Source organism: Kitasatospora sp. NPDC101108 (genome assembly GCF_055584725.1).
This window is the reverse complement of sequence record NZ_JBVJLM010000009.1, coordinates 57059-111883: the sequence shown is the minus strand read 5'-3', so window position 1 is coordinate 111883 and position 54825 is coordinate 57059. Positions and strand designations below refer to the sequence as shown.

Annotated in this window: 54 protein-coding genes and 4 pseudogenes (2 of these 58 only partly in view); 37 read left to right on the top strand and 21 right to left on the bottom strand. The window is 74.0% G+C overall.

Features of this window, described 5'->3' with window-relative positions:
• Positions 1–145: the beginning of an ABC transporter permease gene (locus tag ACZ6Z8_RS20915; RefSeq protein WP_465611530.1), read on the bottom strand. The gene continues 737 nt to the left of window position 1, outside the view; the window shows 145 of its 882 coding nt (coding positions 1–145); it begins with the start codon at positions 143–145; the stop codon falls past the left edge of the window.
• Positions 142–1833, bottom strand: a complete 1692-nt coding sequence (locus tag ACZ6Z8_RS20910; RefSeq protein ID WP_465611529.1) for an ABC transporter substrate-binding protein — start codon at positions 1831–1833, stop codon at positions 142–144. Before ACZ6Z8_RS20910 ends, ACZ6Z8_RS20915 begins: the two co-directional genes overlap by 4 nt.
• 277 nt (positions 1834–2110) lie before the next feature.
• Here ACZ6Z8_RS20910 and ACZ6Z8_RS20905 point away from each other — a divergent pair, with 277 nt between their 5' ends.
• From ACZ6Z8_RS20905 to ACZ6Z8_RS20880, 6 genes are all read left to right on the top strand, one after another.
• Entirely contained in the window at positions 2111–2299 is a 189-nt protein-coding gene (locus tag ACZ6Z8_RS20905) for a YegP family protein (protein ID WP_380413871.1), read from the top strand.
• A 111-nt stretch (positions 2300–2410) separates the two neighbouring features.
• Positions 2411–3724, top strand: coding sequence for a glycosyltransferase family 4 protein (locus ACZ6Z8_RS20900; protein ID WP_465611528.1), 1314 nt, complete (start codon positions 2411–2413; stop codon positions 3722–3724).
• Positions 3721–4944, top strand: a complete 1224-nt coding sequence (locus tag ACZ6Z8_RS20895) for a glycosyltransferase (RefSeq protein WP_465611527.1) — start codon at positions 3721–3723, stop codon at positions 4942–4944. The genes ACZ6Z8_RS20900 and ACZ6Z8_RS20895 overlap by 4 nt, the downstream gene beginning before the upstream one ends.
• Entirely contained in the window at positions 4919–5803 is an 885-nt protein-coding gene (locus tag ACZ6Z8_RS20890; protein WP_465611526.1) for an SGNH/GDSL hydrolase family protein, read from the top strand. The genes ACZ6Z8_RS20895 and ACZ6Z8_RS20890 overlap by 26 nt, the downstream gene beginning before the upstream one ends.
• A gap of 218 nt (positions 5804–6021) precedes the next feature.
• On the top strand, positions 6022–7230 hold the full coding sequence (locus ACZ6Z8_RS20885) for an NUDIX hydrolase (RefSeq protein WP_465611525.1): 1209 nt from the start codon (positions 6022–6024) through the stop codon (positions 7228–7230).
• Entirely contained in the window at positions 7211–7612 is a 402-nt protein-coding gene (locus tag ACZ6Z8_RS20880; RefSeq protein WP_465611524.1) for a DUF6188 family protein, read from the top strand. Before ACZ6Z8_RS20885 ends, ACZ6Z8_RS20880 begins: the two co-directional genes overlap by 20 nt.
• A 70-nt stretch (positions 7613–7682) precedes the next feature.
• Here the strand turns inward: ACZ6Z8_RS20880 and ACZ6Z8_RS20875 are convergent, their stop codons facing one another.
• The 7 genes from ACZ6Z8_RS20875 to ACZ6Z8_RS20845 all read right to left on the bottom strand — a co-directional run bounded on the left by ACZ6Z8_RS20875 (position 7683) and on the right by ACZ6Z8_RS20845 (position 14125).
• Entirely contained in the window at positions 7683–8057 is a 375-nt protein-coding gene (locus tag ACZ6Z8_RS20875) for a hypothetical protein (protein WP_396240644.1), read from the bottom strand.
• A 147-nt stretch (positions 8058–8204) separates the two neighbouring features.
• Entirely contained in the window at positions 8205–8600 is a 396-nt protein-coding gene (locus tag ACZ6Z8_RS20870; RefSeq protein WP_465611523.1) for a roadblock/LC7 domain-containing protein, read from the bottom strand.
• 82 nt (positions 8601–8682) lie between these two features.
• A complete protein-coding gene (locus ACZ6Z8_RS20865) occupies positions 8683–9774 on the bottom strand; it encodes a hypothetical protein (protein ID WP_465611522.1) in 1092 nt (363 codons plus the stop codon).
• Positions 9775–9883: 109 nt separating this feature from the next.
• On the bottom strand, positions 9884–10267 hold the full coding sequence (locus tag ACZ6Z8_RS20860) for a hypothetical protein (protein ID WP_465611521.1): 384 nt from the start codon (positions 10265–10267) through the stop codon (positions 9884–9886).
• Between the two features lie 732 nt (positions 10268–10999).
• Positions 11000–12007 carry an LLM class flavin-dependent oxidoreductase gene (locus ACZ6Z8_RS20855; RefSeq protein ID WP_465611520.1) on the bottom strand — a complete coding sequence of 336 codons (1008 nt, stop codon included), beginning with the start codon at positions 12005–12007 and terminating at the stop codon, positions 11000–11002.
• A gap of 100 nt (positions 12008–12107) precedes the next feature.
• Positions 12108–12665, bottom strand: coding sequence for a DUF2269 domain-containing protein (locus ACZ6Z8_RS20850; protein WP_465611519.1), 558 nt, complete (start codon positions 12663–12665; stop codon positions 12108–12110).
• A 278-nt stretch (positions 12666–12943) separates the two neighbouring features.
• Positions 12944–14125: a peptidoglycan-binding protein gene (locus ACZ6Z8_RS20845; protein ID WP_465611518.1), complete on the bottom strand. Its 1182-nt coding sequence runs from the start codon at positions 14123–14125 to the stop codon at positions 12944–12946.
• 512 nt (positions 14126–14637) lie between these two features.
• Between ACZ6Z8_RS20845 and ACZ6Z8_RS20840 the strand changes: the two genes are divergently transcribed.
• The 11 genes and pseudogenes from ACZ6Z8_RS20840 to ACZ6Z8_RS20790 all read left to right on the top strand — a co-directional run bounded on the left by ACZ6Z8_RS20840 (position 14638) and on the right by ACZ6Z8_RS20790 (position 28389).
• Positions 14638–15966 (top strand): hypothetical protein, encoded by a 1329-nt coding sequence (locus tag ACZ6Z8_RS20840; protein WP_465611517.1) that lies wholly within the window; start codon positions 14638–14640, stop codon positions 15964–15966.
• A 152-nt stretch (positions 15967–16118) separates the two neighbouring features.
• Entirely contained in the window at positions 16119–17252 is a 1134-nt protein-coding gene (locus ACZ6Z8_RS20835; RefSeq protein WP_465611516.1) for a hypothetical protein, read from the top strand.
• A 233-nt stretch (positions 17253–17485) separates the two neighbouring features.
• Positions 17486–19096: pseudogene (locus ACZ6Z8_RS20830) on the top strand (AMP-binding protein); the annotation flags it as partial.
• The gene (locus ACZ6Z8_RS20825) at positions 19097–19639 is read left to right on the top strand and encodes an acyl-CoA thioesterase (RefSeq protein WP_465611688.1); all 543 of its coding nucleotides are present in this window, start codon (positions 19097–19099) and stop codon (positions 19637–19639) included.
• Positions 19636–22014 (top strand): oxidoreductase, encoded by a 2379-nt coding sequence (locus ACZ6Z8_RS20820; RefSeq protein ID WP_465611515.1) that lies wholly within the window; start codon positions 19636–19638, stop codon positions 22012–22014. Before ACZ6Z8_RS20825 ends, ACZ6Z8_RS20820 begins: the two co-directional genes overlap by 4 nt.
• 2 nt (positions 22015–22016) lie before the next feature.
• Positions 22017–22988, top strand: coding sequence for a carbon-nitrogen hydrolase family protein (locus tag ACZ6Z8_RS20815; protein ID WP_465611514.1), 972 nt, complete (start codon positions 22017–22019; stop codon positions 22986–22988).
• Entirely contained in the window at positions 22985–24106 is a 1122-nt protein-coding gene (locus ACZ6Z8_RS20810; protein WP_465611513.1) for a cupin domain-containing protein, read from the top strand. The genes ACZ6Z8_RS20815 and ACZ6Z8_RS20810 overlap by 4 nt, the downstream gene beginning before the upstream one ends.
• 15 nt (positions 24107–24121) lie before the next feature.
• Complete coding sequence (locus tag ACZ6Z8_RS20805) at positions 24122–25015, top strand: fumarylacetoacetate hydrolase family protein (RefSeq protein ID WP_465611512.1); 894 nt, start codon at positions 24122–24124, stop codon at positions 25013–25015.
• Between the two features lie 121 nt (positions 25016–25136).
• The gene (locus ACZ6Z8_RS20800; RefSeq protein ID WP_465611511.1) at positions 25137–25889 is read left to right on the top strand and encodes a maleate cis-trans isomerase family protein; all 753 of its coding nucleotides are present in this window, start codon (positions 25137–25139) and stop codon (positions 25887–25889) included.
• Positions 25890–25939: 50 nt separating this feature from the next.
• Positions 25940–26779 (top strand): PaaX family transcriptional regulator, encoded by an 840-nt coding sequence (locus tag ACZ6Z8_RS20795; RefSeq protein WP_465611510.1) that lies wholly within the window; start codon positions 25940–25942, stop codon positions 26777–26779.
• Positions 26776–28389 carry an amidohydrolase gene (locus ACZ6Z8_RS20790; RefSeq protein ID WP_465611509.1) on the top strand — a complete coding sequence of 538 codons (1614 nt, stop codon included), beginning with the start codon at positions 26776–26778 and terminating at the stop codon, positions 28387–28389. Before ACZ6Z8_RS20795 ends, ACZ6Z8_RS20790 begins: the two co-directional genes overlap by 4 nt.
• A 7-nt stretch (positions 28390–28396) precedes the next feature.
• Here the strand turns inward: ACZ6Z8_RS20790 and ACZ6Z8_RS20785 are convergent, their stop codons facing one another.
• Together ACZ6Z8_RS20785 and ACZ6Z8_RS20780 are read right to left on the bottom strand one after the other, a co-directional pair.
• The gene (locus ACZ6Z8_RS20785) at positions 28397–28918 is read right to left on the bottom strand and encodes a universal stress protein (protein ID WP_465611508.1); all 522 of its coding nucleotides are present in this window, start codon (positions 28916–28918) and stop codon (positions 28397–28399) included.
• 131 nt (positions 28919–29049) lie between these two features.
• Positions 29050–29664, bottom strand: coding sequence for a hypothetical protein (locus tag ACZ6Z8_RS20780; protein ID WP_465611507.1), 615 nt, complete (start codon positions 29662–29664; stop codon positions 29050–29052).
• A gap of 65 nt (positions 29665–29729) precedes the next feature.
• Here ACZ6Z8_RS20780 and ACZ6Z8_RS20775 point away from each other — a divergent pair, with 65 nt between their 5' ends.
• From ACZ6Z8_RS20775 to ACZ6Z8_RS20760, 4 genes are all read left to right on the top strand, one after another.
• Positions 29730–30365 (top strand): alpha-ketoglutarate-dependent dioxygenase AlkB, encoded by a 636-nt coding sequence (locus ACZ6Z8_RS20775; protein WP_465611506.1) that lies wholly within the window; start codon positions 29730–29732, stop codon positions 30363–30365.
• A gap of 70 nt (positions 30366–30435) precedes the next feature.
• The gene (locus tag ACZ6Z8_RS20770) at positions 30436–31218 is read left to right on the top strand and encodes a VOC family protein (RefSeq protein WP_465611505.1); all 783 of its coding nucleotides are present in this window, start codon (positions 30436–30438) and stop codon (positions 31216–31218) included.
• A 34-nt stretch (positions 31219–31252) separates the two neighbouring features.
• Positions 31253–31858 carry a DUF7691 family protein gene (locus ACZ6Z8_RS20765; protein ID WP_465611504.1) on the top strand — a complete coding sequence of 202 codons (606 nt, stop codon included), beginning with the start codon at positions 31253–31255 and terminating at the stop codon, positions 31856–31858.
• Positions 31859–32217: 359 nt separating this feature from the next.
• A complete protein-coding gene (locus tag ACZ6Z8_RS20760) occupies positions 32218–32928 on the top strand; it encodes an alpha/beta hydrolase (RefSeq protein ID WP_465611503.1) in 711 nt (236 codons plus the stop codon).
• A gap of 102 nt (positions 32929–33030) precedes the next feature.
• Here the strand turns inward: ACZ6Z8_RS20760 and ACZ6Z8_RS20755 are convergent, their stop codons facing one another.
• Together ACZ6Z8_RS20755 and ACZ6Z8_RS20750 are read right to left on the bottom strand one after the other, a co-directional pair.
• The gene (locus tag ACZ6Z8_RS20755) at positions 33031–33579 is read right to left on the bottom strand and encodes a universal stress protein (protein ID WP_465611502.1); all 549 of its coding nucleotides are present in this window, start codon (positions 33577–33579) and stop codon (positions 33031–33033) included.
• A 196-nt stretch (positions 33580–33775) separates the two neighbouring features.
• Positions 33776–34447 carry a TetR/AcrR family transcriptional regulator gene (locus ACZ6Z8_RS20750; protein ID WP_465611501.1) on the bottom strand — a complete coding sequence of 224 codons (672 nt, stop codon included), beginning with the start codon at positions 34445–34447 and terminating at the stop codon, positions 33776–33778.
• 132 nt (positions 34448–34579) lie between these two features.
• Between ACZ6Z8_RS20750 and ACZ6Z8_RS20745 the strand changes: the two are divergent.
• Positions 34580–35396: pseudogene (locus ACZ6Z8_RS20745) on the top strand (MOSC domain-containing protein).
• 80 nt (positions 35397–35476) lie between these two features.
• Here the strand turns inward: ACZ6Z8_RS20745 and ACZ6Z8_RS20740 are convergent.
• Complete coding sequence (locus ACZ6Z8_RS20740) at positions 35477–35869, bottom strand: ribonuclease (protein ID WP_402826196.1); 393 nt, start codon at positions 35867–35869, stop codon at positions 35477–35479.
• 289 nt (positions 35870–36158) lie between these two features.
• Here ACZ6Z8_RS20740 and ACZ6Z8_RS20735 point away from each other — a divergent pair, with 289 nt between their 5' ends.
• On the top strand, positions 36159–37895 hold the full coding sequence (locus ACZ6Z8_RS20735) for a carboxyl transferase domain-containing protein (RefSeq protein ID WP_465611687.1): 1737 nt from the start codon (positions 36159–36161) through the stop codon (positions 37893–37895).
• 511 nt (positions 37896–38406) lie between these two features.
• A complete protein-coding gene (locus tag ACZ6Z8_RS20730; RefSeq protein WP_402826193.1) occupies positions 38407–38781 on the top strand; it encodes an aggregation-promoting factor C-terminal-like domain-containing protein in 375 nt (124 codons plus the stop codon).
• A 208-nt stretch (positions 38782–38989) separates the two neighbouring features.
• Here the strand turns inward: ACZ6Z8_RS20730 and ACZ6Z8_RS20725 are convergent, their stop codons facing one another.
• Positions 38990–39448 (bottom strand): HD domain-containing protein, encoded by a 459-nt coding sequence (locus ACZ6Z8_RS20725; protein ID WP_465611500.1) that lies wholly within the window; start codon positions 39446–39448, stop codon positions 38990–38992.
• Positions 39449–39620: 172 nt separating this feature from the next.
• Here ACZ6Z8_RS20725 and ACZ6Z8_RS20720 point away from each other — a divergent pair, with 172 nt between their 5' ends.
• Positions 39621–40547 carry an AEC family transporter gene (locus ACZ6Z8_RS20720; protein WP_465611499.1) on the top strand — a complete coding sequence of 309 codons (927 nt, stop codon included), beginning with the start codon at positions 39621–39623 and terminating at the stop codon, positions 40545–40547.
• A gap of 77 nt (positions 40548–40624) precedes the next feature.
• Here ACZ6Z8_RS20720 and ACZ6Z8_RS20715 read toward each other — a convergent pair whose 3' ends face one another.
• Positions 40625–41059: a MarR family winged helix-turn-helix transcriptional regulator gene (locus tag ACZ6Z8_RS20715; RefSeq protein WP_465611686.1), complete on the bottom strand. Its 435-nt coding sequence runs from the start codon at positions 41057–41059 to the stop codon at positions 40625–40627.
• A gap of 164 nt (positions 41060–41223) precedes the next feature.
• Between ACZ6Z8_RS20715 and ACZ6Z8_RS20710 the strand changes: the two genes are divergently transcribed.
• The 6 genes and pseudogenes from ACZ6Z8_RS20710 (at position 41224) to ACZ6Z8_RS20685 (ending at position 45090) form a co-directional block, all read left to right on the top strand.
• Positions 41224–42114 carry an alpha/beta fold hydrolase gene (locus ACZ6Z8_RS20710; protein WP_465611498.1) on the top strand — a complete coding sequence of 297 codons (891 nt, stop codon included), beginning with the start codon at positions 41224–41226 and terminating at the stop codon, positions 42112–42114.
• A 91-nt stretch (positions 42115–42205) separates the two neighbouring features.
• Positions 42206–42357 (top strand): annotated as a pseudogene (locus tag ACZ6Z8_RS20705) (IS982 family transposase); the annotation flags it as partial.
• A gap of 229 nt (positions 42358–42586) precedes the next feature.
• Positions 42587–42997, top strand: a complete 411-nt coding sequence (locus tag ACZ6Z8_RS20700) for a hypothetical protein (protein WP_465611497.1) — start codon at positions 42587–42589, stop codon at positions 42995–42997.
• Between the two features lie 97 nt (positions 42998–43094).
• Positions 43095–43193, top strand: a pseudogene (locus ACZ6Z8_RS20695) (IS5/IS1182 family transposase); the annotation flags it as partial.
• A 142-nt stretch (positions 43194–43335) separates the two neighbouring features.
• Complete coding sequence (locus tag ACZ6Z8_RS20690; RefSeq protein ID WP_465611496.1) at positions 43336–43848, top strand: NUDIX hydrolase; 513 nt, start codon at positions 43336–43338, stop codon at positions 43846–43848.
• 1098 nt (positions 43849–44946) lie between these two features.
• Entirely contained in the window at positions 44947–45090 is a 144-nt protein-coding gene (locus tag ACZ6Z8_RS20685; RefSeq protein ID WP_465611495.1) for a hypothetical protein, read from the top strand.
• A gap of 124 nt (positions 45091–45214) precedes the next feature.
• On the opposite strand, the gene ACZ6Z8_RS20680 is transcribed toward ACZ6Z8_RS20685, so the two are convergent.
• On the bottom strand, positions 45215–45478 hold the full coding sequence (locus tag ACZ6Z8_RS20680) for a dsRBD fold-containing protein (RefSeq protein WP_402826174.1): 264 nt from the start codon (positions 45476–45478) through the stop codon (positions 45215–45217).
• A 264-nt stretch (positions 45479–45742) separates the two neighbouring features.
• On the opposite strand from ACZ6Z8_RS20680, the gene ACZ6Z8_RS20675 reads away from it, so the two are divergent.
• Positions 45743–46732 carry a DMT family transporter gene (locus ACZ6Z8_RS20675; protein ID WP_465611494.1) on the top strand — a complete coding sequence of 330 codons (990 nt, stop codon included), beginning with the start codon at positions 45743–45745 and terminating at the stop codon, positions 46730–46732.
• A gap of 48 nt (positions 46733–46780) precedes the next feature.
• A complete protein-coding gene (locus ACZ6Z8_RS20670) occupies positions 46781–47449 on the top strand; it encodes a DUF6629 family protein (RefSeq protein ID WP_465611493.1) in 669 nt (222 codons plus the stop codon).
• Between the two features lie 50 nt (positions 47450–47499).
• Here ACZ6Z8_RS20670 and ACZ6Z8_RS20665 read toward each other — a convergent pair whose 3' ends face one another.
• Both ACZ6Z8_RS20665 and ACZ6Z8_RS20660 read right to left on the bottom strand, forming a co-directional pair.
• On the bottom strand, positions 47500–48930 hold the full coding sequence (locus tag ACZ6Z8_RS20665) for an MFS transporter (protein WP_465611492.1): 1431 nt from the start codon (positions 48928–48930) through the stop codon (positions 47500–47502).
• A complete protein-coding gene (locus tag ACZ6Z8_RS20660; protein WP_465611491.1) occupies positions 48927–49550 on the bottom strand; it encodes an ArsR/SmtB family transcription factor in 624 nt (207 codons plus the stop codon). Before ACZ6Z8_RS20660 ends, ACZ6Z8_RS20665 begins: the two co-directional genes overlap by 4 nt.
• A 330-nt stretch (positions 49551–49880) precedes the next feature.
• On the opposite strand from ACZ6Z8_RS20660, the gene ACZ6Z8_RS20655 reads away from it, so the two are divergent.
• A complete protein-coding gene (locus tag ACZ6Z8_RS20655; RefSeq protein ID WP_465611490.1) occupies positions 49881–50570 on the top strand; it encodes a histidine kinase in 690 nt (229 codons plus the stop codon).
• A 109-nt stretch (positions 50571–50679) separates the two neighbouring features.
• Positions 50680–52503: a helix-hairpin-helix domain-containing protein gene (locus ACZ6Z8_RS20650; protein ID WP_465611489.1), complete on the top strand. Its 1824-nt coding sequence runs from the start codon at positions 50680–50682 to the stop codon at positions 52501–52503.
• A gap of 6 nt (positions 52504–52509) precedes the next feature.
• Here the strand turns inward: ACZ6Z8_RS20650 and ACZ6Z8_RS20645 are convergent, their stop codons facing one another.
• Together ACZ6Z8_RS20645 and ACZ6Z8_RS20640 are read right to left on the bottom strand one after the other, a co-directional pair.
• Complete coding sequence (locus tag ACZ6Z8_RS20645; protein WP_465611488.1) at positions 52510–53388, bottom strand: carbohydrate kinase family protein; 879 nt, start codon at positions 53386–53388, stop codon at positions 52510–52512.
• A gap of 3 nt (positions 53389–53391) precedes the next feature.
• A complete protein-coding gene (locus ACZ6Z8_RS20640; RefSeq protein WP_465611487.1) occupies positions 53392–54435 on the bottom strand; it encodes a pseudouridine-5'-phosphate glycosidase in 1044 nt (347 codons plus the stop codon).
• A gap of 138 nt (positions 54436–54573) precedes the next feature.
• Here ACZ6Z8_RS20640 and ACZ6Z8_RS20635 point away from each other — a divergent pair, with 138 nt between their 5' ends.
• Both ACZ6Z8_RS20635 and ACZ6Z8_RS20630 read left to right on the top strand, forming a co-directional pair.
• Positions 54574–54750 carry a LysR family transcriptional regulator gene (locus tag ACZ6Z8_RS20635; RefSeq protein ID WP_465611486.1) on the top strand — a complete coding sequence of 59 codons (177 nt, stop codon included), beginning with the start codon at positions 54574–54576 and terminating at the stop codon, positions 54748–54750.
• A protein-coding gene (locus ACZ6Z8_RS20630; RefSeq protein ID WP_465611485.1) for a LysR family substrate-binding domain-containing protein crosses the window boundary here: on the top strand, positions 54693–54825 show its 5' portion. It continues 650 nt past the right edge of the window; 133 of the gene's 783 nt are visible here — the first part of the coding sequence; its start codon is at positions 54693–54695; the stop codon falls past the right edge of the window. Before ACZ6Z8_RS20635 ends, ACZ6Z8_RS20630 begins: the two co-directional genes overlap by 58 nt.

The following is a 54825-nucleotide window of genomic DNA, read 5'->3' as shown; positions in this document are numbered from 1 at the left end:
CCGCGTCACCGTGGAAGGCGGTCGGCGAGTTTCCGGCGATCCGGGTGATCAGCGGTGCGGCGACCGCGACCAGGATCAGTCCGGCCACCACGGCCAGCGCGAGGGCCGCCGAGCGCTGGGCCAACAGTCGTCGGATCACGGTCACTTGCGCAACCCCAGGGAGACCAGGTCGAGCCGGCCGACGTAGGCGATGTGCCCGTACGCGCCCGCGACGTTCCCGCCGACCAGGACCGGCGCCTTGTCCCACAGGAACGGCACCACCGGGGCGTCCTGCATGATCTGCCGGCCGAGTTGCCCGTACGCCGCCTGGGCCGCCGCCGGGTCGCCCATCGCGGCGATCTCGTCGAGCTGCGCGTCCACGGCCGGGGAGTCGTACTGCGCGTAGTCGTTGTTGCCCTGACCGGTGATCAGGCGGCCGTCGAACACGATCGGCAGGTAGGTCGAGGCGCCCGGCCAGTCAGGGGACCAGCCGGCGATCACCAGGTCGTGCTCCTGGGAGGTGTTGCCGACCGTGCTGTAGAAGGCGGAGGAGCTGATCTCGTTGATCTTCACGGTGATGCCGGCCCGGCCGAGCGAAGCCTGCACCGCCTCGCCCTGCGCCTTGCCGGCCGCCGAGGCGGGCGCGTCAAGGGTCAGGGTGAGGTCGGAGGCGTGGCCCGCCTCGGCGAGCAGCGCCTTGGCCTTGTCCGGATCGCCCTTGCCGTCCTTGCTCGGGTAGGGGTCCTCGGCCTGGTAGCCGAGGGACGGCGGCAACAGGCTGCTCGCCAGGTCGCCGGCGATCGGGCCGCCACGGGTGGTGCGCAGGGCCTCCTTGTCCAGCGCGTAGGCGATGGCCCGGCGCACCCGGACGTCGTCGAGCGGCTTGTGCCCGGTGTTGATGCTCAGGTAGCGGGTGTTGATCGAGTCGCCGGTGACCAGCCGGTTCTTCAGCCGCGGATCGTTCAGAACCTGCCCCACCGATGCCGGGCCGATGGGCTCCATCGCGACGGCGTTCGCGTCCTCCCCCTGCCCGGCGATCAGCCGCTGGTCGACGACCGCCGTGTCCAGGCCCAGGTCGATGACCACCTTGTCGGGCAGTCCCTTGCGGACGGTGTCGGTCGCCGGATCCCAGTCGGTGTTGCGGACCAGGGTGAGCCGCTTCTTGGGATCGAAGCTGTCGATCTTGTACGGGCCGGAGGAGAACGGCCGGGAGTCGTAGGTGACGCCGGTGTCCTTGTCCTGCGGCACCGGAGCGAACATCGGCAGCGACACCGCCGAGCCGAAGTCGGCCACCGGGCGGTTGAGGTGGAAGACGACGGTGCTGTCGTCCGGGGTCCCGATCGAGGCGAGTCCGGCCGGATCCTTGTACGGCCCCTTGTAGCCCTCGCCACCCGCCAACCACATCCGGGCGTACGGCGGCCCTTCGGGAAGCTCGCCGGCGAAGGTTCGCTCCACCCCGTACTTGACGTCCTTGCTGGTGATCGGGCGGCCGTCCTCGAACTTCACTCCGGGCTTGAGGGTGAAGGTCCAGGTCTTCGCGCCCTCGCTCGGGCGGCCGGTGTCGGTGGCCAGGTCCGGCACGATCTTCCCGCCCGCCTGGCCCGGCGCGGCGGCGAAGGTGGTCAGCGTCCGGTAGATCAACCGGCTCACGTCCTCCGAGGACGTGACGTAGTTGCGCGCCGGGTCCAGGTGCTCCAGGTCAAGGGTGGACAGCACGTGCAGCGTGCCACCCTTCACCGCTGCCGCGTTCGCCCCCGCGGCGCCGCCACCGGCGCCACCGCCGCCCGTACAGCCGGCAACCGACACCAGCCCCAGAGCCGCGCCGAGGGCCAGCCCGATTCTTGCGTGTCCCACTTCTCCTCCATGCATGATGTGACATTTCATGCGTGGAAGGAGATTGACCGACCGGACGGCCCGACAGAAGCTCCCAGCCCACCATCACATCGTGTTATGGAGCGTCCCCCTCGGATCTGCACCGGAGGTACAGCGGGCTCGCGAGCACCACCTGACCCGAACGGCTCAGGTGGTCAGGGGCCCGCTGACCCGGATGCCCCACCCGGCAGGCGGCGCAACGGGGTTGGACCTACCGTGCGGTGCGTGGGGGTTACCCGAGCGAGAGGTGTCGAGTGACATGGCTGGGAAGTTCGAGCTGTACAAGGACGAGAGCGGGATGCACCGGTTCCGGCTCAAGGCGAGCAACGGGTCCGTCGTGGTGACCGGCGACCCGCAGGAGAGCAAGGACGACTGCCTGAAGAGCATCGAGTCGATCCGCAAGCTCGCGCCCTACGCGGAGCTCAAGGAGACGGCCGGATCGTCCTGAGGTTCGGACAGCGCTCGGACGCGGGTCGGTGGTGCAAATCGCCGACCCGCGTTCGCTTGTACGACAGATCCCTTTGGCCGGGTGCACGCCGGGCGCGGACACAACACAGGCATGCGCGTCGCCATCGTCACCGAATCCTTCCCGCCCGAGGTCAACGGAGTCGCCCACAGCGTGCTGCGGACGGCCGAGCACCTGGTCCGCCGGGGCCACCAGCCCCTCGTCGTCACCCCCGCCCCGGCCCGGGGCGCCCACTGCCCGCCCCGGGGCTTCGGCGCCGGTGCCGGGGCGGAGCGGATCCCCGTGGTGCACATCCCCTCGATGCCGCTGCCGGGGTACCCGCAGGTGCGGATCGCGCTGCCGAGCCGGCAGCTGGCGGCCGCGCTCGCCGGGCACCGCCCGGACCTCGTCCACCTGGCCAGCCCCTTCGTGCTCGGGGCGCGCGGGATGCAGGTCGCGGCCCGGCTCGGGGTCCCCGCCGTCGCCGTGTACCAGACCGACCTCGCCGGGTACGCCCACGCCTACCGGGCCGGTCGGGGCCTCGGCGAGGCCGCGGCCTGGCGGCGGATCAGGGCCGTGCACCGGGCCGCCGCCCGCACCCTGGCGCCGTCCACCCCGGCCGCCCAGGACCTGACCGCCCACGGGGTGCCCCGGGTGCAGCTGTGGCCGCGCGGCGTCGACTCGGCGCGCTTCCACCCCCGCCACCGCGACGAGGCGCTGCACCGGGCGCTCGCCCCCGGCGGGGAGGTGCTGGTCGGGTACGTCGGACGGCTGGCCCCCGAGAAGCGGGTGGACCTGCTGGCGGCCGCCTCCGCCCTGCCCGGGGTACGGGTGGTGGTGGTAGGCGACGGGCCCTCGGCACCCGGGCTGAAGGCGTCGCTGCCCGGCGCGGTCTTCCTCGGCCGCCGCACCGGCGAGGAACTGGCCCGCTGTTTCGCCACCCTCGACGTGTTCGTGCACACCGGCCCGCTGGAGACCTTCTGCCAGACCATCCAGGAGGCGATGGCCAGCGGCGTACCGGTGATCGGTCCGGCGGCCGGCGGCCCGCTCGACCTGGTCGCCCACCACCGCACCGGGCTGCTGGTGCCGCCCCGGGACGGCACGGCGGTGGCCCGGGCGGTGGCCGAGCTGGCCGCCGACCCGGCCCGGCGGGCCGCGTACGGGCAGGCCGGACGGGCCGAGGTGACCGCCCGGACCTGGGAGGCCGTCGGGGACCTGCTGCTGCGGCACTACGCCGAGGTGCTGGCCGAGCACCGGGGGCTGCCGCCCGCCGTCCTGCCCCCGCGGGAGGCGGCTCCGGGCGAGCCGGTGGCGGCTCCGGTTGTGCCGGTGGCAGCTTCGGGTGTGCCGGTGGCGGCTTCGGGCGAGCCGGTGGCAGCTCCGGGTGCGCCGGTGGCGCCGGTCCTGCCGGAGGAGCTGCCGGCATGACACCCCTGTCCCCCACCGGGCCGTCCCGTACCGGGCCGCTGACGATCGTGCGGCTCGCCAACTTCGTCACCCCGGTCTCCGGCGGCCTGCGCACCGCGCTGCGCCACCTGGGCGCCGGTTACCGGGCGGCCGGGCACCGGCCGGTGCTGATCGTGCCCGGCGCGCGGCGCTCCGAGCAGGAGACCGAACAGGGCCTGGTGATCACCCTGCCCGGCCCGCAGCTGCCGGCCGCCGGGGGCTACCGGCTGCTCGCCGACCGGCGCGCGGTGGCCGCCGAGCTCACCCGGCTCACCCCCGACCGGCTGGAGGTGTCCGACCGCACCACCCTGCGCTGGACCGGTAGTTGGGCCCGTCGGCACGGTGTGCGCTCGGTGCTGGTCTCGCACGAGAGCGCCACCGGGGTGCTGCGCACCTGGGGCGTGCCCGGCCCGCTCGCCGCCGCGGCCGCCGACCGGCTCAACGCCGCCACCGCCCGCGCCTACGACTCGGTGCTCTGCACCACCGACTGGGCGGCCGCGGAGTTCCGGCGGATCGGCGTGCCCAACCTGGTCCGGGCCCCGCTCGGGGTGGACCTGGCGGCGATGCGGCCACTGCCCGCCGCCGCCCGGGCGGCCCGGCGGGCCCGCTACGCGGCGCCGGAGGACGTGCTGCTCGTCCTCTGCTCACGGCTCTCCGTGGAGAAGCGTCCCGAGCGCGCGATCGAGGCGCTGGCAATGCTGCGGGCGCGCGGGCTGTCCGCCGTCCTGGTGGTGGCCGGGACCGGCCCGCTGCGGGAGCGGCTGGCCGCCCGGGCCGCGCGACTTCGGCTGCCGGTGCGTCTCCTCGGGCACCTGGACGGGCGCGCGGAGCTGGCCGACCTGCTGGGCTGCGCGGACGTCGTGCTGGCGCCCGGACCGGTGGAGACCTTCGGGCTCGCCGCGATGGAGGCGCTGGCCTGCGGCACGCCGGTCGTGGTCAGCCGCTCCTCCGCACTGCCCGGGCTGATCGGCCTCGCCGGGGTCGCCGCCGCCGACACCGGCGCCGGATTCGCGGGCGCCGTCCGGCAGTTGCTGGCCCGGCCGGAGGAGACCCGGCGGACGGCCGCCCGGGCACAGGCCGAACGGTACGGCTGGCCGGCCGCGGTGGCGGCCTTCCTGGCGGCGCACGGGGTTCGGAGCCCCGGCGGCGCGGCGGAGACGCCGGAAGGGGATCGGGATGAGCGTGCTGAACGCCGGGCCTGACCGGGCGGCGAAGGAACGGCCGGCGGCCGGGGAACTGCTGCGCTTCGTCGCGCTCGGGGACTCACTGACGGAAGGAGTCGGCGACCAGGTGAACGCGCAGTGGCGCGGCTGGGCCGCCGTCCTCGCCCGGTCACTGGCGCCCGAAGGCCGGACCGTCAACTTCACCAACCTGGCCTGCAGCGGCGCGCTGACCGCTGACTTGACCTCCCGCCAACTTCCGGCCGCCCTGGCCCGGCGACCCCAACTGGCGGCCGTCCTGGTCGGCGGCAACGACACCCTGCGGACCGGCTTCGACATCCGGCGCACCACGGTGGAACTGGACGCCACCCTGGGTGAACTCGCTTGCCACGGCGCCCTGTTGCTGACCGCCTGCCTGCCCGATCCCGGAACGCTGCTCCGGCTTCCCTCCCCGCTCGCCCGGCCACTGGCCCGGCGGATGCGGGCCGTCAACACCGTGGTGCACGCCCTCACCGAACGGCACCGGGCGCTCCACCTCCACCTCGCCGAACTGCCCTGGTGCGCCCAGCGGGGCCTGCTGAGCGTCGACCGTCTCCACCCCAGTGCCGAAGGCCACCACCTGATCGCCCGCCGCTTCCACGAACTGCTCGCCACCGCCGGCCACCCCCTCGGCCCGCCACCCGCCACCGAACCCGCCGAACCCCCACCTGGTCTGGCCGCCGATCTCTGGTGGATGGCCACCCAGGGCACCCGCTGGCTCGCCGCCCGCAGCACCGACCTCCTGCCCGGTCTCCTCGCCCTGGCCGCCGCCGAAGCCGCCGCCCGCCTCCGCGGCTCCAGCGGCCACCACGACGAACGGATGGCCCGGGCGGTGGCCCGCGCCCTGGCGGAGCTCGGGTGACGGCGTAGCGGCGGGTGCCGTGTTCCGGCGGCGCCCGCTGCTGCCCGGGTGGCAGCGGCGGCTCGATCCGGTTGCCCAGGTCGTCCGGCGCCGACGACGGGGGTCTCCCCGCACCGCCGCGTCACCCGGTGGTGGTCGGGACGGGGGCCGGGTGGGAACCATCGGGTCTGCGGGGGTGTCCGTCCCCGAGGAGCGATGTGGTGGTGGAAGGAGCCGGGGTGGAGACGTCGGACAGGGCGGGGCGGGCGGTTCTGGCGGCGGCCGGGGTGCTGTTCCCGGACGGGCAGGGGCGGGTGCTGGTGGTGCGGCTGCCGTACGACCGGAAGCATCCGGTGGCGGTGCCGGGTGGTGGGTGGGAGCCCGCCGACCGTTCGCCGCGGGAGACCGCGGCGCGGGAGATCGCCGAGGAGTTGGGGTTCACGCCGCGGCTGGGGCCGTTGGCCTGCGTCGACTGGGCGCTGTCCCCGAGCCGTCCGCCGATCGTGGCGTACCTGTACTGGGGCGAGCCGCTGACGGCGGAGCAGGTGGCGGCGATCCGGCCGGACGCTGCGGAGGTCGGCGGGTGGGTGTGGCTGACGGCCGAGGAGGCGGCGCACGCCCTGCCACCGCGGCTGTCCCGTCGGGTGACGGCCTGTCTGCGGGCGTCCCGGGCGGCCGGGCCGTTGGAGCTGGAGGACAGCCGGCCGGTCGGGCACACCCTGCGGGAGCTGCCCGCCGACGGGCCGGTGCCCGAGTACACCGGGCTGGCCGCCGCGCCGGGCCTGGGAGCGGCACCCGGGGCGGGGTCGGCGGAGGCGGAACCGCCGGAGCCGCCGGAGCCGCCGATGGACCGGGACACCTACTACGCCACCCGGCCGCGGATCCGGGCGAAGGCACGGGCACTGTTCACGGACGCCGACGGGAGGGTGCTGCTGGTGCGGCTGCGGCCGTGGTCCGGGCCGGACGAGCGGTACTGGACGCTGCCGGGCGGCGGGGTCGAGGCGGACCGGGAGACGCCCCGGACGGCGGCCCGCCGGGAGATCCGCGAGGAACTGGGCTGGGAGGTCGAGCCCGGACCGCTGCTGGCGCTGGACTGGCAGCCGGGGGCCGCAGCCGATCCCGGCGCGAATCCGGCGACCGGCCGGGACACGGCCGTCCTGGTGTACGTGTACGACGGCGGCACGGTGACCGAGGACCTGCTCGGCTCGATCGCGCTGCAGGAGCAGGAGTTGGTGGAGTGGCGGCTCTGCGGACCGGCCGAGGCCCGGGCGCTGCTGTCCGGGCCGTCCTGGGACCGGGTGGCGGCCGCGCTGGCCGCCCGGGAGCGGGCGGCCGGGCCGGCCGAGCTGGTGGCCGGGCAGGCCGAGCAGGCGGTTGGGCAGGCCGGGCAGGCGGTTGGGGACCGTCCGCCCGGTGAACACTGGGGGCATGCAGAACGCGATCACTGAGGTGCTGGCCGGTCGGCGGGTCGAGGCGGTCAGCGGCGGAGACCGGCTCGATCTCCGGCTCGACGGGCCGGTGACCGTACGGGTGCCGCACGAGTTCCGCTTCGCGACGCCGTCCTTCACCGCGCCGTCGGGGGTCGAGCACTTCTTCCCGGCACTGACCTTCCGGCCGACCCCCGCCCTGCTGGCGCTGGTCGGGCGGACGGTCGGCGCCGCCCGGATCACCCTGGCGGGCGGCCTGGAGCTCGGCTTCACCGAGGGCGGCGCGCTGTCCGTCCCCCCGCACGCGCTGCTCGCGCCGTGGAGCGTGCTGGCCCCGGACGGGGCGGTCTGCGCGGGGCTGCCGGGCGGGGAGGTGCGGTGGACGGAGCCCGGCGGGGCGTGAGCCGCCGCCGGGGCCTCGTCCGGGTCGCGTCCGGAGTGTCCTCTGCGAGGTCCTCCGCGGACCGTCGCCGTCAGACCTCCAGGTCGGCCTCGATCCTGGTGAGCTGGTGGCGGGCCATCGCCAGGTTGGCGCGGCCCTTGTCCAGCGCGAGGTAGAGGAACAGGCCCTTGCCGGTGCGGCCGGCGAGCGGGCGGATCAGGTGGTACTGGCTGCTCAGCGTGATCAGGATGTCCTCGATGCCGTCCTGCAGGCCGAGCATGTCCATGGTCCGCATCTTGGCGCGCACCACGTCGGTGTTCCCGGCCGCGGCCACGTTGAGGTCCAGGCCGCCGGGGCCGTCGAGGGTGGCGAGCGCCATGCCGCTGTTGTAGTCCACCAGGGCCGCGCCGATGGCGCCCTCGATGGAGGTCATGGCCTGCTTGAGGGCGCCTGCTGCGTCGGTCATTTCTGTTCAACTCCTGTTGGGTGGTTCCGGGATGGTGGTGCAGTGGTTGGTTCAGGGGCGTTCGGTCGGTGGTGTTCGGTCGGTGGGCCCCGGTCGGTGGGCCCCGGTCGGTGGTGTCGGGCCCGTGGGTTCCGGGCCGGCGGCCGGTCAGCCGGGGTCGCGCAGTTCCTTGGGCGTCAGGGCGTCGTTGAGCAGCTCTGCGATACGTCGGGCACAGCGGCGGGCCTCCAGGTGGAGCCGGCCGACGTTGACGTCCGGGTGCGCCAGCAGCGTCAGCACGCAGCTGCCGCCGGCCGCGTAGGTGGCGACGTAGCCGTGCTCGCCGCGCACCACCGATTCGCGGAACTCGCCCTGACCGGTGGTGTCGGCGAGCCGCTGGGCGAGCGAGAGCGAGGCCGCCGTCATCGCGGCCAGACCGGAGGGCTCGGCCCCGTGGGTGTCGTGCGCGACCAGCAGGCCGTCCACGCTGGCCACCAGGCCGCCCGCGAGGTGCGGGACGCGGCGTTTGACGACGCGGAGTTCGGCGAGCAGCTCGGTCTCCAAGGCGATCAGTTGTCTCCTTCCGACACGCTGCTTGAGCGCCCGCCTCATGGCCGGTACGACGGGGTCGCGGGCGGAGAGTGGCTCAAAGTCGGGCCTCCAGTAGGTCTCGGACCCGGGTCAGCAGCGCGATGTCCGGGTCGGGGACGGTCAGCGGGTGGGCCGCTGCCGTGGTGGGCGGTCGATCGGAGCTGGTGGGGGCGGGGGCTGAGGCGGCGCCGTCGGCAGCGGCGGTGCGGTCGGCAACGGCGGTGCGGTCGGCAGCGGCGGTGACGGCGGTGACAGCAGTGGCGGCTGGTCCGGTGGCGGCCGGCCCGGGGTAGGCGGACCCGGTGGCCAGGGTGCTGCGGAGGGTGGCGCCGGGGACCCGGCGGTGCAGCCCGCCGCCGACCGGTCCTCCGGGGGCTGGGGCCGGAGGAGTGCTGGTCGGCGCCGCGTGCCTCGGGGTGTCGACCAGACCGGCGTCGAGCAGACCGGCGGCGGCCAGGCGGCGCACGTCCGCCGTCACGCCGAAGCCGGAGCGGCCGAGCAGCCGGGCCAGGTCCGCCGGGGTTCTTCGGCCGTCGGCGTGGTCGAGCAGTTCGCGCCGACGGCGGCCCGGCGGGCGGTGCGAGGCGCGGCGGCTGTGCTCGACCGGACGGACGGGTGCGGTGTCGAGCTGCGGCCAGGGCCAGATCCCGTCCAGGAGCCGGCGTCGGCGCTCGACCTCGCGACCCAGCCGCGCCGGGTCGACCAGCGCCACCGTGCCGAGCCAGTGCCGGGCCTCGGACTCGAACCGCCAGGTACCACCGGACCGGTCGGCGAGGACGAAGTAGGCGGCGTCGAACAGCGTGCCCAGGTGACCGAGTTCGAGCTCGCCCCGGGTGAGCAGCTGCCGTTCGACCAGCACCTCGGCGAGCCGTCCCTGCGGGCCGTGGCGGTGCAGGAGTTCGGCCCAGGCCTCGGGGGTGATCCGGCCGCAACCGGTGAGCAGCTCGGCCAGACCGGGCGCGCGCGTGGACTCGGCGGCGGCCACCTGGCCGTCCACCAGGTGCAGGGTGCCGAGTGGGCCGTGCAGGGCGCCGGTGGCGCGGCGGGCGGCGAGCAGGGCGACGGCCTCGGCGGGGGTCCGGGGTGCGGCGGGCTCGGTCCGGCCGGCCGGTTCCGCCAGGGGCGCGGCGGCGGTCACGCGGGCCACCGCCCGTCGGTGCGGCGGCGCGGGGTCGCCCGGCGGGCCACCGGCGAGAGGCGCACCCGGTGACCGCGGACGGCTGGCCGGATCGCGGCGGTCGGTGCGGGTCCGGTGCTCACCCGAGCACCAGGTCCTCGGCGAGGGCCTGGAGGCGGAAGCGGGCCGCGGCGAGGTTGCCGGATTCGCGGTCGAGCCAGAGGTGCAGGACGAGCCGGCTGTCGAAGGCCGTGTCGATGAACCGGATCAGGTGGTAGCTGCGGCCGGCGGTGACGATGATGTCCTCCAACGGGGACTGCCGGTCCTCCGCCACGGTGAAGGTCTGGCTCTCAACGGCCGCACGCACCAGGTCGGTTGCCTCGGCGGCCGCGGTCTCGTGCTCACCGACCGGGCTGTCACCGAGGCTGCCGAGGGCGAGTCCGCTGCTCCAGTCGACCAGGCTCGCCGAGCGGGCTCCGGCGATCGCCATCGCTCCGGAGAGGCATTCGTCGATACCGGGCACACCGGCTCCTTCGAGGGGGTCTGGACGGCCGGGCGCAGCGCGGCTCCGACCGGGTCGCCACCAGCAGTGGCAGGTTCGACACGGAAGGCTACTGCCGGATTCCGTATGACGAACATTCCAATGGCATATTCACACCAATTCCAGCGAGTTCCGGCCAAGGTGTGACCGGCCGCCGAGCGTGCCGCTGGGGCAAAGTCGCTGGCCGGTGCGCCGTCACGGAGCGTCGCCCATCGGCTACCTGCTGCGGGACCTTGGCCGATACCTGCGCAGGGCACCGGGTTTGGAGGCCGGAAATGCGATAAGAGGCCTGACCCCTCGGCAACTCGACGGGCGGAGGGGCACGACGGGGGAACCCGACGGGCGGACACGACGGACGGACACGACAGGCAGACACGGTCGGCAGACACGGCCGGACCTCGACGGCCGGGCATGACGAAGGGGCCCGTTCCGCTGGACGGAACGGGCCCCTTCGGGTGGAGCGCCAGGCCCGGGTCGCACGGACTCTTCCCACTGAAAGTGGGACGTGCTCTGGTAGCACCACTGACGCATGTTCGAAGGATCTGATCCCCGTTTCGGAAGATCATTTCCTCTCGACGTGATGAACAGTACCAGGTCATCACGCCTGGTCAGAAATCGGTCCGGGCACCCCCGCCCTCCCGGCTCCGGCCGACCCGCCGTACGCCGTCGAGGACGACCCGCCGTACGCCGTCGAGGCTTCCCGACAGACGCCGTTCAGGCCTGCCCGACGGCCTCGGCGAGCAGCCGGTAGGAGTCGAGCAGCGCGGTGCGGTCGTAGGTGCTGGTCGCGACCAGGAACTCGTCCGCGCCGCTGCGTTCCACCAGGGCGGCCAGCTCGGCGGCGGCTTGCTCCGGGGTACCCGCGATGTGCCCCTTGAGCGACTGCTCGAACGCGGCCCGCTCACGTGCGCTCATCTCCCGCGCCAGGATCTCGGCGGCCGGGGCCAGTGGCGGGAACTCGCCGTGGGTGCGGGAGTACGCGCCGGCCCAGGCCTCCGGCACGAGCAGTTCGCGCGCCCGCTCCTCGGTCTCGGCCACCGCGACCGTGCCCGAGACCACCACGTACGGCTCGGCGGCCTGCGCGGAGGGGCGGAAACCCCTGCGGTAGCCCTCGATCGCGGCGAGCATCCGCTCCTCCCCTCGCGCGGCGGCGATCACCAGCGGCAGCCCGGCCTCGGCGGCCAGATCGGCGCCGGCGCCGGTGGCCAGGACGAAGGCCGGCACGTCCAGGCCCTCGGCCGGACGGGCGTGGACGTCGCGGTGGACCTGCTGCGAGCCGTCGAAGTAGCCGAGCAGCTCGGCCAGCTGACCTCCGAAGTCGTCCGCGGCGTCCTTCTCCCGCCCGAGCGCCCGCCGGACGCCGTCCGTGAAGCCCACCGAGCGCCCGAGGCCCATGTCGATCCGGCCCGGGAACAGCGCCGCCAGGACCCCGAACTGCTCGGCCACCACCATGGGACGGTGGTTGGGCAGCATCACCCCGCCGGTGCCGACCCTGATCCGGGAGGTGGCCGCCGCGACCGCCGCGGCGAGCACCGTCGGTGCCGATCCGGCCACCCCGGGCACGCCGTGGTGTTCGGAGACCCAGAAGCGGTGGTAGCCCAGCCGCTCGACCTCCCGGGCGAAGGCCACCGTGTTCCGCAGCGCCTGCGCCGGCTCCTCGCCCCGTCTGGTCCGAGAGCGATCGAGGACGGAGAACCTGGTCGGGGGCGCAGCACTGGTCACGTGGGGCGACAACGCCTCTCGGCCGCACGGGCATTCCCAAGGCCGACACCGCCCCGCACAGGCGGGAACGCCGGGAGTCCCCGGATCGCCGGGAGCGCCGTCACCGCCCCGCCGAGGGTATTCGGCCCGGTCGCCGCTCCGTGGCCTTGCGGCGGCCCCAGGGCTTGTACACCGACAGGATGACGTTGAACAGGTAGAGCGAGAGTGCCACGGCCGGGACGATCACCGTGTTGTACCGGACGAACCCGAGGTCCGCGACCGGGATCGGCCCGGTCGGGTGGGCGTCCGCCACCCGGACGGCGTCGTGCAGCCGGGCGGTGAGCGCGAAGACCGAGGCGGCCATCGCCCCCAGCGTCAGCCAGAACTTGGTGCTCACCCAGTAGTACCGGAACAGGCCCCAGGACGTGCCGAGCCCCAGCGTCACCCCGCTCAGGAAGGTGAGCAGGCTCAGCGGCAGCACCAGCGTGTCGCCCAGCATGCCCATCGCCCGGTAGGCCGTTCTCAGCCGGTCGCCGTCGTCGGTGGTCAGAGCCGTCACCGCCAGGGTGAGCAGGCACAGCATCAGCGCCAGCCAGCTCACCGAGACGACGACGTGCAGGACCACCAGGCGCTTGCGCGCCCCTGGCGAGAGGCGGCGGCCGGCGGACCTCCGCCCCACGCCCGGGGCCTCTCCGGGGGCGGCCCCGGGCGCCGCGACGGCCCCGGTGGAAGAGCTGGATGGACTGGACGGACTGGACGGACGCACGGGTACCTCCTTCGAGTCGGGCTCACGACGACGCGCCCAGACTCCCCCGTCCGCCCCTCATCGGTCGTCTGCCAGGGGAAGTAACCTCGTGTACTCCCGGGCGAGTACACGCCCGCGCGTCGCCGCGCCCGACGAACTCCTCCGGGAGTACGCCGACGCCCGGGAGCCACCACCGCACAGTCCGTCCCCGCTCAGTCCGTCACCGCGAACCCCCGCGCCGCGCCCAGCCGTTGCAGCGAGTCCCGCCCGGGTATCCCGTCCGCGGCCCCCGCCGTGTACCCGCACCGCCTCTGCCAGCCCGCGTACGCCGTGACCGTGAGGCTGCCGTACGAGCCGTCCACCCAGCGCTGTTCGAGCAACCCCTCGTCCGCCAGCGCCTGTTCGACGATCGCCACCTCGGCCCCGTACGTCCGGTGCCCCTGCTCGGCCCCGGGGTCGCTGCGCGCCGCGGCGACGACGTGGGCGAGCGAGACCGTGCGCGGCCCGGGCAGGTAGCCGAGCAGCCGCCGCAGCGACTCCTCGCCCGGCACGCCGTCCGCGGCCTGCCCGGAGTAGCCCAGACTCGCCTGGTAGTCCGCGTAGTTCTCGGTGTCCGCGTCCGTCCAGGTCGGCCCGGGACCGGAGTGGTAGTGGGAGCCGAAGCCGCCCGCGACCAGCGCCCGGCCGACGGTGGTGACCTGGTAGCCCTGGGCGCCGTAGCCGTACGCCAGGCCGTTCACGGTGACCTGGTACCGGGCCGGGACGGACCCCCCGGGCGGGGGCGGCGAGGACGGGGAGCCGGAGCCGCTGCGGAGGGCGGGCCAGCTCCCCGGGTCGGTGTGGTCGTTGAACGGCACGTGGGCGTGGGCGTACCAGCCGCCGCGGGTCTCCCACACGTGCTCGTCGCGGTGCGAGGAGAAGTCGGTCGGCTGCCCCATCGGCCACGCGTCGGGCACGCCCCACGAGGAGATCCAGGCGTGGATCCGGTCCCAGCCCGCGCACGGGGTGTCGACCAACTGCGCGTAGACGGTGCCCTGGTGGCGGCAGTACGGGAAGAAGACCGCTTCGATCTGGATCACCACCCGCCCGGCCCGGTTGGTACGGGTCGGGCTCTGGGCGGGGCTGAGCAGGCTCTTCGAGCGGGAGTCGGCGGGGAACAGCTGGGCGGCGCGTCCGCTGAACGGGTCCCAGACCAGGTGCGGGGCGTCACCGGCACCGGCGCCGGTGAAGTACCCGACCAGGTCCTCGTAGGGGCACCAGTCCTGCGGTGCGGCGGCGGTGGCGTTGCGGTCCCAGGTGATGTGGGCGATGGCCTTCGGCGGGTACTGCTGGTCGGTCGGCGCGTGGTCGCCGAGGTCGTGGATCTCGGCACCGGGCAGCCACAGTTCCGGCATGTTGGCTCCTCCGAACGGCGTCATGACGACATAGCCTTTATCGGCAGGTTCGCGTCGGGCATTGACCCCGCCGACGGGATCCGCGGCATTGAGCCGCCCGAGCCCGCACGGCCGTTCGGATCATCGAGGGAAGTTCGTCCTGGCGTGCGGGCCGGGGCCTGTGGTGCGCGCCACCGGCTCCCCACTCGGGGCTACCCGAAAACTGCTCGGGGGAAGACTCGGAGGCCACCGGGCGGCGGCGTATCGCACCTCGCCGCGGCCGCCCTGTCCGTCGCTGACTTCGAGAGTGGTCCGGTCCACGGTGGCACGCTCGTATCACTCAACTCTCCTTTTTCACCGGGCCGTCCACATGTCGACACCGGTGCGCTGAGCCGAGCCGCTCGGCCGCACCCGCCTGACCCGCGACCGAGCCGAACCGAATCGCCCGGCCGCACCCCGCTTGACCCGCGGCGGCCCGGGCCCGCCACGGAATTCGGCGGCGGGCCCGGCCGGGCGGCGGGCACAATGCGCGGATGCCCTCGCTGCTGCACGCCGTTGCCGGTAACCCCGCCCTGCCGCCCGGACTGCTCGCACGCCTGGTCGCCGACGCCGACGAGGGCCTCGCCGAGGAACTCGCGCAGCGGGCGGATCTCACCCCTGAACAGGTCCGGCGGCTGGCCGACGGCCACGAGGGCGCCGCCGTGCGACTGGCCGGGCGCGGCCTTCTGCCCGCCGAGCACGTCGACCCGCTCGCCCGCCCGCAGGTCGCGCTCGCCCTGCTGGACGAGGGCCGAGGAGATCCGGCCTGGGCACGGCTGTTCGCCGACCACCCGGAGGAGCTGGTCAGGGAGCGGGTCGCCTCGGCGGTCGGGCTGCCGGACGAGGTCGCGGACCTGCTCACGGCCGACGAGTCGGCCGACGTGGTGGCCGTACTCGCCGCCCACACCACCCGACCGGACCTGCTGAGCCGCTTCGCCGCCCACCCGGTGCCGACCGTGCGGCGCTGCGCCGCGGCGAACGGGGCCATGCCCGCCGAACTCCTCACGGCCCTCCTGGACGACCCCGAGGTGATGGTCCGCGAACAGGCGGCGGGCCATCCGACCACCCCGGGGGCGGCCGCCGCCCGGCTGGTGGCCGACCACATCGTCGTCCGGCAGGCGCTCGCCACCCACGCCGGGCTGCCCGCCGAGACGTACCACCGGCTCGCCGGGGACGGGATCCCCTGGGTCCGGTCCAACCTCGCCCGGAACCCGGGGGTCGACGAAGGGCTGATCCGCCGCCTCGCCGAGGACGACGGCCACGACGTGCGGCGCTCGCTCGTCCAGCACCCGCGCATCCCGCTCGACCTCCTCACCCGGCTCGCCGCCACCATCCGGATCGGCCCGGCCCTGCTACTGCCCCGGATCGGCGCCGCCGATGCCGCCGAACTCGCCCGGCTCGCGGGCTCCCGGGAGCCGAGGGTCCGCGCCCTCGCCGCCTCCCGCCGCGATCTGCCGGCGGAGCTCCGTGACCGACTGGCCGCCGACCCGGACGCCAAGGTGGTCAACCCGGTGGCACCCCACCCCGGCCTGACCGCCGCACAACTCAGCGCTGCGCTGGATGCGTTCGGGTCCATGGTGGCCGCCGCCGTGGCCGCCAATCCGGGCGCCCCCGGCCCGCTGCTCGACCGGATCGTCGCCACCCCGCCGATCCCCGTCAAGGCCCTGCGCACCGTCGCCGCCCACCCCAACGCCTCCCCCACCGCCCTGGCCACCTGCCTGGCATCCCCGGACCTCCGCACCGCCGCGGCGGCGGCCGCCAACCCGGCCCTGCCGGCGACGGTGATCGCGGACTTGGTCTCCCGGCACCCGCCCGGCCGATGACACGCGGGGCGGATGTGGCTCCTGGTGTCCACCGGCCGCCGCCACGTCCGCACCCGGTTGCAGTTCCGTCTCCGTTCGGTCCGGTGGGGGTGTGTCGTGGCCACCGGTCCGGGAGCCTGGTGACAAGGACTCATGCGGCGGGGGGAGTTGCCATGGGGGACGGCCGGGAGCTGGTACCGCGCGTAGTGGGAGCGCTGGTACGGCTGACGCGGGGCACGGCCGGGCCGGGCCAGGCGGTGGCCGAGGTGGTTCGTGCCCGGCTGCGGCTGGTGCCGGAGGGGGCGCGGGCCGTGACGGCGGTCGAGGCGAGCCCGGACGATCCGCGGGCGCGCGGCGAACTGACCGCGGCCGTCGCCCAACTGCTCGCCACCGACCCGGGATTCGCCCAGTACCTGACCACCACCGAGCTCGGCGGGCCGGCCGACCCGACCACCGTCCAGCTCCGGACGGGCCCTGCCCCCGACCCGACCACCGTTCACCTGCGGGTCGATCCCGAAGACCGGTCCACCGTCCAGCTCCGGGCCGAGTCCGGGAACCCCTCCACCGTCCAGCTCGGGACCGGACCCAGGAACCCGTCCACCGTCCAGCTCCGGCTGGGTCCGGCCGCCGCCGGCGCCCGCGCCCTGGCCGCCCGGCGCGGCAACACCGCCCTCGTCGTCACCCTGGCGCTGGTCCTGATCACCGCAGTGGTCGCACTCGCGATCCACCTCGGCTCGCGCCCGCTGCTCCAGCCCAACGGACCGGACTTCGCCCACGCCGCCCGGACCGTCCGCGATCCCGCGCAGGCCCAGGGCGTGCTGCCGGACCTGGCGGCGATGCCGGGCGGCTGGCAGGTGGAGAGCGGGCCGCGGTCCGGGACCGGCAGCGGACCGGACGCGCCCTGCCTGCTCCCGGACGCCTGCGACCAGCAACTCGCCTACGCCACCGTGACGTTCCGCGCCACCCCGCTCCCGTCGGTGCAGTTCGCCGTGGTCACCTTCGCCTCCGCCGAGGCCGCCGGCCGGGCCTTCGCCGCCAGGCTCGACCTGATCGACGCCCGGGGCGACGCCACCGTGGCGGCCGTCCCGTCGATCGGTGACCAGAGCGCCGCCCGCACCCGGGGCGAGTCGACGGCCGAGACGCTGGTCCGGGTCGACGCGGCGTTGCTGTACGTGCACTACTCGGGCCCGGGGGCGACGGTCGCGCTGCCCGGCCTCACCCCCTTCGCCCGGCTGCTCGCCGAGCGCGCCCAGCAGGCCGAACAGGGCCGCACCCCGGACGCCGTCTTCCACGCCACCGCGCCCTGAGCACCCCGGGCACCCAGAGCACCCAGAGCACCCAGAGCACCGGAAACGCCAGAACCACCAGGGACACCCCGCCCCCTCCCCCGCCCCGCAGGCCCGCCGGCCTGCGGGGCGTTCCGTTGGCCCACGGCGCACCGCGCGCCCCCGTCGCCCGAATGCATGTGTCGCTCTCTTGACTGGCGTCACGAGAGCGCCATACTGGCTTCACTCCCGCTCGCACAATGAGGTGCCCGCCCATGGAGCTCTCCCCCTCAGCGCATGTGGACACGTTCTGCCGCGACCATCTCCCACCCTTCGAGCAGTGGCCGGAACTCCTCTTCGATCTCCCGGAGTTGGCCTACCCCGACCGCCTGAACTGCGCGGCCGCCCTGCTCGACGACACCATCGCCCGCTTCGGACCCGACCGCCGCTGCCTGCTCACCCCCACCGACGGGTGGAGCTACGGCGAACTGCGCGACCGCACCGACCGGATCGCCCGCCTGCTCACCGAGGAACTCGGCCTCGTCCCCGGCAACCGCGTCCTGCTGCGCGGACCCAACACCCCCTGGCTGGCAGCCTGTTGGCTCGGTGTGCTGAAGGCCGGCGGGGTGGTGGTCACCACCATGCCGCTGCTGCGCGCCGCCGAGCTGACCGAACTGACCCGGATCGCCCGCCCGACCCTCGCCCTGTGCGACCACCGCTTCCTCACCGAACTCGACCGGGCTCACGCCCCCGACCTGCGGATAGTCCCCTTCGGCGGCCCCGGCCCCGAGGACCTCGCCGCCCGCTGCGCCACCCTGCGCCCCGGCTTCACCGCCCTAGCGACCGCCGCCGACGACGTCGCGCTGATCGCCTTCACCTCCGGCACCACCGGCCGCCCCAAGGCCACCCTGCACTTCCACCGGGACGTGCTCGCCAACGCCGACACCTTCTCCCGCCACCTGCTCCGTCCCACCCCCGACGATCTCTTCGCCGGCACCCCGCCGCTCGGCTTCACCTTCGGCCTCGGCGGCCTGCTGGTCTTCCCGCTGCGGGCCGGCGCCGCCAGCCTGCTGCTGGAGCAGGCCACGCCCGAGCAACTCGCCGAGCTGGTCCGCGGCCACGGCGTGAGCGTCCTGTTCACCGCGCCGACCGCCTACCGGGCGATTCTGGCCGCCGGGCTGGCCGACCGACTGGCCGGGGTGCGGCGCTGTGTGTCGGCCGGCGAGCCGCTGCCCGCCCCCGTCTGGGAGGCCTTCCACGCCGCCACCGGCCGACGGCTGATCGACGGCATCGGCGCCACCGAGCTGCTGCATGTGTTCATCTCGGCCGCCGACGCCGACATCCGCCCCGGCTCCACCGGCCGTCCCGTCCCCGGCTACCGGGCGGCGATACTGGACGGGCAGGGCAACCCGGTGCCGGACGGCGAACCCGGGCTGCTCGCCGTCAAGGGCCCGACCGGCTGCCGTTACCTGGACGACGAGCGCCAGCGCGACTACGTGCGCAACGGCTGGAACCTCACCGGCGACACGTACCTCCGCGACCGCGACGGCTACTTCTGGTACCAGGCGCGCAACGACGACATGATCGTCTCGGCGGGCTACAACATCGCCGGGCCCGAGGTGGAACAGGCGCTCGGCGCCCACCCCGCCGTCGCCGACTGCGCCGTGGTGGCCGCCCCGGACGAGCGGCGCGGCACGGTGGTCAAGGCGTACGTGGTGCTGCGGGAGGGCGCTTCGGCCGGTGCGGAGACGGTCAAGGAGCTCCAGGAACACGTCAAGCGCACCATCGCGCCGTACAAGTACCCGCGTGCCGTCGAGTTCGTCCCCGAGCTGCCGCGCACCGCGACCGGCAAGCTGCTCCGCGCCGAGCTGCGCAGAAGGGCCGCCGTGACCCAGGAGGTGCCCCGGGACGTTCCCCAGGAGGTGCAGGTGCCCCAGAACGTTCCAAAGGAGGCGACCCAGGAGGTGACCCAGAACGTGCCCCAGGACACGCCGAAGGACGCGGAACAGGCTCCGCTCCCCGCCGCCATCACCGTCGAGCGCCGGGTCGAGTGGTCGGACACCGACGCCGCCGGGCACTACCACTTCTCCGCCGTCCAGCGCTGGGCCGAGGCCGCCGAGGCGGCGCTGCTGCGCCGGCTCGGGCTGGCCGAGCTGTTCGGACGGATCCCCCGGGTGCACTTCGAGGCCGACTACCGGGAGCGGCTCTGGTTCGGGGACGTCGTCCGCACCGAGCTGCGGGTGGTCCGGGTCGGCGGCTCCTCGCTGCACTACACCTTCGAGGTACACGGCCCGACCGGCCTGGCCGCCAGCGGCCGGATGTCGGTGGTGCACGCCGCGCCGCAGGCCAAGGGCGCCGAGCCCTGGCCCGCCCCGGTCCGCCGGGCACTCGCGGAGGCCGGGCCGCAGCAGCCGGAGGTGGTCGCATGACGGCAGCACATCGCCCGGCCATCGGACCGCGACGCATCGCGGTGATCGGCGCCGGTCCGGGCGGGCTCTACTTCGCCGCCCTGGCCAAGCAGTTGGCCCCCGAACGCGAGATCACCGTGTACGAACGCGACGCCCGGGAGCACGAGTTCGGCTTCGGCGTGGTCTTCTCCGACGAGACCCTGGACGGCATCGCCCGGGCCGACCCGCAGGTCTTCGCGGCGATCAGCGCCGAGTTCGCCCGCTGGAGCGACATCGACATCCGCTACGCCGGCCAGGTCCGCACCAGCGGCGGGCACGGCTTCGCCGCCCTCGACCGCAACCGGCTGCGCGCCGTCCTGCAACAGCGCTGCGCCGAACTGGCGGTGGACGTGCGCTACCGCACGCCCGCCCCGCCGGTCGAGCAACTCACCGCCGAGTACGACCTGGTGGTGGCCGCCGACGGCATCCACTCCGGCACCCGGGCCGCCCACCCGGACGTCTTCCGCACCGAACTGGACGAGCGGAGCTGCCGCTACATCTGGCTCGCCACCGACCGGGTCTTCGAGGCCTTCACCTTCATCGTCGAGGAGTTCGACTTCGGCGTCCTCCAGGTGCACGCCTACCCGTACAGCGCCAGCCGCTCGACCTTCATCGTCGAGATCGCCGAGGACGCCTGGCGCCGCGCGGGCTTCGAGGCGTTCGCGGCACGGGAGCTGGCGCGCGGCGAGAGCGACACGGCGAGCGTGCGACGCTGCGCCGAGCTGCTCGCCGGCCACCTGGACGGCCACCGGCTGATCCCCAACGCTTCCCGCTGGATCCGCTTCACCACCGTGCGCAACGCCAGTTGGCGCCACCGCAACCTCGTGCTGCTCGGCGACGCCGCGCACTCCGCGCACTTCTCGATCGGTTCGGGCACCAAGCTGGCCCTGGAGGACGCCCTCGCCCTGGCCGCCGGGCTGAGCGAACAGCCCACCCTGGACGCCGCGTTGGCCGCCTACGAGGCGGAGCGGCGGCCGGTGGTGGAATCCACCCAGCGGGCCGCCCAGGCCAGCCTGGAGTGGTTCGAGACGGTCGGCCGCCGCACCGGCCTGGGCGTCGACCAGTTCGCCTTCAACCTGCTCACCCGCAGCCGCCGGGTCACCTACGGCGGTCTGCGCGCCCGCGACCCGGAGTTCACGGCCGCCGTGGAGAGCGCCACCGGCGGCTCGCCCGGGGTGCCGCCGATGTTCCGGCCGCTGAAGCTGGGCGCGCTGGAGCTGCGCAACCGGATCGTCGTCCCACCGCTCGCCACCTTCACCTCGCCCGACGCGCTGCCCAGCGCCTTCGACCGGGCCCAGTTGACCGCCCACGCGCTCGGCGGCGCCGGGCTGGTGATCGCCGGGATGACGGCCGTCAGCCCCGAGGGCCGGGCCACCGACCGCTGCCCCGGCCTGTGGACCGACGGCCAGGAGGCCGCCTGGACGGAACTGCTGAACGCGGTAAGGGCGGTGAGCGACACCCCGGTCGGCATCCAGCTCACCCACGCCGGCCGCCGGGGCGCCACCACCGCGCCCGGACCGGACGGCGTCGGCCGCCCGCTCGCCGAGGGCTGGCCGCTGCTCGCCCCCTCACCGCTGCCCTGGGGCCCCGGCAGTCCGACCCCGCACGAGGCCAACGAGGTCCACCTGGCCGCCGTCGCAGCGGACTTCGCCGCCTCCGCCGAGCGCGCCGCGCGGGCCGGCTTCGACGCGCTGGAGCTGCAGTTCGGCCACGGGCACCTGCTCTCCTCCTTCCTCTCCCCGCTCACCAACCGCCGCACCGACCACTACGGCGGCCCGCTCGCCCACCGACTGCTGTTCCCGCTGGCGGTGCTGGCCGCCGTGCGCGCCGTCTGGCCCGCCGGGCGGCCGCTGCTGGTGCGGATCTCGGCCGCCGACTGGGCGCCCGGCGGCACCTCCGAGACCGCCGCGGTGGCGATCTGCCAGGCCCTCGCCGACGCCGGGGCGGACGCGGTGGACGTGTCCACCGGCGAGGTGGTGGCGCACCAGCGGCCGCCGTACGGGCGCGGCTACCAGACGCCCTTCGCCGAGCTGATCCGCACCTCCACCGGCCTGCCGACCATCGCGGTCGGCGCGATCTCCGGCCACGACGACGCCAACTCCGTGCTGCTGGCCGGCCGCGCCGACCTGGTCGCGGTCGGCCGGGCCCAGCTGCACGACCCGTTCTGGACCCTGCACGCCGCGGCCGACCAGGACTACACCGGCCCCGGCGCCCACTGGCCCGAACCCTGGCTGGCCGGCCGCCGCAGGCCGCCGGGCCCCGGCGCCGACCGGGTCGCCCCGCGTCTGCACCTGCTGCGCGAGCCCGCCCCGCCCGTCCACCGCCGCTGGCTGCCGACCAGCCCGCCCAAGGAGTGACGATGCCGGACCTGCCCCGCTTCACCGCCGCCGCCGTGCAGGCCGCCCCGGTCTACCTGGACCCGGCCGCGACCGTGGACAAGGCCGTCGCCCTGATCCAGGAGGCGGCCCGGCACGGCGCCGCGCTGGTGGTCTTCCCCGAGGTCTTCGTGCCCGGCTACCCGTACTGGAACTGGACGATGACCCCGGTGCAGGGCTCGCCCTGGTACGAGCGGCTGTACCGCGCCGCCGTGGACGTCCCCGGGCCGTACGTCGACACCCTGCGCGCCGCCGCCCGGCAGGCCGGGGTGGTGCTGGTGATCGGCGTCAACGAGCGCGGCCGACACAGTCTCGGGGTGCTGTACAACACCCTGCTGATCATCGACTCGGACGGCGAACTCCTGGGCGCGCACCGCAAGCTGGTGCCCACCTGGGCGGAGAAGCTGACCTGGACCCAGGGCGACGGCAGCTCGCTGCGGGTGCACCGCACGGCCGTCGGCCCGCTCGGCGCGCTCGCCTGCGGGGAGAACACCAACACCCTGGCCCGCTTCACCCTCCTCGCGCAGGGCGAACTCGTGCACGCCGCCGGCTACATCGCCCTGCCGGTGGCCCCCGAGGACTACGACATGGCGGAGGCGATCGCCCTGCGCGCCGCCGCCCACTGCTTCGAGGGCAAGCTGTTCACCGTGGTCTCCTGCTCCACCATCTCGCCGGAGATGGTGGACCTGATCGCCGGCGAGGACCAGCAGGTCCGCAAGCAGCTCGCCCGCCCGCGCAACGCGCTGTCCGGGATCTTCGGCCCGGACGGCCGGGCGGTCACCGAGCCGCTGGTCGACGAGGAGGGCATCGTCTACGCAGAGATCGACCTCGGCCGGTGCATCCAGCCCAAGCAGATGCACGACATCGTCGGCCACTACAACCGCTTCGACGTCTTCCAACTGCACGTGAACGACCGCCCGTTGCGTCCCCTGGTGCTCCCCGAGGAGGAGGCATGACCAGCGAGAACAGCTACGACGACGACCGGATCGGCCGGGCCCGCGTCAACGACAGACCGGAACTGCTCGCCTACTACGAGGAGTTGGCCAAGCACGAGGCCGGCGCCCTGTGGACGGTGGCGAACAAGATCGAACCCTGGTACCCGCAGCCGAAGTCCGTCCCGGTGCTGTGGCGCTACGCCGACCTGCGCCCGCTGGTCCGCAAGGCCCTCCCGCTGGTGAAGGCCGACGACGCGGGACGCCGGGTGGTGATGCTGGTCAACCCCGGACGCCGCGAACTCAGCGCCGCCGTCGGCCTGTTGTACACCGGCCTGCAGATCATGGGCCCCGGTGAGGCGATGACCGCCCACCGCCACCAGGCCTCCGCGCTGCGCTTCGTCCACGAGGGCGCCGGCGCCTGGACGGTCGTGGACGGGCAGAAGCTCAAGGTCGGCCCGCGCGACTTCGCGATCACCCCCAACAACACCTGGCACGAGCACGGCAACGAGGCCGAGGACAACCCGGTGATCTGGCAGGACGGTCTGGACATCCCGCTGGTCAACACCCTCGACGCCAACTTCTACGAGGTCCACCCCGAGCTCTACCAGCGGCCCGGCCCGGTGGCGAACTCCTCGCTGCTCAGCTACGGCGGCAACCTGCTCCCGTACGGCGTCGAGAAGTGGACCCGCCCGTACTCGCCGCTGCTCGGCTGGCCCTGGGAACCCAGCTACCACGCACTGTGCCAACTCGCCCGCGCCACCGGGGGATCCCCGTACGACGGTGTGATCATGGAGTACACCAACCCGGTCACCGGCGGCCCGGTGATGCCCACCATGGCCGCCCACCTGCAACTGCTGCGCCCCGGCCAGGCCACCCGGGCCCACCGGCACACCGGCTCGGTGGTCTACACGGCGGCCAAGGGGCGCGGCGTCTCGGTGATCGCCGGGCAGCGCTTCGAGTGGCAGCAGGGCGACATCTTCGTCGTGCCGTCCTGGGCCTGGCACGAGCACGCGAACCTCGACCAGGGCGAGGACGCCTGTCTCTTCTCCTTCAACGACTTCCCGGTCATGCACTCGCTCGGCCTCTACCGCGAGGAGTCCTACCCGGACCACGACGGACACCAGCCCACCACCCCGTAACAGGAGTCCAGAGAGATGCACCTGCTCACCTACTGCGCCGACGGCGACGAGACCCCCCGTCTGGGCGCCCGGATCGGCGCCGACCGGGTCGCCGACCTGACCGCACTCGCCTCCGCCGCCGGAGTGCGACTCCCGGACAGCCTCCTGGAGTTGATCCGGGCCGGCGAGCCCGCCCTGGCCGCTGCCCGGCAGCTGCTCGACGGGGCGCCGGACACCCGGCCGCTCGCCGAGGTGTCGCTGTGCGCCCCGCTGCGCCCGGGAAAGATCGTCGGCGTCGGCCTCAACTACGTGGAGCACGTGGACGAGTCGCACCGCAGCCTGGACACCGACCGCGAACTCCCCGACCGCCCGGTGCTGTTCGGCAAGCCGGCCACCGCCGTCACCGGACCGGGCCAGCCGATCCTGCACAACGCCGACCTCACCAAGCAGCTCGACTGGGAGTGCGAACTCGCCGTGGTGATCGGCGAACCCGCCCGCCGGGTGAGCGAGCAGGACGCCTGGCGGCACGTGTTCGGCTACAGCATCGTCAACGACGTCAGCGCCCGCGACCAGCGCCGCTCCGGCCAGTGGTTCTTCTCCAAGGGCCAGGACAGCTACGCGCCGTTCGGCCCGGGGGTGGTCACCGCGGACGAGATCCCCGAGCCGCAGCGGCTCGACCTCTCGCTGCGGGTCAACGGCGAGCTGCGGCAGAACTCCAACACCCGCCACATGCTGTTCGGCATCGCCCGGCTGATCGCCGACATCTCCGCCGGCATGACCCTGGAGCCCGGGGACGTGATCGCCACCGGCTCCCCCTCGGGAGTGGGTGCCGGCATGGTCCCGCCGCAGTTCCTGCAGCCCGGCGACCTGGTCGAGGCCACCATCGAGCGGATCGGCACCCTCGCCAACCCCGTGGTCGACGCCCGCTGAACCGGCACCCGTTGAACCACACCCGTTGAACGTTGAACAGGGCCGCAGACCCAGGCCCGCTGGGCAACGCCCGCTGAGCAACGCCGCTGATCGACACCCCGCTGAGAGGAGTCCGGCGCAGATGACCACCTACCGGATCGGCCAGATCGTCCCGAGCTCCAACGTCACCATGGAGACCGAGGTCCCCGCCCTGCTGCGGGCCCGCGAGGCGGTCGCCCCCGAACGGTTCACCTTCCACTCCAGCCGGATGCGGATGACCAGGGTCACCCCCGAGCAACTGCGCGCCATGGACGGCGAGTCCGACCGCTGCGCCGCCGAGCTCTCGGACGCCCGGGTCGACGTGATCGGCTACGCCTGCCTGGTCGCGGTGATGGCCACCGGCCCCGGCTACCACCGCGAGGCCGAACGGCGGCTGCACCGCCGCACGGTGGAGAACGGCGCGCCCGCGCCCGTGGTCACCAGTGCCGGCGCGCTGGTCGCCGGCCTGCGGACGCTCGGCGCGAGGAAGGTCGCGATGGTCACCCCGTACCTGCGGCCGCTGGCCCGGACGGTGGTCGACTACCTCGCCCAGGAGGGCATCGAGGTGCTCGACCACGCCGCCCTGGAGATCGCCGACAACCTGGACGTGGCCGCCCACGACCCGGCCCGGCTGCCCGCGATCGCCAAGGGCCTGTCGCACGGCGGGGCCGACGCCGTGGTGCTCTCCGCCTGCGTGCAGATGCCCTCGCTGTCCGCCGTCGAGGAGGCCGAGCAGCAGCTCGGCAAACCGGTGGTCTCGGCCGCGATCTGCACCACCCACCAGTTGCTGCGGGCGCTCGGCCTGCCCGCCGTCGCCCCGGGCGCCGGACACCTGCTCTCCGGCGCCTACGCCTAGATCCGCCCCCGCTATGATCACCACCAGCCGTCGGGGAGGAGGGTCCGCACATGGAGAGCACGACCCGGCCCAGCTCCCTGATCCACACCGTCTACGGCGAGTTCGTCCGCCGCCTCGGCGGCTGGATATCGATCGCCGACCTGATCGCGCTGATGGCCGAGCTGGACGTCGACGCCCCCGCCGTCCGCTCGGCGATCTCCCGGCTGAAGAAGGCCGGCACCCTGCTCCAGGAGCGCCGCGCCGGCACCGGCTACCGGCTGTCCCCCGCGATGGCCCCGGTCTTCGACGAGGGCGACCGCCGGATCTTCCACAGCCTGGAGCCCGCCGAGCTCGCCGACGGCTGGGTGGTGGCGGTCTTCTCGGTGCCCGAGTCCGAACGCGCCCACCGCCACCAGCTGCGCTCCCGGCTCAGCTGGCTCGGCTTCGGCAACGCCGCCCCCGGCGTCTGGCTGGCCCCCGCCCGGCTGCTGCCGGACGCCCGCCGGCTGCTGGAACGCCTGGGCCTGAGCGCCTACGTCCACCTCTTCCTCTCCGCCGAGTACGCCGGCTTCGCCGAACTCCGTACGGCGGTGGCGAGTTGGTGGGACCTCCCGGCGATCGAGGCGCAGTACGCGGCCTTCACCGACGCCTGGCGCCCGCTCGCCGAGGAGCTGCGCGGACGCTCGCGGATCGACCCGGCCGAGGCCTTCCGGGACTACGTGCCGATGCTCACCCAGTGGCGCCGGCTGCCGTACCTCGACCCCGGGCTGCCCGAACCGCTGCTGCCCGCCGACTGGAACGCCGTCCCGGCTCGTGCCGTGTTCACCGCGGTGCACGGGCTGCTCGCCGAGCCGAGCCTGCGGTACGTCGAGAAGGTCACCGGCCTGTCGCACCCCCAGGAGCTGTCATGACCATCCCGGCCGACCTGCTGATCCGTGCCGCCACCGTGCACACCCTCGCCCCGGGCGAGGGCCCGCAGCGCGCCGTCGCCGTCACCGACGGCCGGATCACCGCCCTCGCCGCCGAGCCGGACGGCCTGGACGCCCTGATCGGGCCCGGCACCGAGGTGGTGGACGCCCCGTCGGCGACCGTGCTGCCCGCCTTCGACGACACCCACACCCATCTGATCCTGGCCGGGCACAGCGTCCACGGCGTCCCGGTGCACGAGGCCCGGGACCTCGCCGGGTTCCTGGAGCTGATCCGCGAGCGCGCCGCCCGCACCCCGGCCGGGGAGTGGATCCTCACCACGGTCAACTGGCAGGAGGTGCTGCTCACCGAGCAGCGGATGCCGACCACCGAGGAGCTGGACGCCGCCACCGCCGCCCACCCGGTGCTGGTGCGCCGCGGCGCGTACAACATGGTGCTCAACTCGGCCGCGCTGCGGCTGGCCGGGATCGACGGGTCCACCGAGGCGCCGTCCGGTGGGGTGATCGAACGCGACGAGCACGGCCGGCTGACCGGCCGGCTGATCAACCGGGCGACCGAGCTGGTCGAGCGGGTGCTGCCGCGCCCGACCCTCGCCGAGCGGATCGAGGGGCTGCGGGCGGCATCCGCCGACTACGCCGCCACCGGGATCGGCACCGTGCGCGACTGCCTCGTCCCGGTCGAGGACCTCGACGTGCTGGACGCGGCCCGGGCCGAGGGCGCGCTCGCCGTCCGGGTACGGGTCCTGGTCTCCGGCTTCGCGGCGCGCACCCCCGAGCAGGTGGACGCCCTGCTGGACCGGATGGACCAGTGGCGCGCGGACGGCCGGGACGACGCGCAACTGCGCCTGTGGGGAGTCAAGTTCGGCATCGACGGCGGCTTCGAGGCGGGCGCGCTGGAGGAGCCCTACCAGGGGCAGCCCTGCTACCACGGGCGGCTGCTCTGGGAGCCGGAGCAGCTGCTCGCCGCGGTGGACCGGGTGGTCGAGCGCGGCTGGCGGGCCGGCGTGCACGCCTGGGGGGACCGCGGGCTGCGGGTCCTGCTGGACGTCTTCGAGCAGGTGCTGAAGGGCCGGCCCGGACTGCCACCGGGCACCCTCGTGGTCGAACACGGCGGACTGGCCCGGGCCGACCAGCGGGCCCGGGCGATCGCGCTCGGCATCCCGGTGACGGTCCAGCACCCGCTGCTGCACGACGGCGCGCTCACCCAGCAGCGCGCCTGGGGCGAGGAGCGCACCGCGGCGCTGTTCCCGTTGCGCGAGTGGCTGGACGGGGGAGCGCAGCTCTCGGCCGGCTCGGACTTCCCGGTCGGCCCGTACGGCGCGATGGTCTCGGTGTGGGGCATGACGACCCGCGGCACCACGGCCGGGGTGGTCGGCGCCGAGCACGCGATCGGTCGGGAGGAGGCGGTCGCGCTGCACACCGTCGCCGCCGCCCGGCTGACCGGCGAGAGCGCCGAGCGCGGCAGCCTGCGCCCGGGCGCGCTCGCCGACCTCACGCTGTGGCCGGTCGACCCGTTGAGCTGCCCGGTGGAGCGGCTCAGGGAGCTGCGGCCGGTCCGCACGGTGGTCGGTGGCCGTACCGTCCACCGGAGTTGACGGGCCGTCAGGCGGCGATGAGCTCCCGCAGGTCGATGCCGTCGCGGTGCAGGGCGCGCAGGTCCTCGTGCAGGTCGGACGGCGGGACGACGAGCACGCCGCCCCGGGCGTGGTCGAGGCAGTAGCGGGCGACCGAACCGCGCATCAGGCGCCGCAGCCGTCCGCGCATCGAGCCGTGCTGCCCGGCGCTGATCACCAGCAGGTCACCGGGGCGGTCGGCCAGGGCGGTCAGCACCGGCCCGGCCTCGCCGCGCATGACCAGCGGCTGCACGGGCAGGCCGATCGGCAGGCCGCCGAAGGCCTGCCCGAGCGCGCCTTCCAGTCGGGCCTCGGCGGCGTCCTGCCAGGCGCGGAGCAGCGGCGGGCAGGGGCGGGCCCGGTAGCTGCGCTCGCCGCCGACCGGGGTCCAGGCCAGCACCGGGACCAGCAGGGCCCGGCGGGCCCGGGCCTCCTCCGCCGCCCGATGCAGGGCCGTGAGGCTGTGCAGTGAGCCGCTTACTCCGACGATGACGCGCGCGTCGCCCGACATGATCCTTCACTTTCCGATGCCAAACCGATTCAGTGTCTGCGATTAGGTTGCCACGGTCGCACCCCAGCCTGCAAATCAAAGGCATTCACTGAATACCGCCTTGAATCACTCGGCAATCGGATGACCACTCCTCAGCCTCCCGGACCAGCCCCCCGGGCCCCCGGCCCAGCCTCCCGGACCTCCTGGAAGAGCCCCCAGGTGAAGTCGGCCGTCCAGGAGCGCACCCGCCCGTCGGCGCCCGGCGCCTCGAAGTCCAGCCGGAAGCGGGTCGGCGCGCTCCCCTCGCGCGGCACCGCGCCGGGGAACGCCGTCCCCACGTCGTCCGCCACGCAACCCCACGGCTCCAGGTCGGCGGCGGTGCGCAGCCCGGGCGGCGGGGCGCCGTCCGCCCGGACCAGCCACTCGTTCAGCACCGGCGCGCCGATCTCCGCCGGGCCGAGCAGCACCTCGAAGCGCAGCTCCGGCCAGAGCGGCAGCGTCCACTGCCGCGCGGTGCAGGCGAGGTCCCCGATCCGGCGCGTCCGGCTCACCTCCGCCGGCCCGAGCACGGCGGTGCAGCGGGCGGCGCCGCGCGGGAACCGGGGTGCCCGGACCATCGCCTGCCAGCGTTTGTTCGCCTCCCGCATCGAGGCACGGGTGGCGCCGAGCCGCCGCACCGCCTCCTCGACCAGTTCCGGGTGGTAGTCGGCCATCCGACGCAGCAGGAAGAGCTGGAACTCGGTCACCCCGAACCCGTTGATCGCCATACCGGCAGGCTAGCGCCGGAGCACGGGTTCGAGCAGATGTTCGATTCACGGCGTAGGCTGGACCCATGCACGGCACCGTCCACCGCCAGCCCTCGCTGTTCGAAGAAGCCGCCGACCTCCGGCTCGGGCCGCTCGACGGCCTGCAGCGCCTGGTGCTCGGCGACGGCGCCTGGCTGGACGTGCTGCCCGGCTGGCTGCGCGGGGCGGACCAGCTGTTCGAACAGCTGGCCGCGACCGTGCCCTGGCGGGCCGAGCGGCGCGAGATGTACGAGCGGACGGTCGACGTCCCCCGGCTGCTCGCCTCGTACGGCGCCGACGCCGAACCGCCGCACCCCGTGCTCGGCGAGGCCCGTACGGCGCTCAGCCGGCACTACGCGCCCGAGCTCGGCGAACCCTTCCGCACCCTCGGGCTCTGCTACTACCGGGACGGCCGGGACAGCGTCGCCTGGCACGGCGACCGGATCGGGCGCGGCGCCCGCGAGGACACCATGGTGGCGATCCTGTCGGTCGGTGAACCGCGCGTCCTCGCCCTGCGGCCGCGCTTCGGCGGCGCGGCCGTCGTCCGGCGGCCGCTCGGCCACGGGGACCTCGTGGTGATGGGCGGCTCCTGCCAGCGCACCTGGGAACACGCGATCCCGAAGACGGCCCGCCCGGTCGGTCCCCGGATCAGCATCCAGTTCCGTCCGCGCGGGGTCGCCTGAACCGTCCGCTTGCCGCCCGCCCGCCGGGCACGGAGGCTGACGGATGGGGCCGGGCGGGCGAGGAGGCGGCATGCCGAAGGCGGGCAGGTACCACGAGGGCGTCCCCTGCTGGATCGTCCTGACCACCCCGGACCTCCCCCGGGCGGAACGCTTCTACGGTGCGCTGTTCGGCTGGGAGTTCGTCCCGACCGGGCCCGCCGAGGCGGTCGCCACCCGGTACGGCGCCCAGGTCGCGGCGATCACCTCCGCGCCGCAGGCCTCGGTCTCCACCCCCGCGTCGCGGTCCGCCACCTGGACCACCTGCCTCGCCGCCCGCGACCTGCCGCGCACCGCGGCCGCCGTCCGCGCCGCCGGCGGCCGGATCCTCCGCGAGCCGCACGAGGTGCCCGACCAGGGCCGGACCGCGCTCGCCGTCGACCCGCTCGGCGCGCCCTTCGGCCTCTGGCAGGGCGGCGGCGTCGACGGCGCCGCCCTGGTGAACGAACCCGGCACCCTCACGTGGAACGAGCACCTCTCGCCCGACCCGGACGCCGCCCGCGCCTTCTACCACCGGGTCTTCGGCTACGGCTACGACCGCCCCCGGGCGGGCCACACCCTCGCCCGGGCCGCCGGCCTGCCCGCGTGCAGCATCGGTCCCGCCGATCCGCCCGGAACCGCCCCCGGCTGGCGCGTCCACTTCGGGACGGCCGACACCGACCGCGCCACCGCCGCCCTGCGCAGCCTCGGCGGCACCGTCCGCACCGGCCCCGGGCCGACGCCCTTCGGCCGCGCGGCACTCGTCCGGGACGACGCCGGGGCGGAGTTCGTCCTGTTCGCCGTCCCGCCGCCCGGGGAGGAGGCGGAGGCCGCCTGAACCGACTGTCCGTCACAGCCGTTACGGTGGCTCCATGAGTTCCTTCCTGACCGCCTACCTGACCTGTGTCGAGGACAAGCACACCCTCGTCGGCTGTGCCGACGAGGGTGTGCTCGACGAGCTCCTCCGGTACTTCGACGCCACCCTGGACCGCGCCGACCGGGAGTTCGCCGACCAGATCGCGGACGGCGCCCCCACCGCTCGCGAGGCGCTGCGCGCGGTGGTGTACGGCGGACCGTTCGACGAGGAGTACGCCTTCCAGTACGGCTACGCCTACCAGCGCATGTGCCGGACGGACGCGACCGCGCTGGACAACCGCTCCTTCGGCCCGTTCCGCGGCCAGTGGCTGGATGAGGTCGACAAGGGCCTGCGCGCGTACGGCGTCACGGCCGTCTCGGTCTCGGACTTCCACTACGGCAGCGGCTTCCCGGCCGCCTTCCCCTACTGCGCCGAGCTGTCCTGCGGAGAGTGGTCGTCCGATCAGTGCGCGGAGGCGTTGCGGCAGTTCGAGCTGGCCGGATCCGAGGGCCGGGCCCCGGAGTTGGACCGCGAGGTGGCCGAGGCCGTCGACGAGGTCGCCGGATGGCTGCGCGCGGCACGGGAGTTCGAGGGCTACGGGGTCATCGGCTTCGTCTCCTGAGGCCTCCGGGCCGGCGGGCGTCAGTCCTTGACCGCGCCCGCCGGCCCGGACACCAGCTTCCGCTGCACCGCGATGAAGAACACCAGCACCTGGCACGGTCATTCGCGCGAACTGGGCTCCGGCCGACAGCCGTCCTGACGGCCCCTCGCCCGTGGAACGCGGACGGGGCCCGGCACCCGTGAAGGTACCGGACCCCGTCCGATCATGGAGCGCCAGGCCCGGGTCGCACGGACTCTCCCTACTGAAAGTAGGGCGTGCTCTGGTAGCACCGCTGACGCCTGACGAGGGATCGACTCCCTCGCGACACGAAGTACAGTACCAGTTCCGTGATCATCCACCGAATCGGAGGCGAACCCGGCATGACGAGCACCCGACCCGAGGCCGTTCCCTACGCGGACGGGCGGCTGCTGGACGTCCACCGGCCGACCGCCGCCACCGGGCCCGCCCCCGTCGTGCTGCTCTGGCACGGCTCCGGCCCCGACGAGCGCGACGTGCTGCACCCGCTCGCCCAGGAGGCCGCCGGGCTGGGCCTGTTGGTGTTCGTCCCCGACTGGCGCCCCGACCGGGAGGACGGCGGTCGCGCCGATCTGCTCGCCTCGCTCGCCTTCGCCCGCCGCAACGCCGCCGCGTACGGCGGGGATCCGGAGCGCTTCGTGCTGGCCGGCTGGTCGCTCGGCGGCCGGGAGGCCGTCGCGGTGGCCACCCACCCCGACACCCCGGACGACCTGCGCCCCACCGCCGCCGTCGGCATCGCCTCCGCGTACGGCCGCCCGGCCGCCACCACCGGCGACGTACCGCTCGACCACCTCACCGAGAGCCCCTCACCGGTCCCGGTCTGGCTGGTGCTCGGCACGGCGGACGAGGTGGTGCCGAATCGGCTCACCCACCAACTGCACGACGCCGTACCGGCGTCCGAACTCCTCGAACTCCCCACCGACCACGCCGGTGTGGTGATGACCACCTACAGCCCCGAGGCCAACCGTTGCCTGCCCGCCACCGACCTCGCCACCCTGGCCGCCGGCCGCCGGACCGCCGCCACCCTGGCCCGCGCGGCCGGGATCCTGCCGTAACGGGACGCCGCGGGCCGCACTGTCGCCGGCGGCCGAGGGCGAGACACTCCCGCCCCGGCCCGCCGCCGCTGGCCTCGCCGGCCAACGGCCGTGAACCGCGGGTCAGTTGCCCGCGACCAGCTCCCGGAACCCGTAGCCGCGCTGCAGGGCCTCCAGGTCCCGCTGGAGCGGCGGGCGCGGGACCGTGAGCACCGGGCAGGTGGCGTGCCGGACGCAGTAGGCGGTGATCGACGGCCGGATCAGCCGGGAGAGGCAGCTGCGCTCCCGGCCCGCGCCGAGCACCAGGACGTCTCCCGGCCGGTCCGCGCAGCGCACCAGCGCGTGGCCGGTCTCCCCGCGCACGGCCTGGCAGCGCAGCCGGGCTCCCACGAGGCCCCCGGCGAAGGCCTCGTCCAGCGCTTGCCGCAGCCGGGCGACGGCGGCGTCGCGACCGGCGCCGATCACCGGTGGGCCGACCACGCGGCGGTAGCCGAGCTCCTCCCCCGGCGGCGTCCAGCACAGCACCGCGAGCACCTCGACGTCCGTGCGCCGGGCCTCGGCCACCGCGTGGTGCAGGGCGGCGAGACTGCCGAGCGAGCCGCTGACACCGACCACGAACCGGCCCGCGTCCGCACCGGTGTCCCCACCCGCTTCCACACCCCTGTCCGTCATGGCCTGCCCTGCCTCTCCGCCCGCGTCACCGAACCGACCCGAGCCGTGTCGACCGAACCGACCCGAGTCGTGTCCCCCCAGCAAAGCCGCCGGTACCCGCGGCGCCCCGCCCGTTGACACGCCCCTGACGCGGCGCCCGGCGTTCCGTACGCGGCCCTGATGCCCATCGGGCGCGGGGCCGCCGAGCCCGTGCGCGTCAGGCCTCCGGCGCCTCCGCCTCCCACAGGTCGGCGAACATCCGGTCCAGGTGCTCCTCGCCGATCGGCGGGACCGGCAGCGGGTGGGTGGCCCGGGTGCGGAAGCCGTCCAGCAGCAGGGCGAGGTAGCGGCGCCAGAGGTCGGGGCGCAGCTCGGTGGCGGCGGGCAGGGCGCGGCAGAGCGGGCCGAGCAGGAACAGCAGGTCCATGGTGACCACGTCGCGCCGCATGCTGCCCTGTTCCTGGGCACGGGCGATCAGGGCGCCGACGGTGGCGGCGTGCCCGCGGCTGATCTCGATCATGCCGGGGATGGTCGGGATGGCCTGGGTGACCAGGTCGTTGATGCCCCGGTCGGCCGCGACGAGTTCGAAGATCCGCTCGAAGTAGCGTTCCAGGCCGGTCCAGGCGTCCTCGGCGGCGAGCGCCTCCCGCCCGGCCGCGGCCAGTCCGGCTCCGGCGTCCGCGAAGACCTCGGCGATCAGCGCCTCGCGGGTCGGGAAGTTCCGGTAGAGGGTGGCGTTGCCGACGCCCGCCTCCTTGGCGATCTGGTCCAGCGGGACGTCGAGGCCGTGCCGGGAGAACATCTCGCGGGCGGCGGCCAGCAGCAGGTCCCGGTTGCGCTGCGCGTCGCGCCGGAGCCGTCCCGGGGGGTTCGCGCTGCTCTGTGCCATGCGCAGACCCTAGCAACCGCGCGGCCGCAGGGGCCGTCGGCTCGACGGCCCGGCCGGCAACTACCCTACGGGCAAAGATCCACCAGCGACGATCAGGAGCGGTCCGGAGCGGCCGCGGGGTACGGGGGCGGCATGGCCACGGTGACGGAGTTGCGGTACTACCCGGTGAAGGGCTGTGCCGGAGTGCGGGTCGAGCAGGCGGAGTTGACCCCGGCGGGGCTGGCCCACGACCGGGCGTTCATGGTGGTGGACGAGCGGGGCGTGTTCCGTTCCCAGCGGCGGGACGCGCTGCTGGCCACCGTCCGCCCGACGGTGGAGCCGGACGACCGGCTGACCCTCGCCGCCCCCCGGGGTGGAGCCGGTGGCGTTCCCGGTGGACACCGTGGGTCCGCGCCACAAGGTGGAGTTGTTCGGCGCGCCCTTCCTCGCGGTGGACCAGGGGGACGAGGCGGCCGACTGGCTCTCCCGGGTGCTGGGCGTACCCAGCCGACTGGTCCGGGTGCCGCCGGAGCACGACCGGGTGACCGACGGGCTGAACCCGGGGACGTCCGGCTTCGCCGACAGCAGCGCGGTGCACCTGCTGTCCCGCTCCAGCCTGGACGACTTCAACGCCCGCACCGGCGGGGCCCCGCTGCCGGTGGAGCGGTTCCGGCCCAATCTGGTGGTGGACGGCTGGCCGGAGCCGTACACCGAGGACCTGCTGCGCCGGTTCAGCGTCGGCGGCGCCGAGTTGGGCTACACGAAGCTGGCGATCCGCTGCTCGGTGACGCTGGTGGACCAGTCCACCGGCGGCAAGGCCGGCCCGGAGCCGCTGCGCACGCTGGCCCGCTACCGCCGGGCGGCGGCCGGCGGGGTCGCGTTCGGCAGCAAGTTCTCGGTGCTGCGCCCCGGCACGCTGCGGGTCGGGGACGAGCTGACGGTGAGCGAGTGGGGGCCGTCCGAGCTGTAGGCCCGTCGTCGACGGACCGCGCGCAGCGCCCGTGGCCCCGGCGGGCGTCCCCGCCGGGGCCACGGGCGCGCCGGCGGGTGTCAGCAGGTCTGGTCGATCAGGGAGAACGTGGCGTAGTGGTCGCCGGTGTAGTAGTCCTCCTGGGAGGCCTCGCCGGTGATGATCCGACGGGTACCGCGGGTCCGGGCGCCCGGGGTGATGACGGTGTACTCGTGGTAGTACCCGTACGACTGGCTGGGCAGGACGTTCTCTCTGTTCTGGAAGACGACGCCGTCCTGCGAGTACGGGAACGGACCGTCCGAGGCGATCAGGTTCAGGGTGTCGGTGGCCTCCGGCGGAAGCGCGGACAGACACACCGTGCCGCTCACGTCGGCGTGCGCCTCGGTGGCGACGGCAACGGGGGCGAGGGTCATCAGGGCGACGGCGGTGATGGCGGCAGCGCGGGTCTTCCACGCGCGTAGAGTGCGGGTCATGCCCCCAGTGTGTCGAGCCACCGACAACTCCGAAAGGCCTCGGCGGAGTTTTTACCGGCGGGTAACTCCCGCTTCTCATAAGCGACTTGAGCCGTACGTCGCCATCCGGTGACGCACCGTCGGGGCCGCCCACGAACCGCCCGCGCCGCCCTTGGGTCGACCGTCGTCGAACAACCGCACGTGCCGCTGTCGGGCTGCTCACACCTTCACAGCACTCCCACAACGGCCCGCCCGCGCCGCATAGAGTGACGGATCGTGTCGGACCGGAACGATCTCTGACGGGGTGGACATGGGTACGGGCGCCAGTACGGGCAGCGGTACGGGTAGGGGTACAGGTAGCGGTACGGGTAGGGGTACAGGTAGCGGTACGGGTAGCGGTTCGACCGTCGGCAAGGGCACGGCGCTGAGCGCCCGCCAGCTGATCGGGCTGCTGGTCGACGCCGGCGGCTTCCACAGCTGGGACGACCCGACCACCGCGCTGACATCCGCGCCCACGGCCGCGCCCACGCCCACGCCGCTCACCTCGGCGCCCACGTCCTCGCCCACGTCCGCGCCGCTCACCTCGGCGCCCGCCGATCCCGGCTACCGCGCCTCGCTCGACCGGGCCCGCCAGCGCACCGGCCTGGACGAGGCCGTGCTCACCGGCCTCGGCCTGGTCGACGGACGGCCGGTCGCCCTGATCGCCTCCGAGTTCGGCTTCCTCGGCGGCTCGATCGGCGTCGCCACCGCCGAGCGGATCACCCGGGCCGTCGAGCGCGCCACCGCCGAGCGGCTCCCGCTGCTCGCCCTGCCGGTCTCCGGCGGCACCAGGATGCAGGAGGGCTCGGCCGCCTTCCTCTGCATGCTCCGCATCACCGCCGCCGTCCTGGCCCACCGCGCGGCCGGCCTCCCCTACCTCACCTACCTGCGCAACCCGACCATGGGCGGCGTCTTCGCCTCCTGGGGCACCCTCGGCCAGCTGGTCTTCGCCGAGCCGGGCGCCCGGCTCGGCTTCCTCGGCCCGCGGGTGTACGAGGAGCTGCGCGGCGTGGAGCTCCCGGCGGACGTCCAGCTGGCCGAAACGCTGGCCGGGCGCGGACTGGTGGACGCCGTGGTGCCGCCGCAGGAGTTGCGCGAACTCCTCCGCCGCACGCTCGCCGTCCTCGGCACGACACCTCCCCCTTACCGGGGTACGACGCCTCCCCCTTATAGGGGTGCGGCTCCGTCCGTACACAGCGGTCCGGCCCGGTCCGACCACCCCGTCGAACCGCCCGCCCCGCACCCCGACGCCTGGGACTCCGTCCGCCGCACCCGCCGCCCCGACCGCCCCGGCACCCGTGAGCTGCTGCGCCGCACCGCCGAGGAGCTGGTGCTGCTGGACGCGCCCGGCGGCCGCGAGGGCGCACTGGTCCGGGCGCTCGCCGTGCTCGGCGGCCGGCCCGTCCTGGTGGTCGGCCAGCAGCGGCGGACCCCGGACCACGAGCGACCCTTCACCGCCGCCGACCTGCGGGCCGTCCGGCACACCGCACGCCTGGCCGAGCAACTGGGCCTGCCGCTGGTCACCGTGGTGGACACCGCAGGGGCCGAGCTGTCCGCGCGGGCCGAGCTGGACGGGATCGCGGTGGAGATCGCGCACTGCCTGACCACCCTGCTCGCGGTGCGCACGCCCGTCCTCGCCGTCCTGCTCGGCCAGGGCTCCGGGGGCGGCGCACTGGCGCTGCTGCCCGCCGACCGGGTGCTCGCCGCCGGGCACGCCTGGCTGGCGCCGCTGCCGCCGGAAGGCGCCTCGGCGATCGTGCACCGGGACGGCGCGCACGCCGCCGAGCTGGCCCGGGCCCAGGGCATCGGCGCCCACGACCTGGCGCGGGTCGGGCTGGTGGACGAGGTGGTCCCGGAGCTGCCGGACGCCGCCGAGGAGCCGGAGACGTTCTGCGCACGCCTGGGAGCCGCGCTCGCAGCGACCCTCGGTGAGCTTTCGGCCACCGGTGAGACGGACCGGCTCGCCGCCCGGGCACTCCGGCACCGGCGCCTCGGCGACCTCCGATGACCGTGGGTGAGCGGGAACGGCCGGGCCGTGAGCGGATCCTGTGGCGCCGGACACAGATCGTCAGTACCCAAAGTACTGTCACCGGATCGTCCGGTGACCAGCCCGGCTCCCAAACGGTGAGTGCGCTCACAGCGGATTCGCGGATACGACGAGCTGTAGTGATGGGATCAGGGCTGTCACCGGACCTGCGGACACCCTGCCCCGATCCCGGCGTTTCCCCAGGTCAGAGGCCGTAACCGAGCCCCGGCCGAGCACTCCTTCGTTTCCAAGGTCACCGTGGTGCCTACGACGCCGCGTCGTAGCAAGGGGGTCTTGGCGGGGGCCGATCCGGTCTGGCAACAATGGCTCTCGTCGTCAGCCGCACCGGCTCCTGTCCCGCCGGTGAACGGCTTACCGCCGAGTCACGCTCCACAACCGCAACGGCCCCTGTCCGGCCCGTGGTCCTGGGTGGGGCGCGACTCGGCCCAACCCGATTGAGGTCCTGTCCTACATGCCCGCTTTCAAGCTCCGTATGCGCACTTCCGCCGCGATTCTTGCCGGCGCCGCTGGTCTGACCGCCCTCGGCGCGGGCGTCCTGCCCGCCACCGCCAACGCCGCCACCGCCTCCCCGCAGGCCATCGCGGCCCAGATCGTCCCGGCGAACCAGCTGGCCTCGTTCAGCCAGATCATCTCGCACGAGTCCGGCTGGAACGTGACCGCGACCAACCCGAGCTCGGGCTCCTACGGGCTGGGCCAGGCGCTGCCGGCCTCCAAGATGGCCTCGGCCGGCCCGGACTGGAAGACCAACCCGGCCACCCAGATCAAGTGGGCGCTGGACTACATGAACACCCGCTACGGCAGCCCGAACGCCGCCTGGGCCTTCTGGCAGACCCACCACTGGTACTGAGCCGACCGACCACCGGCGTACCGAGTTCCACCCGTCGCCTGACCATTTCCCCCTCACCCCGGGGGTCGGACAGGGACCACCGGGGTGACCCGTACAGGGCCCGGGCCCGCGCGAACCGCGTGGCCCGGGCCCTGTCGTGGTTCCCGCCCCGGCGCCACCGTGCGCGGCACCGCCGCCCCGGCAGCCCGTCCGCCGGTTCCTCCGCGGTTCAGAGCTTCTCGGTGAGCCCCAGCAGCTCCCGCATCCGCGCGTACTTGGCGACCAGCCGCTCGGCGGTCGGCCGGTCCAGCGCGGCCAGCCGGGCCGGGTCGGAGTTGTGCGCCAGGTCGGCGCGTTTGACCAGCAGCGCGCCGGGCGTGGCCAGGATGCGCGCGGTGTACGCCTCGACCGGCTCCTCCGGCCGCCGGGTGAGCGCGTCGACGATCGCCTTGGTCTCCTCCGGTAGCGCGGCCCGCGCCAGCCACTCCCGGCTCAGCCGCCCGTCCTCGACGGTGTCGTGCAGCCACCCCGCCGCGATCTGCGCCTCACTGCCGCCGCGGGCCGCCGTCCCGCCCGCAACCGCGGCGATGTGCTCTCCGTACGGGTGGCCGTTCTTGTCCACCTGCCCCTCGTGGGCACGGCGCGCGATGGTCTCCACCTCGGACAGGCTCAGGTACTGGTCCTCCATCGGCTCATCGTAGGCCCCGCCCGCCGGACCGCTCTCCGGCGCCCCTTGATCAACTCGTCGAAGGCCACTGGTTTACTGCCTCAGGGGTTTTCGGCGGTCTCGCTGGTCCGGGGCCCTCGGGCGGGGCGACACCCGCCCACCCGGCAGACCCGTACGAGCGATCCGAGGAACGATGCCCGCCCTCCACCCGCTGCTGTCCGCCTTCGCCCCGATCTGGGCCCTCACGGCGGTCGGCTACCTCGTCGCCCGCGCCGGGCTGATCGGACCGCAGGCGGAGATGGTGCTGACCCGCTACGTCTTCCACGTCGCCATGCCGGCCGCCCTCTTCCTGATGATCGCCCGCACCCCGCTCGGCCACTTCGCCAACCCGTCGATGCTCGCCTTCGTGGCCGGTGCCGCCGCCGCGACCGGCCTCGGACTGCTCGCCGGGCGCATGCTCTTCCAGCGCAAGCGCGGCGAACTGGCGATCGGCGCGATGGCCGCCGGCTACGTCAACTCCGCCAACCTCGGCATCCCGGTGACCGTGCAGGTCGTCGGCGACGCCTCGTTCGTCGGACCGGTGATCCTCTTCCAGATCCTGCTGGTCACCCCGGCCGTCCTGGCCGTCCTGGACAGCGGCGCGGCCGGCCGCCGGGCCCTGGTCACCCTGCCGCTGCGCAACCCGGTCCTGCTCGCCACCGCGCTCGGCGCCGCCACCTCCGCGACCGGGCTGCGGCTGCCCGCCGAGCTCCACCACTCCGCCGAACTGCTCGGCGGCGCCGGAGTGCCGACCGCCCTGGTCGCCCTCGGCATGTCGCTGCACAACCGACCGCCGGCCGACGGCCTCTCCCGCCGTGCCGAGGTGGGGGTGGCCGTCGCGATCAAGACCCTGGTCCAGCCGCTGGTCACCCTGGTCGTGGCCGGCCCGGTGCTCCACCTGCCCACCCACCAGTTGCTCACCGTGGTGCTCTTCTCCGCCCTGCCGACGGCGCAGAACGTCTACACCTACGCCCGCGAGTACGGGCAGGGCACCGACCTCGCCCGGGACACGGTGCTCTGGTCGACGCTGGTGTCGATGGTGACCCTGTCCGTGATCGCCTGGACCCTCGGGCCCGCATAACCTCCGCGTTCCCGCCCCCTCGCTCCTGCCCCTCGCCCCTGCGCTGCTCACTCCTGCTCGGCTCCCTCCTGCCCTGCTCACTCCTGCCGGGCGGCGGCCACCACGGAGGTCATCGCCTCCAGGAAGCGTCGGGCCGTCGCCAGCTCGGCCGGGTCGAACCGGCCCATCGCGGCGACCAGGTCCCCGATCAGCCCGCCGAAGAAGCCCTGCCCCAGCTCCATCGCCCGCTCCTCCACCAGCAGCCGGACCTTGCGCCGGTCCCCCGGATCGCGCTCCCGGCGGATCAGCCCCAGCCGCTCCAGGCGGTCCACCAGACCGGTGGTACCCGCCGAGTTCAGCCGCAGCGCCTCGCCGAGCCGGCCCGGAGTGACCACCTCCCCGACCCGGGCGGCGTCCAGGAGGTGGATCAGCGCCCGCAGGTCGGTCGGGTGCAGACCGCTACGGGCCGCGAACTCGGCCCCGAACAGGTCGAGTTCGACCGTCAGACCGCGCAGCAGGTGGACCAGCCGCATCGGCTCCTCAACCTCGGACACCCTCTCGTCCTTCCTCGGGCACGCGCGTGCCACTATTCTCTCGTTCAGCGAGATACTTGGTCAACGAGTCATTCAGCGACCGACCCAGCACGTGGTCCGGCGCGTCGACCGCACGCGATCACACCACACCGCGGAGGCCCATCATGTCCGCCCGCACCGCCCCGTCCCACCCGTCGCGCCTCGCGCCCTTCCTCGCCGCCTACGACGCGCTGCTCGCCCGCTGGCCCGTCCCGGTCGAGCCGCTCACCGTCCGCACCGCCCACGGCACCACCCGGATCAACGCCTGCGGACCCGCCGACGGCCACCCCCTCGTCCTGCTCCACGGCGGCGGCGCCACCTCCACCATGTGGTACGCCAACGCCGGCGCCCTGGCCGAGGCCGGCCACCGCGTCCTCGCCGTCGACCTCATCGGCGACCCCGGACGCAGCGTCCACGACGGCAGCCCGCTCGGCGACGTCCCCGGCCTGCTCAGCTGGCTCGACGCCGTGCTCGACCAACTGGACGTCCGCACCGCCGACTTCTGCGGCCACTCGTACGGCGGCTGGATCGCCCTCGAATACACCCTGCACGCGCCCACCCGGGTCAGCCGCCTCGCCCTGCTCGACCCCACCCTCTGCTTCGCCGGCTACCGCCCTGGCTACCTCCTCCGCGCCCTCCCCCTCTTCCTCCCCCACCGCACCCCGGCCCGCGCCCGCAACTACCTCGACTGGGAAGCCGTCGGCGTCGCCCGCACCGACCCCGACTGGCGCGAGCTCTACGCCCTCGGCTACGCCGACTTCCCCGCCTCCCCCGTCATCACCGGGCCCCGCCCCACCCCCGCCCGGCTCCGCACCCTCACCACTCCCCTCCTCGCCCTCTACGCCGAACACTCCCGCGCCCACGACCCCCACCGCACCGCCGCCACCACCCGCCACACCCTCCCCCACGCCACCGTCACCACGATCCCGGGCGCCTCCCACCACAACCTCCCCATGACCGCCGCCTCCCAGGTCAACCACCACCTCCTCAACTTCCTCCCACCGCCCCACCCCTGACCCCCCACCCCAACCACACGCGCTCACACCCCCGAGCCCGCGCCATCGCGTGAGAAGTCGAACCGGCCGACTTCTCACGCGAAGCCCCCACGAGGCCCGGCTCGACCTCGAACACCACCAGGGCCGTTCCCCGGCCGAGTGACGGTCCGCGCCCTCGCACGCATCCTCGCCCTGACCAGCGCGATCAGACACAACGACCACACCGGCCCGCCCGTCATGCTCTCGTTGCCCGCCGACCACCACTCGTCGTCTCCAAAACCGCCCGGCAATAGACGGTGGCGAGATCGTCCGTACAGCAGACCGGTTCTCCACGCTCAGTGATCACCAGGGAGGGCCGTGCCCGCGCTGCCATCTTGCGTGCGGCCTTTTCAATGGGCGTTCTTCATCTTGACCACCGCCGATGCCAGACCGACTGCAACCTCACTGTTTGCGGCGTGATACTCATGCGGTCGTGAGAGTCTTCAGGCCGCGTGTGGCAGCGACAGTGCTGGCGTTCGAGGCGCTCGCCGGCTCATTGGTGCAGGTGGGTTTCGCACTTTTCGCCGTTCTTGACTGTGACCATCCCTGGGAGGATCAGCAACCCACCTGCGTCGCGGCAGGGCTGGACCTCGGCCTCTGGATCCTGGTCGCCGCGTGCAACCTCCTCGTCGCGCTGCTCTGGTTCCGCTACGACCGCGCGCCGCGCCGCAGGGTTCGGGTGCTGATGGCGTGGGTGGTCCTCGTCCAGATCGCGGTGGTCCGGGCGCTGTTGGACCCGGCGGCGCAGCCCGTCGGCGCCGAGTGGATCGAAGGAGCGGCCATCCTCGCGGGATGCGCCTACATTACGACGACGGCAATGCTCACGATGCTGCGTCCTCCCCGTCGCGGACAGCCCACATGGTGAGCACGGCTCACCGGACCGGCGTGTGTGTTGATTAGCGGGCGGAGCGCAGTCGCCGGACCTACCGGGTGACGGCCGATCTGATCAACCCGCAGTAGGCCACCTGGCCGCCGCACTCGTCACCCTCCGCAAACCGATCCGCCGCACCACCACCCGCTACCGGTGGGATGGCCGCCCCACCACACGCCTCCCCAAGTGATCCATGTGCCGGTCGGGGGTCGGTCCAACGACTCGGTCCGCGACAGCGGGGCCGCGGCTTTCGGGAGCTTGTAGAGGCCCGGTCAGAACGTGAGTTTTGGCAGGAGTGAGAGCGCTGACGGGGTCGTGCGATCGTGGGTGCCGTGAATGAACCGGTGGAGCGCGTAGATGATCAGGATCGGGTGCTGGCGGTGGTGGACCGCAGTGAGGCCATCCGTCGAGGCTGGCTGCACCGCATCGCGACGACGGTCTGCCGCGATCAGCAGGGGCGGGTGTTGGTCTATCGGCGGCCCGAAAACCTGTCCCGGTTCCCCGGCCACCACGAGGTGATGTTCGGTGGGGCTGTAGATGTAGGCGAGTCCTATGAGCAGGCGGCGGCCAGGGAGTTGGCTGAGGAACTGGGCATTCATGTACCTGTGCGCTTCTTGTTCAAGTTCCTGTGCCGGGGGGCGATCAGCCCGTACTGGCTCGGCGTGCATGAGGCCGTGATCACGGGCGAGGTGACGCCTGACCCGGGAGAGGTTGCCTGGCACGGTTGGCTGACAGAGACGGAGGTGCAGGAGGCCGTGCGGCAGTGGCGCTTCATTCCGGACGGGCAGGAGGCGTTCGATCGCTATCTCACGCGTCGCCACGACCTGCCCGCGATAGGGCCGTGACGCGAGACAGGCCGCACGGTTTAGGCAAGTTGTGACGCAAGCCTTGGCCCGTGCGGCCTTGTCCCATCCTGCCCTCTGCGGCCTGTCCCGTGCACATCTCGGCGGTTTGATCGAAGAGTTGGCCAATCCGTGGCTCGCTCGATGCGAGTCCGCGCTGCGCGAGCGGCGCGGTGCCGAGCGGCAGCAGCAGCCCGGTGCCGGGCCGAAGCACGACCTGGTCTTCACCGACCGCGTGCTGGTCGCTTTGGCCTGGCCAACGAGTTCCCCGAGCAGGTCAGCGCGCCGCCGAAGAAGCCGAAAGAGGACACGCCCGTCGGCGAGCAGTACGTGGCGAGAAGCGCGCCGACGGCAGTCCTCGGCCCGGATCTGCGTCGAACACACCAACGCCGAGCTGAGGCAGTGGCGCCCGCTCCAGCGTTACACCGGTCGGCGCGAGGGCTACGCCGAGACGCACCGCGCGATCGCCTCGCTGGTCTCGGACCGCTCCGCCCGCCGGGCGACCCGCCGCAAGCCGAGACCGAACTGGTGCTCGCCCGGCAGAGCGCCTGCTGATCAACCACCAGCCGACCCGCCAGGCCGACATGTCCCGACCTCAATCGCGGACCGAGTCGTAAGTCTGAAAAGAGCTTGCCGTTGAGGGGCTGTCCCGGTTCGAACAGCCCCTCAACGGCAATGTGGTTGGCAGGGTGATGGTTCGGGTGTGGCCGGTGCGGATGAGCCCGAGGCCGGTTACCGCGCACATCACGTACGCGGTCTCGGCCGCCCGGGGTGGGCGGCGCGACACCCGAGTGCGGTTCGGGCGTCGGTGGGCATTCCACGGCCACCTGACCGGTCGGCCCACCGTGGCCTTCGGGACGCGGGCCGCGGAGGGTGTTCGGCTCACCGTGCGCTGTTCGCCTTGGAGGTGCTTCTGGTGCCGGTACACGGGTGCCGGGCCGGACCGGGCGCGGCTGGTCTGGCTGGACCGGCAGCCCCGGGGTGGCGGGTTGGGGCCTCCCCGGTCGTGAGGTGGTCGGCGGCACCAACTGCAGCACCGACTCCGACCACGAGATCCGCCCCCCTGGTGGCGCAGCTGAGGGCGGTGGGAACAATGCCGGGATGCTCCACCACTTGCGGGCCGGCTGGCGGTCGGCGAGGTGGCAGGCGAGGCCTGGTGCCGCTGCCCTGTCGGGGGACATCGGGGCCGAGCGCGAGTTCGTCGACGCGATCGGCCCCGAGTACTGGGTCGAGCCCCTCTCGTAGGACCGCCCGAGGGGTTTCAGGCGTGGGAGGACTCGGTGCGCGCGGCCGCCGCCGAGCGGCTTTGCCCAGCCGCCACGCCTCCTAACGCGCTGAACCCGGTCGTACCGCTCGGGAGTAGTTGACGTCAGTAGATCAGGTAGCCCGGGCGGTGCCCTTCGTCCTCGATCTCTCCGGTGGCCTGGGCCCGCAGCTTGCGGGACAGTTCTTCGAGGGCCCGGGAGGCCGCGACCTCCTCGCCGATCCGGGCGAGCGGACGGTCCTCCGCGCTCTTCTCGGCCTCGCCGTGCGCGCTCAAGCCCGGCGCCCTCGCGCCCGTCAACCTGGCGTCGCACGTCGTGTGCACGCCGTCTTCGTCGAAGTTCAGCTCCACGTCCCACTGGTTGTGCATGCCACACCTCCTGGCGCCGGCCCCCGTTCGCCGGTCCGGGCCGACCAGGGCGGTGGACCCGTGGCGGCCGCTCACACCAGCGTGCGCCCGCCCCACCCGTGGCGGCAAGCGCGACAGTTGTCGCGAGCACCGGCCCGGTGCCGCCGCGTCCGATCGGCTCGGCCGCCGCCCCGGCGGTACGCTGACGGGAGCGCGCCGCAAACGCCGCCCCTCCCCCGGACCCGCCGGCGCGGCGCGGGGCAGCGACAACCTGGTGGTCCCTCCGTGGCGGTCTTCCTCCTCGCTCTGGGCGCGGCCTGCTGTCTGGGGCTCGGCTTCGTCCTCCAGCAGCACGCGGCGCAACGTGCCCCGCGTGCCGACCTGCTGCACTGGCGCCTGCTGCTGGACCTGGTGCGGATGCCCGAGTGGCTGCTCGGCACCGGGTTCATGATCAGCGGTTTGCTCCTTTCCGCGCTCGCGCTGAACCAGGGCGAGGTGTCGCTGGTCGAGCCGCTGCTCGCGACCAACCTGCTCTTCGCCATGGCGCTCTCCCGGGTGCTGACCCATCAGACCCTCGGCCGCTCCGGCTGGGCCGGGGTCCTGCTGCTGGGCCTCGGGGTGACGGCGTTCATCGTGGCCGGGCAGCCGACCGGAGGCGGTCCACCCGCCGGGGAGCTACGCCACTGGCTGGTGGTCGGCACGGTGGTCGGGCTGACGCTGCTGCTGGTCACGCTCGCCCGACGGCTGCCGCTGTTCGAGGAGGCCACCCTGCTGGCGCTCGCCGCCGGACTGCTCTACGGCCTCCAGGACGCGCTGACCCGCACCACCACCCAGCGCATCGGCCACAGCGGCCTCGCGGCGGTGCTGCGCACCTGGCAGCCGTACGCGGTCGTGGTGGCGGGCGTGGTCGGACTGCTGCTGGTGCAGAGCGCCTTCGAGGCCGCCCCGCTGCGGATGTCGTTGCCCGCGCTGACCGCCGCCCAGCCGCTGTCCGGGATCGCGTGTGCGGTCGGCTTCCTCGGCGACCGGCTGCGGGTCACCCCGGGCGCGCTGGCCTGGCAGGCCGCCGGACTGGTGGCGATCGTGATCGGGGTGATCGTGATCGGCCGGCATCCGGCGATGCCCGGAAGCGTCCGGGACACCCTGGAGAGCATCGGGGCATCGCCGGAGGACGACTCGGCCGGCAGCGCCGCCGGCCCGGACCGGGACAGCAAAGACGACGACAGGGGCGGAAGCAGCACCGCCGGGGCCGACGACGGTGACCGCAACGGGTGACACCAGCTCCGAGGTCGACGCGAACGGGAAGGGCGAGTAGACGGATCGATGTGCTGGAGCGCCCGGGCGGACGTCGTGGTCGGCGGGGCGGTCGCGGGCGTCGGCGTGGCCTGCCTGGTGCGCGCCCGGCGGTCGGGGCGACCGCAACGCCTGCCGCTCGCCGCGCTCCCGATGGTGCTGGGCGTGCACCAGTTGATCGAGGCGCTGGTGTGGCTCGGCACGGACGGTGAGCTGCCGTCGACCGTCGCCGCGGGGGCGCGTACCGCCTGGGCGGTGATCGCCCTGCCGCTGCTGCCCGTCCTGGTCCCCACCGGGGTGTGGTGCGCGGCCCATGAGCCCGGGCACCCGGCCGGCCCCAACCGCCGCCGTGTGCTCGCGCTGCTGGCCCTGCTGGGCGCGGCGATCGCGATCCCGCTCGCGGCCGCCGTTGCCGCTCACCCGGTGACGGCCCACCGGCACGGCCGCACCCTCGGCTATGCCATCGGCATCCCGCACCCGGCCCTCCTGCTCACCGGCTATCTCCTCGCCACGGTCGGCTCCCTCCTGCTGAGTGGCGACCGTCTGCTGCGCCGCCTCGGCCTGGTCACCGGAGCGGGCGCCGTGTTCTGCGCCCTGCTCTGGCGATTCGCGTTCGTTTCCACCTGGTGCGCCCTCGCTGCCCTGGCCAGCCTCCTACTCCTCCACTGGGCAGGGCAGCCGCCCGAGGATCGTTGCTGAACGGTGGTTCTCGGCCCGCCCGGGCGCGTCCGTCGCTCGATGCCCGACTGCTACTGCCCTGCCGCCTCCAGCGCGACGTCCGTGACCTCCGCGCCTTCCGTCACCTGCTCATCGGCCCCGGCACGCCCGTGCCCGCGCCGGCGATCCATCTCCCGCCACTCCGGCCGCAGTCCGGTCAGCGTGGTGGTGGCGAAGTACAGGATCCCGGCCGTGAGCAGGCCGGGTATCAGGCCCACCAGAGCGACGGCCGCGCCCGCGAGGAGGCCGCCGAGCGGGATGCCTGCCCAGGCAAGGGAGTCACCGAGGGCGTGGACGCGGCCGAGCAGGTGGCGGGGCACTCGTTCGAAGAGGACCGCGCCGAGGATCGGGTTGAGGAATCCGGAGCCGAAGCCGCCCACGGCGAAGACCGCGACCACCGCCCACATCGGCGCGTCCAGCGCGAGCACCAGGTAGCGGGGCGCACCGGCGAGCAGGAAACCGACGAAGAAGACCGTACGGCGGGGCAGCCGGTGGGCGAGCGCGGCCGCTATCAGGCTGCCGGCCACCGCGGTGACGCCGAGGACACTGCCGAGCAGCCCGAGCGCAGCCGGGCCGTTGCCGGACTCCCGGGCCCACACCGGGAGCAGGACGGTCGAGAACCCGGCGTCGAGCAGGTTGGTGATGCCGACCATGACGGTCACGGTGAGCAGCAGCGGCTCGGCGCGGAGGAAGCCGAAGCCCTCCCGGAACATCCGCCAGTAGCCGCTGCCGTGCCGGTCCGGCTCGGCCGGGCTCGCACCCGCGTCCGAGGCCGTGTCCGAGGCCGAGGCCGGGGCCGGGGCCGGCGCTGCGACCGGGACCGAGGCCGGGGCCGGGGCCGGGGCCGGGGCCGCCGAGCGCCCCATGCCCGACGGCAGCGCCAGGGCGATGATCAGCGAGCCGAGCGCGAAGGTGCCCGCGTTGACCGCCAGCCCGGCGAGCGGCCCCACCAGCGCGACCAGCCCTCCGCCGACCGCCGGTCCGACCGTCGAGGCCAGCCGTTCGGTGACGCCGGACAGCCCGGTGGCCCGCTCCATCGGCACCCGGGCGTGGTCGGCCGCCTCCGGGACCATGACCGACTTGGCCAGGTCCCCGGGCCCGCGCATCGCACCGATCACGGCGACCATCGCCAGCAGCATCCAGAACGGCAGCAGCCCCTGGGCGTGCAGCAGCGGGACCAGCCCGGCCGCGACGGCGCTCACCGCGTCCGTCGTCCAGGACACCACGCGCGGCCCGAGCCGGTCGACGACCGGCCCGGTCAGGGCCTTGACCAGCACGTACGGCGTCATCTCGGCGAAGGCGACCAGACCCGTCAAGGTGGCGCTGCCGGTGGTGGCCAGCACGAACCAGGGCAGGGCGATGGCGGAGACCCGCGTCCCGGTCAGGGAGACCGCCGTCGCGGCGAGCACTCCGACCAGCGGCCGCAGGCTGCGCACCGGCGCAGCGACGTCGGTGGTGGTCATTCGGCTCTCCCCTCACCCGATTCGGGCAGCCCCTGCGCGTCGGGCAGCACGTGGACCACCACGGAGACCTGCTCGCTGCCCTCCGGTACCGGTCCCTCGGCGCCGACCTGCCGGTAGCGCCGGAGGACCGCCGAGAGCTCCGCGGTCAGCTGCTCGGCCTCGCCCGGCGTGATCTGCAGCAGCACGTCGCTGAAATCCACCGCCTTGCGCCAGTCCCTGGGCATCGTCTCGAAGGAGTCGAGCACGCGCTGCCCGGCCATGGTGTGGCCGGCCAGAACGGCGCGCAGGAAGCCGACGGCGGTCTCGGGCTCCTCGTCCGCCATGTCCTCCCCTGTCCAGACCGTCATCCGGTGCGCCGAACGCCACCATCGCTCACGGGCGTTGCCGCGCTCCTCGTCCTCCTCGACGAAGCCCGCGGCGGCGAGCTGGCGCAGGTGGTAGCTGGTGGCTCCGGAGTTGAGCCCCAGCTGCTCGGCGAGCCTGGTCGCCGTGGACGGGCCGTGCTTGCGCAGCAGCCCGACCAGCTGCATCCGGACGGGGTGGGCCATCGCTTTCATGCCCTTGGCAGTGAGGACGACGTGCGGGTCGTCGCTGTGCATCCAGCCGCGGTCTTCGGTCATGGCCAGGAGCCTAGGACCGCAAAGACCAGTTTGCAAAGGCTTTTTTGCGAAGCTTTCTTTGCGGTCCCTTGGGCGCGTGTGAGCGGGCCTCGTCGTGCGGACACGCGGACACCACGCGGTCACCGAGCGGCCACGGCGGTCGCCCGTCCCCGCCGGTCGGCGGACCGCCCACCCGCCGCTCGGCGGGGGCCGGGACCCGGTTCGTGTCCCGGAGCCGGATTGTCACCCGGGCGGAGGAGGAGCAGGCTGACAGCAGGGCCGGGGAAGCGGCCCGCCCCGGTCGGCCGCGGACTCGATGACGGCCGCCGGTCAGGCACGAGGGGCAGGGCCATGGCACGCGGGAAGCTATGGGGCTACGTCGCTTCGGGGGCCCGGGCCCTCGGCGCGCTCGGCGGCGCGGGCGGCGCCCGCGAGGGCGGTGCGGGCGCATCGGACGGCCTCGGGCCGCACCCGCGGTTCGCGATGGCCGGGCCCAGGACGCTCTCCCGGACGGAACTCGACCAGTTGCGCTGGACGGGTCGCCAGGCCGGGTGCGAGCCGCAGGCTCGGCACGTCCAGGTCGCCGAGGTGGTGCGCCGGGTGGTGCGCGGCGGTGGCCGGGCGGCGGCCGTCACGGTCCGCCTGGCGCCGGGGCTGCCGGTGGTGGCCGGGGACGCCCGCCGGATGGAGGCCGCGGTGGCCGGGCTGGTCGACCACGCGATCCGGCGCAGCCCGCTGGGTGGCCGGGTGCTGGTCCGGGCGGACGTCAGGCGCACCGGACCGGCGGCGCTCCGGTCCGGAGCCGGGCGGGGCTGGGCCGCCGCACGTGGCCGGGAACGAGTGGAGATACGAATATCCGATCGCGGCGCGTACGAGCCGCCCGGGGCCCGCGAATGGCTGCTCGCGGGCGTGCGGCCGACCGGACCGGTCGGCCCGGCGCTGCACAGCCTGGTGCTGGCGGCGGGCGGACGGCTCGCGGTCGAGCCGACACCCGGCGGTGGCCTGACCGTGGTGCTGCTGCTGACGGTCGCCTACGACTGATCGGCCCGCACCACCGTCGGCCCCCGCGAACCCGCACCGCCGTCAGCCCGCACCGCCCACCAACCCGCGCCGCGCGGCGAACGTCGGCCGCCGAACCTAGACTTGCCCCATGCCCCGGCTCAACGACCAGGTCAGGGAGCTGCTCCAGGAGTACGCCGACCTGATCAACATCACCGGCGGGGACGCCTTCCGGGCCCGCGCCTACGAGAAGGCCGCCCGAGCCGTCGGCGGCCACCCCGAGGACCTCGCCGACCTGGACGTCAAGGGACTGCAGCAGATCCCCGGCGTCGGCAAGTCCACCGCCGAGAAGATCGCCGAGTACCTCGCCACCGGGAGGATCCCCGCGCTGGAGTCGCTGCGCGCCAAGATCCCTTCCGGCGTACGGGAGATGATGGCCGTCCCCAGCGTCGGCCCCAAGCGCGCCCTCGCCCTCTACCGCGACCTCGGCATCGCGTCCGTGGACGAACTCGCCGGGGCGATCCGCGCCGACAGGCTGACCGGCGTGGCCGGTTTCGGCGAGCGCAGCGGCGAGAAGATCCTGCACGGCATCGAGCTGATGCGGCAGTCCGGCGGACGGACCCTGCTCGACACCGCCACCGAGCTGGCCGAGCAACTGGTCGAGGCGCTCTCGGCCGTACCCGGCTGCACCCGCTGCGCGTACGCGGGTTCGCTGCGCCGGATGCGCGAGACGGTGGGCGACATCGACGTGCTGGCGACCGCCGTCGACTCCGCCCCGCTGATGGCCGCGCTCACCGAACTGCCGTACGTGGCCGAGGTGATCGGCAGCGGGCCGACCAAGACCTCGGTCCTCACGACTCAGGGGATCCAGGTGGACCTGAGGGTCGTCCCGGAGGAGGACTGGGGCGCCGCGCTCGTCTACTTCACCGGCTCGAAGGCGCACAACATCAAGCTCCGCACGATGGCGGTGCGGGCCGGGTTGAAGCTCTCCGAGTACGGCCTGTTCGAGGTGGACGGCACCGCGCGGAAAGACGCCAAGGGAGCCAAGGGAGCGAAGGACGGGAAGGGAGCGAAGGGCGGGAAGGACAGCGGGCCGGGCGCGAGGACGGAGGGCGTCAAGGTGGTGTCCGCGACCGAGGACGAGGTGTACGCCGCCCTCGGCCTGCCCTGGATCCCGCCGACGCTGCGTGAGGACCGCGGCGAGATCGAGGCCGCGCTGAACGGTGAACTCCCCGACCTCATCGAGGAGTCGGACCTGCGTGGGGACCTGCACACCCACACCGACCTGACCGACGGCCTGGCCACCCTCACCGAGATGATCGACACGGCCGCGGCACGGGGATACTCCTACTACGCCGTCACCGACCACGCGCCGGACCTGGTGATGCAGCGGATGACCGACGAGAAGATGCTCGCCCAGCGTGAGGAACTGCGCCGACTCGCCGACCGCCACAAGAAGTTGCGCCTGCTGCACGGCACCGAGCTGAACATCGGCCCGGACGGCGGCGTGGACTGGCCGCCCGAGTTCCTGGCCGGCTTCGACGTGTGCGTGGCCTCCGTGCACTCGCACTTCAACCTCGACCGCGCCGCCCAGACCCGCCGGTTGATCCGCGCCTGCGAGAACCCGTACGTCCACATCATCGGCCACCTCACCACCCGGCGGATCGGCAGGCGCGGACCGATCGAGGTCGACCTGGACGCGGTATTCGAGGCCGCCGCGCGCACCGGGACCGCCATCGAGATCAACAGCTCCCCGCAGCGACTCGACCTGCGCGACGAGGACGTCCTGCGGGCCAAGCGGCACGGCGTGCGCTTCTCGATCGACAGCGACGCGCACGCCACCGGCCACCTCGCCTACCCGCGCTTCGGCATCGGTACGGCGCAGCGCGGCTGGCTCACCACCGAGGACGTGATCAACGCCTGGACCTGGCAGAAGCTGAAGCGCTTCCTCCGCAAGGACGCACTACAGAAGTAGTACCCCCTAGGGCGCGCCGACCGACGCCCCTGGCGAGCCCAGCACCCGGGCCGCGCTGCGGTGCCCGAGGCCTGCCGCCAACCGCAGGTCCCCGGCGTCCAGGAACCCGGCCAGGAAGCCCGCCGCGAAGGCGTCCCCGGCCCCGGTGAGGTCGCGCACCTCGGCGACCGTCGGCACGGGCACGGTGAACAGGTCCTCGCCCGGCACGTCGACCGTCGTCGGCTCGGCGCCCGACTTGGTGACCACGGTGGTGGCCGCCAGCCGGGCGCGCTCCGGCCCCGGCCGGCCGTCCACCAGCAGCCCCAGGAAGGCGGACTCGGAGCGGTTGGCGAAGACGAGGGTCGGCGCCAGCTCGGCCAGCAGGGCGAGGAACCGCTCCCGCCCGAACTGCTCCAGCATCCCGGTGGAGGAGGCGTCCACCGAGGTGGTGCCGCCCGCCCGCCGGACCCGGGCGAGCGCGTCGACCGCCGTCCGCCCGACCGGCTCGCCGTCGAAGGAGTAGGCGGGCACGTGCAGGTGCGCCAGGCCGGCCAGCCACTCGTCCGGGACGCGTTCCAGCAGTCGGGCGGCGCCGCGGTCGGGCAGCATGGTGCGCTCGCCGTCCGGGTCGATCAGCACCACGACGCTGCCGGTCCGGCCGTTCCGCTGCACCCGTACGTCCACGCCGTGGCCGCCGAGTTCGGCGACGACGCCGTCCCCGACCGCGTCCGCGCCGACGCAGCCGAGGAAGCGGACCGGGTACTGCCCGGCGGCGAAACAGGCGACGTTGGCCGCGCTGCCGCCGCGCCGGCGGAACACCCGGGCCGCGCAGTCGGTGCCGTGGCGCAGCGGCCCGTCGGCCCAGACCACGATGTCCTCGACGAGGTCGCCGAGCACCCCGAGCACGGGTCAGGCCCCGGTGGACGAGGCGGCGGAGCCACCGGCCCGGGCGGCCAGGGCCGTGGCGATCTCGCCGCCGAGGCGGACGTTGCCCCGGTAGACCTCGACGTTGACCTCCAGACTGCGGCCGCCGGTGTCGCGCTGGATGTGGTCGAGCAGGAACGGGGTGGACGCGTTGCCGGTGATGCCCCGGCGCGCGGCCTCGGCCCACGCGCGGGCCAGGATGCCGTCCAGTTCCTCCGGCGGCAGCTGCTTGGCGGGGTCGACCGGGTTGGCGATCAGGACGGCCTGCGGCAGGTCGAGCCGGTCGCGGGCGTCGATGACGGCGGCGGCCTCCTCGGGCGACCGGACGGAGAAGTTGATCTCGTGTCCGGAGTCGGTGACGTAGAAGCCGGGGTACTTGGTGGTGCGGTAGCCGATGACCGGGATGTTGAGGGTCTCGAAGCGCTCCAGGGTGGCCCGGATGTCGAGGATGGACTTCACGCCGGCGCTGATCACGGTGACCGGGGTGGCGGCCAGGGTGGTCAGGTCGGCGGACTCGTCGAAGCTCTCCGAGGCGCCGAAGTGGACGCCGCCGAGGCCGCCGGTGGAGAAGACCCGCACGCCGGCCCGGTGGGCGAGGAAGGCGGTGGCGGCGACGGTGGTGCCGCCGTGGCGGCCGAGCGCCGCGACCACGGGCAGATCGCGCAGGCTGACCTTGTCCAGGCCGTCGGTGGCGGCCAGTTCGGTGATCTGCTCGCTGCTCAGGCCGATCGTGGGGACGCCCGCATGCACGCCGATGGTCGCCGGGACGACGCCCGCCCCGCGCAGCTGCTCCTCGGCCTCCAGTGCGACCGCCAGGTTGCGTGGTCGCGGCAGGCCGTGGGTGAAGATCGTCGACTCCAGGGCGACCACGGGACGGCCGTCGGCGACGGCCTGCGCGACCTCCTCGGAGATCCGGATGGCGGGGCTTCCGGCGGTGCCGGCAGTGCCGGCAGTGCTGGCGGGGCCGGCAGTGCTGGCGGGGCCGGCGGTGCTGGCGGGGCTGGCGGTGCTGGCGGGCAGTCCGGTCATGATGCGAGCTCCCTGTGAGATGCCACTGCGGTGGGGCAACACGACGATCAGCGTATGGACGGTTCGGATCGGAAACCAGAATGAGTCCTGGGGTTTCCGATAGGTGATCAGCTATTGGTTCGCACTACATTGATCCCCATGGGCTTTACGTTGCGTCAGCTGGAGGTCTTCCTGACCGTCGCCGAGACGCTGCACTTCGGCCGGGCCGCCGAGCGGCTGCACATCTCGCAGCCGACGGTCAGCCAGGAGGTCGCCGGTTGGAGCGGACCGTCGGCGTCGAGCTGTTCGACCGCAGCCGCCGCTCGGTCGCGCTGACCGAGGCCGGCGAGGTGATGGCCGCAGAGAGTGCGCGGCTGCTCGAACAGGCCGGGGCGCTGCTGACCCGGGTCC

Coding starts and splice junctions, on each gene's coding strand:
- ACZ6Z8_RS20905 (WP_380413871.1), top strand. CDS start 2,111: ATGGCTGGGAAGTTCGAGCTGTACAAGGACGAGAGCGGGATGCACCGG.
- ACZ6Z8_RS20900 (WP_465611528.1), top strand. CDS start 2,411: ATGCGCGTCGCCATCGTCACCGAATCCTTCCCGCCCGAGGTCAACGGA.
- ACZ6Z8_RS20895 (WP_465611527.1), top strand. CDS start 3,721: ATGACACCCCTGTCCCCCACCGGGCCGTCCCGTACCGGGCCGCTGACG.
- ACZ6Z8_RS20890 (WP_465611526.1), top strand. CDS start 4,919: ATGAGCGTGCTGAACGCCGGGCCTGACCGGGCGGCGAAGGAACGGCCG.
- ACZ6Z8_RS20880 (WP_465611524.1), top strand. CDS start 7,211: ATGCAGAACGCGATCACTGAGGTGCTGGCCGGTCGGCGGGTCGAGGCG.
- ACZ6Z8_RS20875 (WP_396240644.1), bottom strand. CDS start 8,057: ATGACCGACGCAGCAGGCGCCCTCAAGCAGGCCATGACCTCCATCGAG.
- ACZ6Z8_RS20845 (WP_465611518.1), bottom strand. CDS start 14,125: ATGCCGGAACTGTGGCTGCCCGGTGCCGAGATCCACGACCTCGGCGAC.
- ACZ6Z8_RS20840 (WP_465611517.1), top strand. CDS start 14,638: ATGCCCTCGCTGCTGCACGCCGTTGCCGGTAACCCCGCCCTGCCGCCC.
- ACZ6Z8_RS20835 (WP_465611516.1), top strand. CDS start 16,119: ATGGGGGACGGCCGGGAGCTGGTACCGCGCGTAGTGGGAGCGCTGGTA.
- ACZ6Z8_RS20820 (WP_465611515.1), top strand. CDS start 19,636: ATGACGGCAGCACATCGCCCGGCCATCGGACCGCGACGCATCGCGGTG.
- ACZ6Z8_RS20815 (WP_465611514.1), top strand. CDS start 22,017: ATGCCGGACCTGCCCCGCTTCACCGCCGCCGCCGTGCAGGCCGCCCCG.
- ACZ6Z8_RS20810 (WP_465611513.1), top strand. CDS start 22,985: ATGACCAGCGAGAACAGCTACGACGACGACCGGATCGGCCGGGCCCGC.
- ACZ6Z8_RS20805 (WP_465611512.1), top strand. CDS start 24,122: ATGCACCTGCTCACCTACTGCGCCGACGGCGACGAGACCCCCCGTCTG.
- ACZ6Z8_RS20800 (WP_465611511.1), top strand. CDS start 25,137: ATGACCACCTACCGGATCGGCCAGATCGTCCCGAGCTCCAACGTCACC.
- ACZ6Z8_RS20795 (WP_465611510.1), top strand. CDS start 25,940: ATGGAGAGCACGACCCGGCCCAGCTCCCTGATCCACACCGTCTACGGC.
- ACZ6Z8_RS20790 (WP_465611509.1), top strand. CDS start 26,776: ATGACCATCCCGGCCGACCTGCTGATCCGTGCCGCCACCGTGCACACC.
- ACZ6Z8_RS20785 (WP_465611508.1), bottom strand. CDS start 28,918: ATGTCGGGCGACGCGCGCGTCATCGTCGGAGTAAGCGGCTCACTGCAC.
- ACZ6Z8_RS20780 (WP_465611507.1), bottom strand. CDS start 29,664: ATGGCGATCAACGGGTTCGGGGTGACCGAGTTCCAGCTCTTCCTGCTG.
- ACZ6Z8_RS20775 (WP_465611506.1), top strand. CDS start 29,730: ATGCACGGCACCGTCCACCGCCAGCCCTCGCTGTTCGAAGAAGCCGCC.
- ACZ6Z8_RS20770 (WP_465611505.1), top strand. CDS start 30,436: ATGCCGAAGGCGGGCAGGTACCACGAGGGCGTCCCCTGCTGGATCGTC.
- ACZ6Z8_RS20765 (WP_465611504.1), top strand. CDS start 31,253: ATGAGTTCCTTCCTGACCGCCTACCTGACCTGTGTCGAGGACAAGCAC.
- ACZ6Z8_RS20760 (WP_465611503.1), top strand. CDS start 32,218: ATGACGAGCACCCGACCCGAGGCCGTTCCCTACGCGGACGGGCGGCTG.
- ACZ6Z8_RS20755 (WP_465611502.1), bottom strand. CDS start 33,579: ATGACGGACAGGGGTGTGGAAGCGGGTGGGGACACCGGTGCGGACGCG.
- ACZ6Z8_RS20750 (WP_465611501.1), bottom strand. CDS start 34,447: ATGGCACAGAGCAGCGCGAACCCCCCGGGACGGCTCCGGCGCGACGCG.
- ACZ6Z8_RS20740 (WP_402826196.1), bottom strand. CDS start 35,869: ATGACCCGCACTCTACGCGCGTGGAAGACCCGCGCTGCCGCCATCACC.
- ACZ6Z8_RS20735 (WP_465611687.1), top strand. CDS start 36,159: ATGGGTACGGGCGCCAGTACGGGCAGCGGTACGGGTAGGGGTACAGGT.
- ACZ6Z8_RS20730 (WP_402826193.1), top strand. CDS start 38,407: ATGCGCACTTCCGCCGCGATTCTTGCCGGCGCCGCTGGTCTGACCGCC.
- ACZ6Z8_RS20725 (WP_465611500.1), bottom strand. CDS start 39,448: ATGGAGGACCAGTACCTGAGCCTGTCCGAGGTGGAGACCATCGCGCGC.
- ACZ6Z8_RS20720 (WP_465611499.1), top strand. CDS start 39,621: ATGCCCGCCCTCCACCCGCTGCTGTCCGCCTTCGCCCCGATCTGGGCC.
- ACZ6Z8_RS20715 (WP_465611686.1), bottom strand. CDS start 41,059: ATGCGGCTGGTCCACCTGCTGCGCGGTCTGACGGTCGAACTCGACCTG.
- ACZ6Z8_RS20710 (WP_465611498.1), top strand. CDS start 41,224: ATGTCCGCCCGCACCGCCCCGTCCCACCCGTCGCGCCTCGCGCCCTTC.
- ACZ6Z8_RS20685 (WP_465611495.1), top strand. CDS start 44,947: ATGCTCCACCACTTGCGGGCCGGCTGGCGGTCGGCGAGGTGGCAGGCG.
- ACZ6Z8_RS20680 (WP_402826174.1), bottom strand. CDS start 45,478: ATGCACAACCAGTGGGACGTGGAGCTGAACTTCGACGAAGACGGCGTG.
- ACZ6Z8_RS20670 (WP_465611493.1), top strand. CDS start 46,781: ATGTGCTGGAGCGCCCGGGCGGACGTCGTGGTCGGCGGGGCGGTCGCG.
- ACZ6Z8_RS20665 (WP_465611492.1), bottom strand. CDS start 48,930: ATGACCACCACCGACGTCGCTGCGCCGGTGCGCAGCCTGCGGCCGCTG.
- ACZ6Z8_RS20660 (WP_465611491.1), bottom strand. CDS start 49,550: ATGACCGAAGACCGCGGCTGGATGCACAGCGACGACCCGCACGTCGTC.
- ACZ6Z8_RS20655 (WP_465611490.1), top strand. CDS start 49,881: ATGGCACGCGGGAAGCTATGGGGCTACGTCGCTTCGGGGGCCCGGGCC.
- ACZ6Z8_RS20650 (WP_465611489.1), top strand. CDS start 50,680: ATGCCCCGGCTCAACGACCAGGTCAGGGAGCTGCTCCAGGAGTACGCC.
- ACZ6Z8_RS20640 (WP_465611487.1), bottom strand. CDS start 54,435: ATGACCGGACTGCCCGCCAGCACCGCCAGCCCCGCCAGCACCGCCGGC.
- ACZ6Z8_RS20635 (WP_465611486.1), top strand. CDS start 54,574: ATGGGCTTTACGTTGCGTCAGCTGGAGGTCTTCCTGACCGTCGCCGAG.